The 56,478-nt window shown below is 51.8% G+C and carries 52 protein-coding genes, 1 tRNA gene and 1 pseudogene; 20 read left to right on the top strand and 34 right to left on the bottom strand.

The genetic code is table 11. From position 1 onward, the window contains the following. The first annotated feature begins 36 nt into the window (after positions 1-36). The 3 genes from ribD to QEH53_RS00260 all read left to right on the top strand — a co-directional run bounded on the left by ribD (position 37) and on the right by QEH53_RS00260 (position 3,553). Positions 37-1,197, top strand: a complete 1,161-nt coding sequence (gene ribD, locus QEH53_RS00270) for a bifunctional diaminohydroxyphosphoribosylaminopyrimidine deaminase/5-amino-6-(5-phosphoribosylamino)uracil reductase RibD (protein WP_309021108.1) — start codon at positions 37-39, stop codon at positions 1,195-1,197. Then, complete coding sequence (rdgB, locus tag QEH53_RS00265) at positions 1,172-1,777, top strand: RdgB/HAM1 family non-canonical purine NTP pyrophosphatase (RefSeq protein ID WP_309021107.1); 606 nt, start codon at positions 1,172-1,174, stop codon at positions 1,775-1,777. The genes ribD and rdgB overlap by 26 nt, the downstream gene beginning before the upstream one ends. Positions 1,778-1,969: 192 nt before the next feature. Beyond that, on the top strand, positions 1,970-3,553 hold the full coding sequence (locus QEH53_RS00260; protein ID WP_309021106.1) for a methyl-accepting chemotaxis protein: 1,584 nt from the start codon (positions 1,970-1,972) through the stop codon (positions 3,551-3,553). 457 nt (positions 3,554-4,010) lie between these two features. On the opposite strand, the gene QEH53_RS00255 is transcribed toward QEH53_RS00260, so the two are convergent. From QEH53_RS00255 to QEH53_RS00245, 3 genes are all read right to left on the bottom strand, one after another. Further along, entirely contained in the window at positions 4,011-4,691 is a 681-nt protein-coding gene (locus QEH53_RS00255; protein ID WP_309021105.1) for a hypothetical protein, read from the bottom strand. A 205-nt stretch (positions 4,692-4,896) separates the two neighbouring features. Beyond that, positions 4,897-5,343 carry a DoxX family protein gene (locus QEH53_RS00250; protein WP_309021104.1) on the bottom strand — a complete coding sequence of 149 codons (447 nt, stop codon included), beginning with the start codon at positions 5,341-5,343 and terminating at the stop codon, positions 4,897-4,899. Continuing rightward, a complete protein-coding gene (locus QEH53_RS00245; protein ID WP_309021103.1) occupies positions 5,340-6,227 on the bottom strand; it encodes an SDR family oxidoreductase in 888 nt (295 codons plus the stop codon). The genes QEH53_RS00250 and QEH53_RS00245 overlap by 4 nt, the downstream gene beginning before the upstream one ends. Positions 6,228-6,749: 522 nt before the next feature. Here QEH53_RS00245 and QEH53_RS00240 point away from each other — a divergent pair. Then, complete coding sequence (locus QEH53_RS00240) at positions 6,750-7,178, top strand: hypothetical protein (protein ID WP_309021102.1); 429 nt, start codon at positions 6,750-6,752, stop codon at positions 7,176-7,178. A 327-nt stretch (positions 7,179-7,505) separates the two neighbouring features. On the opposite strand, the gene QEH53_RS00235 is transcribed toward QEH53_RS00240, so the two are convergent. After that, positions 7,506-8,342, bottom strand: coding sequence for a S1-like domain-containing RNA-binding protein (locus tag QEH53_RS00235; RefSeq protein WP_309021101.1), 837 nt, complete (start codon positions 8,340-8,342; stop codon positions 7,506-7,508). A gap of 133 nt (positions 8,343-8,475) precedes the next feature. Here QEH53_RS00235 and QEH53_RS00230 point away from each other — a divergent pair, with 133 nt between their 5' ends. Beyond that, positions 8,476-9,369, top strand: coding sequence for a rhomboid family intramembrane serine protease (locus QEH53_RS00230; RefSeq protein ID WP_309021100.1), 894 nt, complete (start codon positions 8,476-8,478; stop codon positions 9,367-9,369). A gap of 94 nt (positions 9,370-9,463) precedes the next feature. Here the strand turns inward: QEH53_RS00230 and QEH53_RS00225 are convergent, their stop codons facing one another. Further along, positions 9,464-9,853 carry a Dabb family protein gene (locus QEH53_RS00225; protein ID WP_309021099.1) on the bottom strand — a complete coding sequence of 130 codons (390 nt, stop codon included), beginning with the start codon at positions 9,851-9,853 and terminating at the stop codon, positions 9,464-9,466. Between the two features lie 137 nt (positions 9,854-9,990). Here QEH53_RS00225 and QEH53_RS00220 point away from each other — a divergent pair, with 137 nt between their 5' ends. Further along, positions 9,991-10,830, top strand: a complete 840-nt coding sequence (locus tag QEH53_RS00220; RefSeq protein ID WP_309021098.1) for a hypothetical protein — start codon at positions 9,991-9,993, stop codon at positions 10,828-10,830. 1 nt (position 10,831) lies between these two features. On the opposite strand, the gene QEH53_RS00215 is transcribed toward QEH53_RS00220, so the two are convergent. Beyond that, positions 10,832-12,829: a YjhG/YagF family D-xylonate dehydratase gene (locus QEH53_RS00215; RefSeq protein WP_309021097.1), complete on the bottom strand. Its 1,998-nt coding sequence runs from the start codon at positions 12,827-12,829 to the stop codon at positions 10,832-10,834. Between the two features lie 10 nt (positions 12,830-12,839). Continuing rightward, a complete protein-coding gene (locus QEH53_RS00210) occupies positions 12,840-14,420 on the bottom strand; it encodes an aldehyde dehydrogenase (NADP(+)) (RefSeq protein WP_309021096.1) in 1,581 nt (526 codons plus the stop codon). Positions 14,421-14,646: 226 nt separating this feature from the next. On the opposite strand from QEH53_RS00210, the gene QEH53_RS00205 reads away from it, so the two are divergent. Next, positions 14,647-15,828 (top strand): aldo/keto reductase, encoded by a 1,182-nt coding sequence (locus QEH53_RS00205; RefSeq protein ID WP_309021095.1) that lies wholly within the window; start codon positions 14,647-14,649, stop codon positions 15,826-15,828. Between the two features lie 27 nt (positions 15,829-15,855). On the opposite strand, the gene QEH53_RS00200 is transcribed toward QEH53_RS00205, so the two are convergent. The 4 genes from QEH53_RS00200 to QEH53_RS00185 all read right to left on the bottom strand — a co-directional run bounded on the left by QEH53_RS00200 (position 15,856) and on the right by QEH53_RS00185 (position 21,427). Next, positions 15,856-17,940: a glycoside hydrolase family 52 protein gene (locus QEH53_RS00200; protein WP_309021094.1), complete on the bottom strand. Its 2,085-nt coding sequence runs from the start codon at positions 17,938-17,940 to the stop codon at positions 15,856-15,858. A gap of 128 nt (positions 17,941-18,068) precedes the next feature. Beyond that, complete coding sequence (locus tag QEH53_RS00195; RefSeq protein ID WP_309021093.1) at positions 18,069-19,253, bottom strand: DUF5009 domain-containing protein; 1,185 nt, start codon at positions 19,251-19,253, stop codon at positions 18,069-18,071. Positions 19,254-19,265: 12 nt separating this feature from the next. Further along, positions 19,266-20,354, bottom strand: a complete 1,089-nt coding sequence (locus tag QEH53_RS00190) for a family 20 glycosylhydrolase (RefSeq protein WP_309021092.1) — start codon at positions 20,352-20,354, stop codon at positions 19,266-19,268. Between the two features lie 113 nt (positions 20,355-20,467). Then, positions 20,468-21,427, bottom strand: a complete 960-nt coding sequence (locus QEH53_RS00185) for a DUF1295 domain-containing protein (RefSeq protein ID WP_309021091.1) — start codon at positions 21,425-21,427, stop codon at positions 20,468-20,470. Between the two features lie 66 nt (positions 21,428-21,493). Between QEH53_RS00185 and QEH53_RS00180 the strand changes: the two genes are divergently transcribed. Then, complete coding sequence (locus tag QEH53_RS00180; RefSeq protein WP_309021090.1) at positions 21,494-22,195, top strand: hypothetical protein; 702 nt, start codon at positions 21,494-21,496, stop codon at positions 22,193-22,195. 57 nt (positions 22,196-22,252) lie between these two features. On the opposite strand, the gene dxs is transcribed toward QEH53_RS00180, so the two are convergent. Both dxs and xseB read right to left on the bottom strand, forming a co-directional pair. Next, entirely contained in the window at positions 22,253-24,181 is a 1,929-nt protein-coding gene (gene dxs, locus QEH53_RS00175) for a 1-deoxy-D-xylulose-5-phosphate synthase (protein ID WP_309021089.1), read from the bottom strand. 73 nt (positions 24,182-24,254) lie between these two features. Further along, positions 24,255-24,500 carry an exodeoxyribonuclease VII small subunit gene (xseB, locus tag QEH53_RS00170; protein WP_309021088.1) on the bottom strand — a complete coding sequence of 82 codons (246 nt, stop codon included), beginning with the start codon at positions 24,498-24,500 and terminating at the stop codon, positions 24,255-24,257. Between the two features lie 131 nt (positions 24,501-24,631). On the opposite strand from xseB, the gene QEH53_RS00165 reads away from it, so the two are divergent. Continuing rightward, the gene (locus tag QEH53_RS00165) at positions 24,632-25,885 is read left to right on the top strand and encodes a M48 family metallopeptidase (protein ID WP_309021087.1); all 1,254 of its coding nucleotides are present in this window, start codon (positions 24,632-24,634) and stop codon (positions 25,883-25,885) included. Positions 25,886-25,891: 6 nt separating this feature from the next. Beyond that, positions 25,892-26,797, top strand: coding sequence for an endonuclease/exonuclease/phosphatase family protein (locus QEH53_RS00160; RefSeq protein ID WP_309021086.1), 906 nt, complete (start codon positions 25,892-25,894; stop codon positions 26,795-26,797). Between the two features lie 72 nt (positions 26,798-26,869). Here the strand turns inward: QEH53_RS00160 and QEH53_RS00155 are convergent, their stop codons facing one another. Next, complete coding sequence (locus QEH53_RS00155) at positions 26,870-27,400, bottom strand: NUDIX domain-containing protein (protein WP_309021085.1); 531 nt, start codon at positions 27,398-27,400, stop codon at positions 26,870-26,872. Positions 27,401-27,532: 132 nt separating this feature from the next. Between QEH53_RS00155 and QEH53_RS00150 the strand changes: the two genes are divergently transcribed. Together QEH53_RS00150 and QEH53_RS00145 are read left to right on the top strand one after the other, a co-directional pair. Further along, a tRNA-Gln gene (locus tag QEH53_RS00150) sits at positions 27,533-27,606 on the top strand. 145 nt (positions 27,607-27,751) lie between these two features. Then, positions 27,752-29,074: a hypothetical protein gene (locus QEH53_RS00145; RefSeq protein WP_309021084.1), complete on the top strand. Its 1,323-nt coding sequence runs from the start codon at positions 27,752-27,754 to the stop codon at positions 29,072-29,074. A gap of 83 nt (positions 29,075-29,157) precedes the next feature. Here the strand turns inward: QEH53_RS00145 and QEH53_RS00140 are convergent, their stop codons facing one another. The 9 genes from QEH53_RS00140 to QEH53_RS00100 all read right to left on the bottom strand — a co-directional run bounded on the left by QEH53_RS00140 (position 29,158) and on the right by QEH53_RS00100 (position 36,354). Then, positions 29,158-29,577: a helix-turn-helix domain-containing protein gene (locus QEH53_RS00140; RefSeq protein ID WP_309021083.1), complete on the bottom strand. Its 420-nt coding sequence runs from the start codon at positions 29,575-29,577 to the stop codon at positions 29,158-29,160. Between the two features lie 172 nt (positions 29,578-29,749). Further along, positions 29,750-29,986, bottom strand: a complete 237-nt coding sequence (locus tag QEH53_RS00135; protein WP_309021082.1) for a hypothetical protein — start codon at positions 29,984-29,986, stop codon at positions 29,750-29,752. A gap of 290 nt (positions 29,987-30,276) precedes the next feature. Continuing rightward, the gene (locus QEH53_RS00130; RefSeq protein ID WP_309021081.1) at positions 30,277-32,367 is read right to left on the bottom strand and encodes a MobA/MobL family protein; all 2,091 of its coding nucleotides are present in this window, start codon (positions 32,365-32,367) and stop codon (positions 30,277-30,279) included. A gap of 706 nt (positions 32,368-33,073) precedes the next feature. After that, the gene (locus tag QEH53_RS00125; protein WP_309021080.1) at positions 33,074-33,508 is read right to left on the bottom strand and encodes a hypothetical protein; all 435 of its coding nucleotides are present in this window, start codon (positions 33,506-33,508) and stop codon (positions 33,074-33,076) included. Further along, positions 33,459-33,887 (bottom strand): metallophosphoesterase, encoded by a 429-nt coding sequence (locus QEH53_RS00120; protein WP_309021079.1) that lies wholly within the window; start codon positions 33,885-33,887, stop codon positions 33,459-33,461. Before QEH53_RS00120 ends, QEH53_RS00125 begins: the two co-directional genes overlap by 50 nt. Positions 33,888-34,114: 227 nt before the next feature. Next, complete coding sequence (locus QEH53_RS00115) at positions 34,115-34,783, bottom strand: metallophosphoesterase (RefSeq protein ID WP_309021078.1); 669 nt, start codon at positions 34,781-34,783, stop codon at positions 34,115-34,117. Positions 34,784-34,937: 154 nt separating this feature from the next. Then, positions 34,938-35,483, bottom strand: coding sequence for a hypothetical protein (locus QEH53_RS00110; RefSeq protein ID WP_309021077.1), 546 nt, complete (start codon positions 35,481-35,483; stop codon positions 34,938-34,940). A gap of 64 nt (positions 35,484-35,547) precedes the next feature. After that, positions 35,548-36,141 carry a hypothetical protein gene (locus QEH53_RS00105; RefSeq protein ID WP_309021076.1) on the bottom strand — a complete coding sequence of 198 codons (594 nt, stop codon included), beginning with the start codon at positions 36,139-36,141 and terminating at the stop codon, positions 35,548-35,550. A 21-nt stretch (positions 36,142-36,162) separates the two neighbouring features. Then, positions 36,163-36,354 (bottom strand): hypothetical protein, encoded by a 192-nt coding sequence (locus tag QEH53_RS00100; protein ID WP_309021075.1) that lies wholly within the window; start codon positions 36,352-36,354, stop codon positions 36,163-36,165. 1,295 nt (positions 36,355-37,649) lie between these two features. Between QEH53_RS00100 and QEH53_RS00095 the strand changes: the two genes are divergently transcribed. Together QEH53_RS00095 and QEH53_RS00090 are read left to right on the top strand one after the other, a co-directional pair. Then, positions 37,650-38,768, top strand: a complete 1,119-nt coding sequence (locus tag QEH53_RS00095) for a DUF4238 domain-containing protein (RefSeq protein WP_309021074.1) — start codon at positions 37,650-37,652, stop codon at positions 38,766-38,768. Positions 38,769-38,810: 42 nt separating this feature from the next. Beyond that, positions 38,811-39,614 (top strand): metallophosphoesterase, encoded by an 804-nt coding sequence (locus QEH53_RS00090; protein ID WP_309021073.1) that lies wholly within the window; start codon positions 38,811-38,813, stop codon positions 39,612-39,614. A gap of 602 nt (positions 39,615-40,216) precedes the next feature. On the opposite strand, the gene QEH53_RS00085 is transcribed toward QEH53_RS00090, so the two are convergent. Together QEH53_RS00085 and QEH53_RS00080 are read right to left on the bottom strand one after the other, a co-directional pair. Then, positions 40,217-40,723: a hypothetical protein gene (locus tag QEH53_RS00085; protein ID WP_309021072.1), complete on the bottom strand. Its 507-nt coding sequence runs from the start codon at positions 40,721-40,723 to the stop codon at positions 40,217-40,219. Beyond that, positions 40,720-41,808 (bottom strand): XRE family transcriptional regulator, encoded by a 1,089-nt coding sequence (locus tag QEH53_RS00080; RefSeq protein WP_309021071.1) that lies wholly within the window; start codon positions 41,806-41,808, stop codon positions 40,720-40,722. The genes QEH53_RS00085 and QEH53_RS00080 overlap by 4 nt, the downstream gene beginning before the upstream one ends. A gap of 354 nt (positions 41,809-42,162) precedes the next feature. On the opposite strand from QEH53_RS00080, the gene QEH53_RS00075 reads away from it, so the two are divergent. The 4 genes from QEH53_RS00075 to QEH53_RS00060 are packed head-to-tail and all read left to right on the top strand — an operon-like array spanning position 42,163 to position 47,925. Continuing rightward, entirely contained in the window at positions 42,163-43,800 is a 1,638-nt protein-coding gene (locus QEH53_RS00075; protein WP_309021070.1) for an N-6 DNA methylase, read from the top strand. Continuing rightward, positions 43,787-46,012, top strand: coding sequence for a sensor histidine kinase (locus QEH53_RS00070; protein WP_309021069.1), 2,226 nt, complete (start codon positions 43,787-43,789; stop codon positions 46,010-46,012). Before QEH53_RS00075 ends, QEH53_RS00070 begins: the two co-directional genes overlap by 14 nt. Next, positions 45,999-47,183, top strand: a complete 1,185-nt coding sequence (locus QEH53_RS00065) for a hypothetical protein (protein WP_309021068.1) — start codon at positions 45,999-46,001, stop codon at positions 47,181-47,183. The genes QEH53_RS00070 and QEH53_RS00065 overlap by 14 nt, the downstream gene beginning before the upstream one ends. After that, on the top strand, positions 47,170-47,925 hold the full coding sequence (locus tag QEH53_RS00060) for a hypothetical protein (protein WP_309021067.1): 756 nt from the start codon (positions 47,170-47,172) through the stop codon (positions 47,923-47,925). Before QEH53_RS00065 ends, QEH53_RS00060 begins: the two co-directional genes overlap by 14 nt. 193 nt (positions 47,926-48,118) lie before the next feature. On the opposite strand, the gene QEH53_RS00055 is transcribed toward QEH53_RS00060, so the two are convergent. Both QEH53_RS00055 and dgt read right to left on the bottom strand, forming a co-directional pair. Continuing rightward, positions 48,119-48,634: a hypothetical protein gene (locus tag QEH53_RS00055; RefSeq protein ID WP_309021066.1), complete on the bottom strand. Its 516-nt coding sequence runs from the start codon at positions 48,632-48,634 to the stop codon at positions 48,119-48,121. Positions 48,635-49,004: 370 nt separating this feature from the next. Further along, positions 49,005-50,390, bottom strand: coding sequence for a dGTP triphosphohydrolase (dgt, locus tag QEH53_RS00050; protein WP_309021065.1), 1,386 nt, complete (start codon positions 50,388-50,390; stop codon positions 49,005-49,007). A 171-nt stretch (positions 50,391-50,561) separates the two neighbouring features. Between dgt and QEH53_RS00045 the strand changes: the two genes are divergently transcribed. Continuing rightward, complete coding sequence (locus QEH53_RS00045) at positions 50,562-50,855, top strand: hypothetical protein (protein WP_309021064.1); 294 nt, start codon at positions 50,562-50,564, stop codon at positions 50,853-50,855. A gap of 398 nt (positions 50,856-51,253) precedes the next feature. Here the strand turns inward: QEH53_RS00045 and QEH53_RS00040 are convergent, their stop codons facing one another. From QEH53_RS00040 to QEH53_RS00025, 4 genes are all read right to left on the bottom strand, one after another. Beyond that, the gene (locus QEH53_RS00040) at positions 51,254-51,457 is read right to left on the bottom strand and encodes a hypothetical protein (RefSeq protein ID WP_309021063.1); all 204 of its coding nucleotides are present in this window, start codon (positions 51,455-51,457) and stop codon (positions 51,254-51,256) included. A gap of 272 nt (positions 51,458-51,729) precedes the next feature. Further along, complete coding sequence (locus QEH53_RS00035; RefSeq protein WP_309021062.1) at positions 51,730-52,176, bottom strand: hypothetical protein; 447 nt, start codon at positions 52,174-52,176, stop codon at positions 51,730-51,732. Positions 52,177-52,412: 236 nt separating this feature from the next. Continuing rightward, the gene (locus QEH53_RS00030; protein ID WP_309021061.1) at positions 52,413-52,865 is read right to left on the bottom strand and encodes a hypothetical protein; all 453 of its coding nucleotides are present in this window, start codon (positions 52,863-52,865) and stop codon (positions 52,413-52,415) included. Between the two features lie 8 nt (positions 52,866-52,873). After that, the gene (locus QEH53_RS00025) at positions 52,874-53,071 is read right to left on the bottom strand and encodes a hypothetical protein (protein WP_309021060.1); all 198 of its coding nucleotides are present in this window, start codon (positions 53,069-53,071) and stop codon (positions 52,874-52,876) included. 48 nt (positions 53,072-53,119) lie between these two features. Here QEH53_RS00025 and QEH53_RS00020 point away from each other — a divergent pair, with 48 nt between their 5' ends. Further along, entirely contained in the window at positions 53,120-53,386 is a 267-nt protein-coding gene (locus tag QEH53_RS00020) for a hypothetical protein (protein ID WP_309021059.1), read from the top strand. 18 nt (positions 53,387-53,404) lie between these two features. On the opposite strand, the pseudogene QEH53_RS00015 reads toward QEH53_RS00020, so the two are convergent. The 3 genes and pseudogenes from QEH53_RS00015 to QEH53_RS00005 form a co-directional block, all read right to left on the bottom strand. Continuing rightward, a pseudogene (locus QEH53_RS00015) lies at positions 53,405-54,220 on the bottom strand (PepSY-associated TM helix domain-containing protein). 206 nt (positions 54,221-54,426) lie between these two features. Then, the gene (locus QEH53_RS00010; protein WP_309021058.1) at positions 54,427-54,891 is read right to left on the bottom strand and encodes a TonB-dependent receptor; all 465 of its coding nucleotides are present in this window, start codon (positions 54,889-54,891) and stop codon (positions 54,427-54,429) included. 54 nt (positions 54,892-54,945) lie between these two features. Next, entirely contained in the window at positions 54,946-56,262 is a 1,317-nt protein-coding gene (locus QEH53_RS00005) for a transposase (protein ID WP_309021057.1), read from the bottom strand. Positions 56,263-56,478: the final 216 nt, after the last annotated feature.

Here is a 56,478-nt window from a genome sequence, read left to right as displayed (position 1 = left end):
TTCTAAGAGAACGCGTTAGCCGATTCCTCTAAGATTATGACCCAGTCCGAAAAAGAGACTTTCATGAAAGTTGCCCTCGATAAGGCCCGCAAGGGCTGGGGCCGCACCCATCCACAATTGATGATCGGTGCTGCATTGGTCGAGGAGGGGGTAGTCGTGGCGACTTCCCACGTCGAGCAGCCGAGTTCCACCGCCCCCGAGATTCGCTTGTTCAAGGCCCTCGGTCGAAAACCCAAGGAAGGAGCTTGCCTCTTTCTAACCATGGAGCCGGGACCGAGCTCGAACAGGCTCGACTCCGGTGTTCGGGCAATTCGCGAGGCAGGTGTCACCTACGTGGTAATTGGGGCCAGCGATCCAGTCGCTGACCATGCGAACAAGGGAGCTGACGCCTTGAAGGAGGCAGGCATCAAAGTGGAACGCCGGGTTCTTATCGAAGAATGCGAAGACCTGAATCTGATATCCAATTTCTGGGTACAGAATCGCATTCCAATTTTTGCCGCAAAATCCGCCACGACCCTGGACGGGAAGATCGCTTGCAGGACGGGCGAGTCGAAGTGGATCACTGGGGAGCAAGCTCGCCAAAACGTGATGAAGTGGCGTCGACTCTTTCCGTCGATCGCGGTAGGAGCGGGAACCTTGGTGGAAGACGACCCTCGGCTCACGAGTCGCATCGAAGGTGAACCTGAATGGTGTGGAATGCGATTCGTATTCGACGGATTGTTACGTACTGCGATGGAGCGGTATTTGCCAACTATCTACACCGACGATTTTAGGGATAACACTATCGTCGTAACCACTGATGCCGCTGGCACCGGGTACATTCGTCGTTTGGAGACGGAAGGTGTAAACGTTTGGGTCCTGCCCGCCGAGAACATGAAGGTCCCGTTTTCCGTTTTCAGAAAACGTTGCGCGGACGTAGGTATAACGGGCGTCTATTTCGAAGGTGGTAGCCGACTCGTGAGCGAGCTGTTGCACATGCGTGAGCTCAACTACCATTTCAACTACCGAGCCCCGATAATGATGGGCGACGACAAAGCGAAATCCGTCTACCGTGGCTTGCGCACGGAGCGACTTTCGCAAGCAATCCGGCTCGAAAAAGTACGGCACGAGGTATTTGGCGAAGATCAGCTCATGCGCGGATTCGTAAATTACCCCGCTCGTCTCGACGTTGATGAAACTGTATTTAGCAACGGGTAATTCCCACAAGATCGAAGAGCTGAGGGCTATGCTAGCTGCCGCTGGTCTGTCCATCGAGGTAAACGGTCCTACCGCTCTCGGCGGCATGCCGACGGTAGAGGAGGACCAGGAAACCTTCTCTGGAAATGCTCTCAAGAAAGCGCGGGCTTTGGCCGCTTTGTTGCCGGATGGTGCTTTTTCGCTGGCTGACGACAGCGGACTTTGCGTCGACGCTCTCGACGGAGCCCCTGGCGTTTACTCTGCTCGTTTCGCAGGCGAGGACGCTACGGACTCCGACAATACCAACAAGCTTCTCCACATGCTCGGCGCTCTGGGGCATGTCGATCGCTCAGCTGCTTTCCAGTGCCATTTGGCGATCGTCTCCAAGGGCGGAGAAGAGCGGGTGTTCAAAGGCGAATGCCGAGGAGAGATCATTCGAGAAAAGGCTGGCGAAGGAGGTTTTGGATACGATCCCGTCTTCGTTCCCAGCGGTTTCACTAAAACGTTCGCCGAGCTTTCCCAATCGGAAAAAGGAGGCATGAGCCACCGAGGGAAGGCGATGGCCAAGTTGATTCGTTGGCTCGAAGCTATAAGCAATTGAATCCTGCCTGCTGCATTAGCCACAGCTCGCTGGGGAAGCTTCCTTACGCTAAGGTGAGGTGTATTTTGTAAAGGAAGCGATAAAGTGAGTGAAGCGACGAAGTTACCTTAGCTCAAGGGCACTGAGGTCGAATCCGATTGCGCGCTACCGAGGTACGAAGGGCTCGGTAATCCAACAAGCGAATCGACCACCATGCATCAACTCACACTGAAACAAAAATTGATCGGGGGCTTCCTTACTGTAGCCTCGATCGGGCTAGCAATCGGGCTCGTTGGCCTTTACGGACTCCGAGAATCCCGCAGGGCGATGACAGAGGTCAGTTCAGAAATATACGAACGAGGAGTCTTTCTCGTAGAGGCGACCGATCTCGCTCGCTCAGCGCAAGTCAATTTCAAGATTCAAGTCCAAGAGTGGAAGAACACGCTCCTGCGCGGAAACGACCGATCTCAATTCGATAAGTATTGGGGCAGATTCCAGGAACGGGAGGAAGTCGTGCAAAGCAATCTAAGCGAGCTTCAATCCTTGCTGAGCCGAAATGATGTTCCCGAGGGCGCGGTGAGTGAAGCCGCGAAAAGCCACCTTGGTCTTGGCAAAGCCTACCGCGAGGCTATCACAAGCTTCGACTCTGAAGATGGACTCTCCTATCAAAACGTCGATAGGCTCGTAAAGGGGATCGACCGGGCTCCGACAGAAGAAATCGACGCCATAGTTGAAATGGTCCGCGAGTTCGAGAGCGAAGCTGCCACAGGTAGAATCGCTCAATTCGAGGCAGACGCATCTCAGCTCGCATGGTTTACCGGTGGCGCGATGTTCCTAGGGTTTTCGATAGCGGCTGGATTGGGGGGTTGGCTCGGGGGATCAATTTCCGCTCAGATCAAGCGTATCGCGCTTTCTCTTCGCGAAGGGGCCGAAGTCGTCGACTGCGCATCACAGGAAGTGTCGCGCTACGGTCAAGCGCTGGCAGACTCTACCAACCGCGAAGCCGCATCAATTCAGCAAGCGAGCGCGTCGCTTGAGGTCTTGGCTGAGAACACCGGAAGAAACGCGGATTCTGCTAACGCAGCGACCAACATCGCCAACCAGACCCGCGATGCCGTAAATCACGGCAAGAAGCAAATGGACGAAATGGAATCTGCGATGAACGCCATCCGAGATTCCAGCGACGGGATTTCCCAAATCCTCAAATCGATCGACGAAATCGCTTTCCAGACCAACATACTCGCCCTGAACGCGGCTGTAGAAGCAGCGCGAGCCGGTGAGGCTGGTTCTGGATTCGCGGTTGTGGCTGACGAAGTTCGGAACCTAGCCCAACGCAGTGCCAAAGCGGCTCAGGAAACTTCATCGCGGATCGAGGATTCGATCAGCAAGAGCCAGCACGGCGTCGAATTAAGCGCTCGAGTCTCCCGCAGCTTGGAAGATATTCTCTCCAAGGCAGCTGAGCTCGACGAGCTGGTCGCCAATATCGCCCAGTCCGTTTTACAAAATCGAGATGGGGTCGGACAGGTAAACGCTGCGATTCGCGAGATTGAAAACACTTACCAGTCAAATGCTGCCATCACTGAAGAGAGCGCAGCTTCTGCTCAGGAGCTGAGTCAACAGGCCGTCTCATTGAATCAAGCGATAGGGGATTTGGCAGATCTGTGCGGTAGCTCTGCGGTGCCTGATAAAGCCTTACCAACGGGTACCTCTGCTAGCACCTCGCCCCGCTCTGCGAAACAGAACGAATTCGAAGCGTCACGGACAACTCAGGATGCCGAGGCGACATTCTGGAACTAGGTTCGCTTGCAAATAATTCGCGAAAACTGCTCGGGTGACTGGAATTTCCGCGAATCTGGCTTAACTATGTGTCGTCGGCAACGATAGTGGTATATATGCAAACGGTTGATCGGGGTAAAAACCCAGAGTTAACCATTAGCACAGCAGCAGAATTTCTTTAATTTGGACTGCGCGGAAACGCGCTAAGGTTCAGGATCAAGGCAACAATAAAGGGATAGCTGGCTTGGAGGGGGGCCTCCGAGCCAGCACTTTTTTTGTACGGATACTACGTCAGAGAAGTCGTTGACTGGCCAGAATGACAAGGTACTGCTAAAGAAATGGGCCAGCCAGGTCGAGGCGATCTCAGTCCATAGGACTGTTTTCATTGCCAGCTGATACTCGTACGCGAAAAGGCCCGCTCCCGACGGATCGGAAACGGGCCAAAATCTATACTTCCCTTCGATGCGAAGGGATTTGACTAGAAGTTGTGAGTGAAGGAGAGACCGCCCCAAACGTTTCCGTCAGGAGATGGGCCGAGATCCTTGTCGTTCGAGCTATAACGCACGCCAACAGACACGTCTGTGGTTTCGCTGAGCTTGTAAACGTAGTCAGCTGTCGCTCCGTAGTAGGCGTAGTGACCGCCGTTATCGAAGTCGACGTATCCGGCTGTGAGTCCAAGATCAACGCTAGAGACGTCATTTACAGCTACGCTGTGACCGATACCGCCTTCGAGGGTGAAAGCGTCGAGGTCGAAATCGTAGAATGCGTAAAGGCTTGGTGCTAGAGCTGTGTCGAACGCCGCGCCGATGAATGCTTCGAATGTTTCGTCGCTGAAGTCAGGGTAGTGGTAGATGGTGCCGCCGAAGTCGAGTGTAACGTCGTCGTTGAGAGCATAGCCCCAACCGCCGTATAGGTCGAATTCGCTGGTATCACTTCCGAAGTCGTCGAGAGCTTCGCTAGCCCAAAGACCGAGGTAGCCGTCGCCGTATGTGGCTTCGATGCTGCCTTGGAGGCTTTCGCTTGCGATCTCTACGCCACGGAAGACGTATTCTGACTCAACGCCATAGCTTACAGAGTAAGTTACTTCTTGAGCAGTGATGTTGGCAGCCGACACGAGTCCAGCAGCCGTCGCTAGAGTAGCGATGATTCTAGTGTTCATTTCTGATTTGTATTTGTAGTTTGTTTGATGAGGGACCTTGAGAAGGTCCCGCGTCTTAGTTTCAAAATTTCAGGCAAAGTTCCCCGAATTTCTGAAAGTCGACGAAACATGGGGGTCCAAGGCGACTTTGGAAGTAAAAAATGCACGTATTCAGAATTTGCTTATCCGCGGCATTTTGACCCTACAGATAGGGAATTCACCTGTCTTAGGACTTTTGCCTGCGAGCCTCGAGTATGGCCTCTAAGGACCACTTCCCAGTGCTGTAGAAGGGCAGCATCGTACAAACCCCAAGCAGGCATAGGTTTTTTACAAAATTGCTCCGCTGCAAGGTGTCCCACATCCATTGATCCTCAGGGCAGGCAACCGGAGAAAAGTGGCCGTTTAAGGCAGGGGCATGTACAAGAGCAGTGACCGCTACCAGGAATGCCCCTAGAATGATGGCTGCGGTCTTAATCCGGTAGCCGACGGCTATCATGCCACCGCCTAGGAATAGCACAAGTCCGCAGAATATGGATACGATTCGCGGACTAGGAATCCATTCGGGCATGAGTTTTTGAATGAGATCGTCGCTCACGAGGTGTTCGCCGCCCAAGCCGATGAAGATCAGGCTGAACAAAATGCGAAAAATTAGATCTGAAAAATCTTTGCTCATGGCTTCTTCTCCGAGTTCGCGGGCCCCCAATGTTTCACTCCGGGTAGAGTACTGAAAAGAAGCTTGTGGTAAATGAAGCGCGGCAGGATGCGCCTCAGACAGTAAAAAATAGTAGCATCTGGTGTGCCCGCAGCGCGTAGCGGCGGGTGTTTTCTTTGGCAAAGCTTGAAGATACGTCTCGCCACGTCTGCGGAGGTGCACGGGGTACGCTTCATAATCTTTTCCACGAAGCTCTTCATGTTTTCGTAGTGCAGAGCGTATTCCTCCGAAGACTTCCCTTCCGCCTTCCGCCTCGAATAGAGAACTTTTGTGAAAGCGAGGGAATTGATGAACCCTGGTCGAACCAGAGTCACGTGGATCCCCCAAGGCTTCAATTCGTACCAAAGCGATTCGCTGGCTCCTTCGAGGGCAAACTTCGAAGCGGAGTAAGAGGCCATGGTCGGCATCGCCATCATACCTCCCACCGAAGAAATGTTGATGATACGGCCACTCCGTTTAAGACGCATTGAGGGGAGGCATTCCCGAATCAAGTGCATCGCACCTAGATAGTTCACCTGGATCTGCCTTTGTTCGTCTTCGACGGTCATATCCTCGACGGTTGATCGGTATGAAATGCCGGCGTTGTTTATGAGTATATCGACGGGCCCGATTTCCTGTTCGATTTTTCGGATTAAGGCTGTGCCAGCTGCGTAGTCAGCGACATCGAGAGCTTCCACCGTCACCTTTGAGCTTTGGGCGACAGGCCTTTCCTTCAGTTCCTGGACGGAGCCGGGCAGGGCCGTGGCTATGATGCGGTAGGAACCTTTCTCGAAAAGAGTTATCAATTCATAACCGATGCCTGAGCTGCAACCGGTGATGAGGACTGTTAGGGGCGTTGAACTCACTGTAGGATGGAAACGGTATAGTGACTTTTCGAAAACGTAAAGCCCTTGGATTCGGGCAATCGGTGACACTGTTAACACCGGGCGGGATGTAGTTGTGCCATTGATACTGTTTCAGTATCCCCACGCTCATGCTGGGAACTTCTCTAAGTAAAAGTCAGCGGTGCAGCTTTGTACATGCTAGCATCGCAGGGACGAGAAAAAGGGGAGCCTTACGGGTATCTGTAAATGGTGTGTTAGCGTCTTGTAACTTATCTATCAATAGGGGGGCGATAAGTTGAGCTCGGAGCTTTTTTGGCGATAGTATTTGCACAGCTAAACTATATGAAACTGAAAGCGAGAAACATTCGAAACTGCCTATCTGGAATTGGACTTTGCATTGTTTCTTGTTTCTTTGCTCAAGCCCAGAGCACTCTCCACTGTCTAGAACAAGGGGCGTGGCTTCCGGTTTTCGAAGTTAGGAATGGTACGCCGTATTGCTTTATTGGAGACGGATTGCTAAAGAGTTCGACTGAGAAAGTCACCATGCTCTCCAATTCAGAGTTTGGCGATGGCTTCCTCGAAGTGGAAATATTGGAGAATGTACGATCAGGTGTCGTTAATTCTGATGGGATAAATCAATTCACTGCGAAATCTGGCTGGTTTCAGTTTAGCGCTAAGGTAACTGCCGTGGAGGATGTCTCGGATGCCTATTTCGTCATGCGTTTCAACAAACTGGGTGACGCGGTTTTCGAATGCAAATCCATCGGCGATCTGAAGGCCGGTAAGTTTAAAATCATTTCATTGTTCCAGAGGTTGGACTATGAAATGCCTGAACAATTGCATTTTTACTCTGGAATGGAAGAGATTCGGACGAACCTTGTTCCTGCACCCTACACCTACGAATTTGGCGACTTCGTGCTGGAGGCTGAGAGTGGTGCTTCGATCAGCGACTTGGTGGCTGTTCTCGACTAGCCGTTCGGTCCTGAAACGTTAGGATTGAAAGCGGCAAAAGAAAAGGCGGACCGCCTACCCCTAAGCGATCCGCCATTATTTTCTTTGTTACCCCATTAGTGGGCTCGCTAAGCGATGCCCAACTACTTTGTAAGACGACAAACTCGTAATAATGTTCAGTCGGGATCGTACTTTTTTTGCTGTTATCGACTTCTTTCGAAGTCTAGTAATGGAAAATCCTAATTCGGTATCTAGATTTCTCCTAGCAGATGCAGAGATAACTTACCAGTGCCTTGATTTTCGAGTACCACGGGAATGGTGGGGCGTGACCCAAATAGTCGGCTTTTTTCAATCGGTCAGCTGGACGCCGCCGGGGACAAAACGAATCTTCCGTTGCTTGTAGAGGGTTCCGAGTGCCTGTTTAAATGCTTTCTTGCTCACGTCGAAGGCGTCGCGGATTGCTTCGGGTGGCGACTTGTCATCAAGGTTAAGGGTGCCGCTATTCTGCTGGATCGCGTCGAGAATCTGATCGGCCAACGGGGCGACGCGCGTGTAGCCTGACGGATCGCGTCGAAGGTCGATGTTACCGTCGGGCCGGACTTTGTTGACGTAGCCTTTGAAGCTTTGACCAACTGTAAGCGGTTCGGAAAGCTCGTTGTCGTAGAGCAGGCCTATGTGGGCGCTGTTGATGATGGCTTTGTACCCGAGAGGCGTTTCGCCGATCACGATGAGGTCTACTTGCTCCTGCGGCTTGTAAGTTGCCCGATACTTGCTGATAAAGCGGGCGTGTTTCTCGCTACCAACGATTCGGCCGCTGGCGTCATCCACGTAGATTCGAACCACTCTGGTATCGCCGACACGAACACGTCCCTTTTGCTCGCGATACGGCAGCAGTAGATCCTTGCTAAGTCCCCAGTCGAGGAAGGCACCTACCTTTTCATTGACCTCGACAACCTTCAAGGCGGCGAACTGGTCCACCTCAGCCAGTGGGGTTTCGGTTGTGGCGACGATCCGGTCTTCGGAATCGAGGTAGACGAAAACGGAGAGCTTTTGGTTGGGAGTGATTCCCTTGGGTACGTAGGCATTGGGCAGCAGGATATCGCCTAGTTCTTCGCCGTCGAGGTAGAGGCCGTGAGGGGATTCATTGAGGATTGCCAGTGTGTTCCGTTTTCCAAGTTCTGCCATAAGGGGAGAGGAGGCTGAGTAGGAGTCGCTCTGTCTGCAAGCACTCTCAATCGGCCGGAGACGTCGAACGCTCTGTATCTATTCGGATTAAGCCTTGGCGTATTAGGGCGCCAGGGGCACTTTCCGTATAACGATGGAGGATGAGGAAGAAGCTTTAGCGGTGATCGGAAGTTACCGCACTGCAAGGCAAGCCCACGAGGCGGGGCTCTCAGTGCTGGCTTGCGGGCATCCCTATTGGGTGAGAATCGTGGAAGGACGTTTCCTGCTCGTGGTGATGAGCGACCGAGCTGAGAAGCTAAAGCGCGAGATCGATATGACTGCCGCGAAAAACCGCTTTTGGCCGCCGCGCGCTTTGGACTTGTCGGCGCCTTCTCTGAGCAAGTGGCCCACCATCGCTTTCATGTTGATGCTAGCCCTCGTATTCGGTTTCCAATACGAGTATCCCAGCATCGTAACCTCAGGACTCAATAGCAGCGAGGGTCTAGAGGCCGGCGAATGTTGGAGGATCCTCACGGCTGTGACATTGCATTCTGACATTGGCCACCTTGCTGGCAATCTGCTGGGACTCTCTGTTTTCGCGTATCTGTCATGTCGATACATGGGGAATGGTCTTGGTTGGGCTGTGATTTTGGCTGCGGCATGTCTGGCGAACCTGAGCAACGCGTGGTTGCGTTCTGGGGAGGATTTTTCGTCTCTTGGAGCCTCGACTGCAGTTTTCGCAGCTCTCGGCTTGCTGGCGGGGTATCCGGTCGGTAGCTACCTGAGGGCAAAGGTTGAAATCCAGGCTCGCGACTGGCTGCTGCCTTTCTTCGGAGCCTGCGTGGCATTCGCATGGATGGGAGGAGGAGAGTTTCCCACCGACGTGCCTGGTCACTTCTGGGCCTTCGGGTACGGAAGCGCTCTAGGATTGGTCGTCGCCTGGTCTGGAGTTGCACGACGCTTGAACCCTTGGGTCCAGGCACTTTTGCTGTCGATCGCTTGGGGAAGCTTAGCGTTCTGTTGGCTGTTAGCTTTGAGTGGGTTTTAAGTTCTCATCAATAAGGAGGTGTCCTTCCCTTATGTGAGCAAAAAAAGCCCGCCACCGAGGGAGGTGACGGGCATGAGAGTGTGTATTGCTAAAGCTAGTTTGTGATGTCGAAGGTGGTGCTGGCTTCGCGAACAGGGTAGTATACTTCGTACCACTTCTTCTGGGCGTCACTGCCAGCGTAGTCCTTGAGGGCGTCGGCGCTCTTGAACTCCATCACGAATGCGTGGCTGCGGTTGCCTTGAGCCTTGATGGTCTTGATCCAAACGCGCTCGATGCCGTCGTATTCCTTGGCTAAGGTTACTACGCCGTCGAGGGCGGCTTTGATGCCGTCTTCGGAAGCGTCGGCTTTCCAAGATACGGTCACCACGTGGATGACAGACCCGGGGGTCATTGCGTCGTGGCCTTCATGGTGGGCTGCGTTGAGGGTGGTTGCTCCGAGGGCGAGGCAGGCGAGGCTGATTAGAGTAAGTACAACTTTTTTCATAATAGGATGCTAGGTAGAGAACTATTTCAGGGCGGAATCGCCACTGTGGAGGGCAAACGCAGACTTGGCGCCCATGATTGCTCGAAATTCGCGATTGCGCTTCGGGCGCTGCAAAGCTCGTATTCGGGCCGATCGCTATGAACAACAATCTCCACGTATACCGCAATCTTGGGGTTCCCTGTGTGACCCTCAAATGTCGGCATTGTAGTGAGGAAACGCCCTTTAGCGTCTATTTCGAATTGGACTCCAATCGCCGGAAACAGTGTTCCGTTGGTTGCAACGACTGTGGGCGTGGATACGTAATCTCGCAAGACCTCTACGATCAGCTCTACGACCTGAGTTTTGAATACGACAGGTTACGATCTGGAGAAATCGATTCTGACGAATTCGACGAGCTCGCTCCGCCGGACTGCCACGCGTTGTTTTCGAGATTTGCGGAGTCGGAAAACGATATCTCGAAAAGCTTATCGATCCCGGAGGCAGGGAGGGTGGCAAAGACCGCGGACGCTAGTCCCGCTGAATCCTGGCCTAAGCCAGCTGCCCTCGAAAACACTTTGCCCCAGGTAACCTTGACCAATTCTACCAGCGATATGCTCGGCACTGGATACGTGCTCGCAATATTGGCTGGACTCGCCTTTGGGACCTTCGAATTCCTTGTCGAGCTTCCCAGTTGGATGAGCGGCGCCCGGCTGCTTGGTAGCTATGGTGTTTGCATGGCAATCGGATTAGCCGCCGGCGCTTTGCTCAGTTTCCGACGTTTCCCCGAGAAGGTTAAGGTTTCGCAAGCTGGAATCGAAGTAGAAGGTCGTGGTAGAATGAAAACGCTTCACCGCCCCCTGAGCGCCGTTAGCCGCGTCAACTTCGGAGAGGGAGCCAAATACCTGACGATCTGGTTTTCCAGTGGCGAAACGTTCGTGGTGCGAGCGGGAAAGGACCAAATCCAATCGATCGAGCGCTACTTTGGAAAGACGCGCTGATTCAGGTTGGCTGCCGCTCCATCGCTTTTTTGCCAGCCTCCAAGGTTTCGATGATACGATCGACATCGTAGACACTTCCTGCCCAGGTGCCGCCGCTAACTGCCTGCAAGGCTGCCCAGAGCCGGGTGTCTTCGGGCAGGCTCGGATGTGGAGCGATGATAGGATTGAGCGGTCGTTCAGCTAGTAGGGTGGCGCCTTCCTCAGGCGTAAGTAGGGATTCTGGATCAAACCCAATAAATTGGATACTTCCGGTCAGATCGTTGCGATCGACTCGAATTTGAATGATATCGCCATCGACCAACTTGCCAACTGGGCCGCCCGCTAACGCTTCAGGACCGACGTGGCCGATGCACGCCCCGGTGGATACGCCTGAGAAGCGGGCGTCGGTCAAGATGGGGATATGCTTTCCCCAAGGCAGATGCTTGAGGGCGGAAGTCAGTTGATAGGTTTCTTCCATGCCCGTCCCCGCAGGTCCGCAGCCGGCTAGAACGATGACGTCGCCCTGGGTGATACCACCTTCATCTTTTTTCTTGATCGCTTGGATGGCATCCGTCTCGCGGGAGAAAACCCTTGCTCGGCCGGTATGTTGATAGATGTTATTTTTGTCGATTAGGCTCGGGTCGATGGCGGTCGCCTTGATGACGGAGCCAACCGGAGCGATATTGCCGGTGGGGAAAACGAGAGCGGAGCTGTATCCAGCCGCGCGAGCTACGTCGGGGCCAAAAATTACGTCTTTAGCATCAATGCCATCGAGCTCTTTGAGTCGTCTTTTTGCTTCCGATCGAGCTTCACTGTTTTCCCACCAATCGAGGTTTTCACCAAGCGTTTGACCAGTAACGGTCAAGACATCGAGGTGAAGCAAGCCCATGTCGCGAAGGTGTAGCATCACCTCCGGAACGCCCCCGGCCATGAAAACTTGCACGGTAGGATGGTTTTTCGGGCCGTTCGGCAGGGCGTCCACCAGACGAGGTGTGGCACGGTTTGCACGTGTCCAATCTTCAACTACCGGTGTTTTGAGACCTGCGGCATGCGCTATGGCAGGAATGTGCAACAGTAAGTTGGTAGAGCCCCCAAAAGCCGCGTGCGTGACCATTGCGTTGGCGATCGACTTGTCGGTTAAGATTTCCGAAAGCGGAATGTCGTTAGAGGCAAGATTGAGAAGGGCGAGGGCCGATCTTTTGGCTATATCGTACCAGACCGGTTCTCCGGAAGGGCACAGCGCGCTGTGCGGCAGGCTCATTCCTAAGGCCTCAGCTACGACTTGCGAAGTCGCTGCGGTGCCGAGGAACTGGCAGCCGCCACCGGGGGAACCGCAGGCTTTGCAACCCATATCGACCGCATAGTCGTACGAAATCGTTCCGTGCACGAAACGCGCTCCGATGGTCTGTACTTTGCCTGCATCCTCTGCTCCAGGCGCAGGTAGAGTTACGCCGCCGGGCACGATGACTCCGGGAAGATGGCTGCAACCGGCGAGGGCCAACATCGTAGCGGGTAGGCCCTTGTCGCAGGTCGCGATCCCTAGCACCCCTTTTCTGCGTGGCAGCGAGCGGATAAGACGTCGCATGGTGATCGCTGCATCGTTGCGATAGGGCAGGCTGTCAAACATCCCGTGAGTCCCCTGCGAACGCCCATCGCACGGATCGCTGCAGCTTACCGCAAATGGCAAGGCTTTGTTCTCCGTAAACGTCAGGGCTGCTGCCTTGACCAGCTTATCGATTTCCCAGTGTCCTGTGTGGAAACCGAGGGCGATGGGCGAGTCGTCGGCATCGCGAAGACCGCCAGAGGTGCTTACGATGAGGAAGGGGTCGCGCCCGATTTCGGAAGCTCGCCAGCCCATGCCCGCATTTTGGGTCAAGCCGAAGAGATCGCCGCTCGGCGAATCGCGTAGCTGTTCTTCGGATACAGGTAAGCGTCCCTCAGGCGATTTGCCGGAGGTACGCGTTTGGCTGATGGGATCCGAAGTTGGGAGTACTTTCGAAACGGGAATGTTTAGGGGCATACTTAGAGGATTATGCGTCAGCGGTTGTCCATTTACCGTCGACCAATCGGTTAAGCGAGCCAGTAGGATTCTTCTTTTGCAGAGCTTGTGGCAGGCGGTTTTCGCGAACGTTGTCGTAGCTGTGCAAAGCGCTGAAGCGGATCACGCTGGCTGGGAAGCCGACAGCTGTGAAGCCTGGGTGTCCAGTAGCTGGATACGGTCCACCGTGGTTCATGGCGGGACAAACTGCGACTCCAGTGGGTACCTTGTCGTTTAGGAGACGTCCCACTTTCGTTCTAAGTTCTTTGGAAAGTGCAGCGTATTCGGAATCGTCGCCACCTTTGGTGTCGCTGTAGATGCTGCCGGTTAGGTTGCCTTCTATGGTAGAAGCTATGGCCAACATTTCTTCTGCGTCTTTGGCTACTGCGACGAGACAGACGGCGCCGAAGGCTTCGCTTTGCAGCTCGTTCGGGCTTCCGAGGAATGTAGAGCCGTCTACGGTTAGTAGGGTCGGTTCGTAGCCGAAGTGGGCCGTATCGGCGATTTTACCGCCCGCAAGTAGTTTAGCGCCGGCTGCTTTTAGCTGCTCCACAGCTTTGGATACTGCCTTGACGCCGCCTCCTGTGAGGAGGATGCCAGCTGGCGATTGGGAGAAGCTCTCCGTCATTTGCTCGATCAAAGCGGTTGCCTCGCTGCTCTGTTGGACTACCACCAAGCCGGGTTTCGTGCAGAATTGGCCGGCTCCAAGCGTGCAGGATCCATGTAGTTCGGTGCCGATATCGGATCCGCGCTCTTGAAGTGCTCCGGGCATTACGAAAACTGGATTCACCGAGGACATTTCCAAATAGATCGGAGTACCTGCCTTGTCAGCCGCTTCTTTCAGGGCGAGTCCACCAGGACGGCTTCCGGTAAATCCAACTGCTGCAACCTTCGAATGGGAAACCAGCTTCAGGCCATTTTCAGGGGCGGTGCCGTAAAAAAGTTGGACCGTGCCGGCGGGAAGTCCTGTTTCACTAACGGCTTCCTGAGCTAGTTCGGCGAGCAGTTGAGTCGTGTACGGGTGGGCAGGATGGGCTTTGGCGATAACGGGATTACCCGCAGCGATGGCCGAGGCGAAATCCCCACCCGAGATTCCGTTGTAGGCGAAAGGGAAATTGTTGGGTCCAAACACGACCACAGGACCTCCCAGCGGACCGTGCATCGAGTGAATGTTGGTCGCATTGTCCAGCGTCGGACGCGCCCAGTCTCCGGAGCGAGCAGTTGCGGCAGCCTGGCGGATCTGGTTGACGGTGCGGGGAATCTCGACACCTGCAAGGCGAGGAGAAACGGGGAGCCCGGTTTCCTCGTTCGCCACTGCAGCAAGCCGATCCGTGGCCGCCTCGATCTTAGCAGCGTAGCATTCGAGGAAGCTGGCGATAGTGTCAGAGTCCACGTCCAGCAACGCTTGGGCTGCTGTGAACGCGGCATCCACGAGCGACTCGACTTCATCCCAGTTAGATTCCGGGAAAGCTCTCTCTGTTAGCTCTTCCTTAGTACTAGGATTGAACGCGTGGAAGGTGGAGCTCGGTGCGCTAGATTCAGTCCATTCTCCGTTGAAAAGGATGTTTTGCATATGTCGGGGGTGCGGTTGGGTTATTAGACGTAGTTCAGGAGACACGGTAGGCAGCTGACGATTCGTGTCTAAAGTAAAAATACTGAAAGAGGGAGTAAAACGACTGAATTGTTGAGTAAGCAATGACTTCCGGCGGCGGTTAAATAGTGAGAGCGAATACTGGGTCCGTCCACGGAGGTGTTTTTTAATGGCCTTACTCAATAAATTAAGCCGCACTTTCGAACCTATGAAGTATCGGAGATATGGACGAACAGAGTTGAAAATGCCGGTTATCACCTGCGGGGGGATGAGGTTTCAGCAGAGCTGGTCAGATATCGCCCTGGAAGACCTTAAGGGAGGCGGGCAGGCAAATCTCGAGGCTGCAGTGCGATTCTCACTGCAAGTCGGCTCCAACCATATCGAAACAGCGAGAGGCTATGGTTCCTCGGAGATGCAACTTGGTCTGATTCTGCCCAAGTTTAACCGAGAGGAGCTAATCCTCCAGACAAAGGTCGCTCCGGAGAAGGATCCAAAAGTCTTCCTGGAAAACTTCGAAAAGTCCATGGCGTATCTGAAAACAGACTACATCGACCTTTTTTCCTTTCACGGTATCAACAATGCGGAGCTTCTCGACTGGGTGCTCCGGGACGGAGGTTGCATGGAAGTCGCCCACAAGTTGCGCGAGCAAGGACGTATCCGCCATATCGGCTATTCGACCCACGCGAGTAACCAAGTGATTTGCAAGGCTAACGAAAGCGGTCAGTTCGACTACTTCAACGTTCACTGGTATTTCGTGAACGAACTGAATTGGGAGTCGATCGAAATTGCTAAGAAGCAAGACATGGGCGTGTTCATTATCAGCCCTAACGACAAGGGAGGTAAGCTCTACGAGCCGTCTCAGAAACTGGTCGATATTTGCGGCGACCTGCACCCCATGCAGTGGAACGCGCTGTTCTGCCTTTCCCGTCCAGAGGTTCACACCCTCAGCATGGGAGTGAGCTGTCCCCAAGACTTCGATACGCATCTGGAAATGCTCGACTACTACGATATTGCCGAGGAGACCATGAAACCTGTCGAAGAAAAGCTCCGCGCGGAAATGGTAAAGGTCCTCGGCGCGGATTGGTGCTCGGGATGGTGGAAAGGAATACCGGAATGGGAAGAACTTCCAAGTGGCGTAAACGTGAAGGAAATCCTGCGCCTCTACACTTACGCGAAGTCGCTCGACATCGTAGGTTGGGGGAAGATGCGCTACAATCTGCTTGGTAACGCCGAACATTGGTTCCCTGGTCGCAAGGCGAAGGACTACGATAAGGTCGAACTTCGCGAAAAGGTGGCTGAAAGCCCGTTCGCCGACCAAATCGTGGACATTCTCGACGAAGCTCACGCATTGTTTGACGAAGCGGAACTCAAACGTTTGAGCGAGAGCTGATCGGGCGAAATAGCGCTGCTTGGCCGCTTATTCGTTCATCCAGAGAATATTGGTGACGATACGCGGATAGTAGAGTGAGCCGTGGGCCACGCCGGAGCGGAACTGGTCCGAGCAAGCCGATAGCTTCGAGCCCTCGCGTTCCCAACGGGCGTGGGCTTGGTCAGCTTGGAATTGGCCCTCTCCGAAATCGAAGCCGAGTACCTCGCGGGCAACGAATTGGCAGAGGTTTATCTTCGACATCCAGGAATTGTCTGCCGATGAGGAGAGCTTCCAACCGCCGTCCTCGTAGAGGCATATTCCCGAATCGATCACGTGCTTGAGATGCTTCTTGAGCGTCTTTATATACTCACCGTAAGGGCCGTCGTCGCTGGTAACCTCCTCGAATCCCATAACATGCGGATACACGAGAGCTTCGATCGCTGGAATGATGGCGCTCGTGTTTTCGCCCTCGAGGACGGCGGGGATGTATCCGAGTTTTGGATCGTATCCGGCAGTTAATGTTTCAGCAGCTCGTTTCGCAGCATCATGAGCCCGGCTGGAAAGCTTGTTGAGTTCGCTGAGTTCGAACAGTTTTTCCAAGACGACGTAGGATGCCCACATCTTGCCGCCGAGGTAGATGTTGCGGCGTGATTGTCCGAGAGAATGATCGAGCGAATCGTAGGTTGTGATCTCTCCACCACCTTGGGTGCGAGAAGACTCGAAGCTCATGATCCCGTCGCGTTTTTCAGGATCAGGGTGGTCTCGGTTTTGCAACGATGCGAAACACTCGATCAAGGTTTGGCGATAGCGGCGCAGGAACTCATCATCGTGCGTTTGGGATAGGTAGACACCAGCGCAGAGCACCCAATTCGTAAGTTGCTCGCAGGTCATGTGCGAGAAGCAAGCGCGGTCGAGTCCACCCACCTCGTAGGAACTGCGTCCGGTGGGGCTCCAGTGGTTCATGACTCCCATGTCATGCGTGAATGAAATACCTCCCGGATAGAGCGTATTCGGATCCTGGGGATCGAAGACTTCGTCGTAGAACGAGTAACGGCTGGCGAACTGTTCGAGTTCGTTGCGTACGGTCCAAGGGTTGAAACGCATTTCGAAGAAGAGCATATCGACGGTCAGGTCGAAGGTATTCATCATCAGGTACTCGCCCTCGTTCACGACCCAAACGGATTCGCTGCCATCCCAAAGCCATTGCGTGGAGCCATAGTAGCTGCGGGTGGCGTGGGCGATGAGGAACTTTTGCTCATCGTTGAGCTTGGCTGCAACCAGCTCTTCGTCACGTTCATGGGCGAGTTCAAGGTACTCCTCGCGGGCCGCGATACCGTATTCAAGGACTTGAGACAAGTTCGTGAAATGCTGAGTGTAGTAGTAGGACATCGACCGATTGAAGGTCGCATTGCCTGCCTTGAAGAAACCGAGTGTAATCTCCAGGGTACGCTCCTCTCCTCCAGGCACAAAGATCTCGAGCCCGGCCGTGGGACCAAGGAGGAATTCAGGGGTGCTATGCTTCCGGTTCATCGCTGAGATGGGATCGAAATCCATCCAGCAGGAGGCTTCTTCGTTCTGGGTTGCAAAGCCAATCTCCTCGCGGCTCGTAGCGCCGATCAGAGTGCCGTTGGTGCGATCGGACAAGCCGCTCCAGCGGTGATCTATACCGAGCGCGAAGATGCCGCGAATCGGTTCGTCGCCTTCGTTCTTGAACGTTACGGTCGCTTGGACCACCGGGCAGCTGGCGAACGCTAGCTCTATGGGTGTTGCTTGCTTGGGGTCGGGTATAGCGAAAAAGGGACTTACGATTTCGAAGGTAACTCCTGGGGCGGAAATACGGTCTGTCGCCCAAAGGTACTCGCGTGTGACGTCGCCCAAGGTGTGGAGCTTGCCTTGCGTGCCTTCAGGCCCCTCGACGTAACGCTCCGCTTCCGATGACTCGCTTCCCTCAAATAGCGGCAGCAGATGAAGCGTGCCAGACGTATCGTGGTACCCGATTGAGATGCTTCCCGGGAACGGTCCGGCAAGTTCGAGACCCATGCCTCCTTTGGCTCCATGAGCCCCACAAGTGAAAGAAGCGAGGGCGCCCATTGGAGAATGGTGTGAGTGGAAGGAGGGGTTCTCTGGTTTCATAGGTACGAGGATGAAAAGGGGCGTCAGCCTAAATCCGACTACAAATTGGTAAAGGTATGCGTAAGTCTTGCAAAAGACCGCTATGGCTAAGCCAGATCCCGAGCGCTTGGCAATTTTCAATAACGTACTTAAACCCCGAGCTTCACGCCAAATCGATTGATTAAGCCAGTCGCTCCCACGATTGCAAAGGCGAAGAGTAGCGACTTCAAAAGTCCTAGGGTACCAGTCGTCAAAACAGCTGGCAGGTCTATTCCGACTGTATTTAGGAATGGGTAAGCTAGGTAGGGCAACAGGTAGCAGGTCAGGGTCGCCGCTCCGGCTGGCGCAATTATTCGGTACCAGCCCCGGATACCCTTCAGGTCAACCAGATAGTAGGTGAAGGCGAAACCGACCATCGCGAGACCTGTGCAAATCTGAGTCCAGGATGGGGTGGCATGGATTTTTGAAATGCCGCCAAGTGGCCGCATCGCGAAACCGACCGCGATACAAACCAAGCCCGCAGCTGCAACGAATAGACAAAAGCGTAACCCGCGACTGGCTTTCGAGGAATGGAGGTAGAGCAACGCCACGACGCAGCCGGACATTGTTAGAGCTGGCAGCGAGCCATCCCCGACAATCCAAATGTAACTCCGAACCGGTTCCAGAAACTCAGTCCATCCCGCGAAGATCGCCACGTTGGCAAGCGATAACATTAACCAAGCCGCAAAGGCGTAGGCGGCCTTGTCCCGAGTCGCTAGCATCACGATCGAGCAGATCAGGTAAGACCAACCGATCAGGCCTAGAATTCCCCACCAATGGGGCTCGATCCAGTTGTATCCGTTCTGCGGATCACTTCTGAAGGTCGCCAGCAGGAAAACCATGATCCCCCAACCGATGCATCTAAACGCAAGGGCACGTTTCGTCCAAGAGTCTGTCTTCGGGTAGATGTTCCAAATCAAGATAAAGCCGATAGTCATCAGAACCTGCCACAACGGTTTGGGTAGGAGAGGCGACGCGTCGTGGTAGCTCTCGAGGTTGACCATCAGAACACCCATGAAAATGAGAGCTCCCGAGCGTTTGAGAATATGCCCTACTAGTTGGAGGTTTGTATCTCCTTTACTGATACGATTTTTGAGAGCGAAAGGGATCGAAAGCCCGACGATAAAGAGGAATGTTGGAAAAATGATGTCGGAGAATCCCATTCCGTCCGTATCTGCTGACACGTGTAGAAGCCAGGTCGGTATGTCGTTAAGCGACCAAAAGTCGTTAACCCAAATCATGAGCAACATGGTCAGGGCGCGGAAGGCATCGATGGATCGTATCCGGTCAATCATGTGCGCCTTCGGTCAATTTTCGATTTTTGGGAAAATCGTATCGAGTACTTTAATGGGACCGAGTTCCTTGTCTGTGGATTCAGCAGGATTTTCGTACAGATCCATGAACCGCTCGGCGCTTGACCAGTAGGTATGAAGAATGCCTCGGTGACGCTGCGCTAGCATAGGATTGGCATTGGCTCGAAAATCGAGGGCTTGCGCCAGTTGAGCTTCGGCGATCTCTGGTTTGTTCCAAGGGCAGGCCAGCACAGAAAATCCTTTCAGGGCGAAGTAACTGGGAGTGGATTCCGCTCGTTCGTAGTGCCAGTCACAAATTACCACGTCGTCAGCGATCATGTCTATCGCTCGATGGGTTCCGCTGTCACTGGCTTCCCACATCCCGAGTCCCGTCGTTTCTGCGTCCAATAGCCGATCTCCCCACATCCATAGTTCCTTGCCGCTCTTGGCGAGATGATCGCGTAGTTTTTGCACTTCGCCTGCGAATAGCTCAGCCTTGTCGCGACCGGCACAGCGAGGACAATTGTCGTCTCCGATATAGAAAACTTCGTCGAGCCCGGCGTGGAAAGCGTCAGCTTCGAAGGCTTCCGTTATTTCGTCTATCAGTGCGAAGACTATTTTATGCAGGTCCGGGTGGAGGGGACAATAGCTCTTACAGTACAGTCCATCCTGATTGGGCCAATCGTAGGTCCCAGGTGGCGGGAGGTTTATATGCGGGGTCTCATCAAATTCTGGATACACCGACAAGAGCGGACCTAGGTTGCTATGCCATGATTGATGCCCCAGCAGGTTGACTTGCGGAATCAAGCGAATGTCGTGGCGTCTCGCTACTTCGACCAACTGTTTCACTTGCTCTAGGGTTAGAGGGTTTTCGGGCTTCAGTTCTGGATGGCTTTGGTAGTCGAAGTTGTAGTCGACGCGAAGTAGGAGCAGATTGATTTGCCGAGGGACGAGCTCATTCTCTACGAACGCGACAAACCGGTCCAACTGACTCGTACTGGGAGCGGCGATACTGAGGCCGCGAACAGGTAGCGTTTCTACTCCTGCTAAAAGCTGGCTAGCAAATATCAGGACGACTGAGAGGAAAGCGAAGATCTTGGTCATAGGCGTACAGGGTGGGGGGTGCGGGACTCGAAATTGTACTAAATACCCGCAAAACCCGGTTTGCCAAACACGATCCTAAATTTGATCAAACCGATCTCGAACCTCACCGCCGTCTACCATAGTTTTGGGATGAGCACCGGGGTGTTGCGCTTGTACTCTTCGTAGTCGTCTTGGCCGCCCCATTTCTTGTCAGACCGCTCTTCAAGCAAGGGGATACCGCTTACCTTGCATAGTAGAATGGAGACGAACACTGGTGACAGGAGGGTGACAAGTTCCCAGCCTTCTAGGGCGGGGCAAGCTATGATCGCCACGCCGGTCCAGATTACGATTTCGCCGAAGTAGTTCGGGTGTCGAGATCTGGACCAAAGCCCGGAGCGGATAAACTTACCCTTGTTGCTGGAATCGCTTTTGAATCTAGATTTCTGCCAGTCGGCCACTGCCTCCAGAAGGTAACCGGCAAGCCAGACGAGTCCTCCAACAACAACGAAGCCGTCTGCTCCAAGAGATTTCTGAGACGCGATAGCCGCCAATGCTGCGGCAGCGGTGAATGTGATCCACAGCCCCTGAAGTGTCCATGCCGCACCGAAGCGAATAAAAGACGGCTTCATTTCGTCGAATCTTCCATCCTTCCCCGTTTTGTGGATACGACTGAATAGAAACCAGCCAAGCCTTGCAGCCCACAGCAAAACCATGGCAAGCAGGATGGTGGAACGAGCACCATGGCTGTCGGTGTTCAAATAAGCCAGCAGAGCGACTGTGATATAGCTCAGGCTGCCCACGAGATCGAAGTACCGCTCCGTCTGGAAAATGAAGGCTGGCACGAAGGCAAGCCACTGAAGGAGAAAGGCGATGGCTACCGACAACGCAAAGGGGTGCAGGTTTCCGTCCGCGCGCAGGAGCGCTCCGTTAGAGCCAACGAAAGCGAAGCCTAAGCCTACGATTAGGATTAATGGAATTCCGAGAAGGGATTTTTTTTCCTCTTTGTTCATGAGTGAGTTACGAGAACTGACGATTCGCAGGGTGAATTGAAGGCGTTGCCCTCGGGGCAAGTCCGTCGCGAATGCGTTTGGCATCTGTCGTGCTGAGCAATGCGTCCCGTCCTTTTCTGCCCACCACCGCACTCAAACCAGAAGGATGCAATGCGATTAAGCAATATACCGATCGACCACCAAACGCTGACTGAGCCCCGCGGCTTGGCGGGACGTACTTCCAAACATTCAAAAGAGGCCGATTTCCTGATCTACCTCGAGCAAGCGTCGGACCCGCTCCTCGCAGCCACGCCGGAGCTTCTCGAAGCTGAATCTGAAAAGCCGCTTTCTCTGAAAGAAGAGTACTTCGCTATTTTGCCAGATATCGGCGTCGCCGACTTCGGTCCGCCAAAGGTGGATTTCAATCTGGGAGCGGAATTTAACCGCTTGGCGAAAATCGAGCTGAAAGTTCAAGCGATGGAAGAAGCGGGTGAAATCGATAAAGCTCTCGACGCTTTCATTGGAATCCACGGCTTGAAAGATCGGCTATCGCGAGAGGAGAAGCAGGAGTTGCGTGACCGCTTCATCACACTCACAAAAGCGGTTCTGTTGGAGGATGAATGGCGAAAAGCCTATATAGGAGAAATGAAAACTCGAATAGACGTATCCATTGAAGGCCTACGCGAGTTTTTGTTGGGAGACGAAGGGAAGGCTAGGATGGTCGACGTCGGAATCGAGACTCCCTACGGCGACCCTGACCTGATGTCGTTTGCCCGAGAATCCAAATGGAACAATTTCAATCCGCCTGAGTTCAGCCTCACCGCCAAGGCTGACCAAATGTTAGTCAAGGCGAGGCGCGATAGAGAACGCTAAGGTGGATCCAGCCCGTAGTCCGCGAAGGGCAGCTCGCCGGTAGCGGACTAAAATCGGTTAGGCGGATACTGTTTTCAGTTTGGCCCGAACGTCGGCGAGCATTTGCTCGGGTGAAAGTCCGTGGCGCGCCCGAAGATCGGCTACGCTGTCGCCATGTCCGACAAACTCGTCGGGCCAGGCGATACGAGCAAGTGGCGTTGCGATTCCCTCGTCAGCCAAGGTTTCGGCAACCAAGCTGCCGAACCCGCCGGATTTGACGCCGTCTTCCATCGTAACCAGTAGCTTAGTCTGTTTTGCGTGAGATAAGAGAAGCTCGCTATCGAGTGGCTTGATGAAGCGAGCGTTTACGACCGCTACGCCCAGGCCGTCTTCGGCTTCGATCTTCTCCTTCAATACGAACGCGTCCTTGATCATCGGACCGAGAGCCCAGATGGTCACGTCGCTTCCGTCGGCGAGCACCTCTGCCTTACCGATCGGCAGAGCTGTGGGCTTCTCCTTCATCTTGACACCTTCGCCGCCACCACGCGGGTAGCGAATGAAGGCTGGCAAGTCTTGTGAGAAGGCAGTGTGCATCATGTCCACGAGTTCGTCCTCGTCCCGTGGCTGCATGGCAACCAGGTTTGGCACCATGCGCAGGTAGGCGATGTCGAAGAGCCCGTGGTGAGTCGCTCCGTCATTAGGCGAGAGTCCTGCCCGGTCCATACAAAATACGACCGGCAATTTCTGCAGGCAGACATCGTGGATGATCTGGTCGAAAGCGCGTTGAAGGAAAGTGCTGTAGATCCCGCAAACGGGGCGAAGGCCACGCGTAGCCATACCGGCTGCGAAAAGAACTGCGTGCTCCTCGGCGATTCCGACGTCGTAGAATTGATCTGGCACTTCGTTGCTCAGGTGAATCAACCCGGTGCCGGAAGGCATGGCTCCAGTAATGCCGACTACCTTCTTGTCCGCCTTGGCGAACTTGACTATGGCCTTGCCAAATACGTCCTGATAGTTCGGAGGGGTTGGCTTGCTGCTGCCGTTCGACTTTCCAGAAGCGATCGCAAAAGGGCTCGTGCCATGGAAACGTTCGGGAAAGTCGATTGCGGGCTTGTACCCTTTACCCTTCTTCGTGACGACGTGAACGATAACTGGTTCGTCGGAGTCGCGGGCGAATTCGAGGTAACGCGTCACCTGCGGGAGATCGTGCCCGTCGATCGGACCGAGGTAGCGCACGCCGTACTTCTCGAAAAGCGAGGAAGGCACCATCATGCTCTTCCAGCCTTTTTCGGCGGTCTTGCCGATCTTCAGGAGCTGGTCGCCTCCGGGGACGTTTTTCAGGAAAGACCCGAAGTCGTGGTGCAGGCGGTTGTAGATTGGGTTGGTTATGAGCTCGTTAAGGTACTTCGAGATGGCTCCCACGTTTTTGGCGATCGACCACTCGTTGTCGTTTAGGACGATTACGAGGCGCTTGGTGGACTCGGCGACGTTGTTGAGAGCCTCCATGGTGATGCCACAGGTGAAAGCGGCATCTCCACAGACGGCGACCACGTGATCCTTGGATTCGAGCGCATCGCGAGCCGCTGCCATTCCCAGAGCCGCTGAAAGGGCGGTGCCCGCGTGGCCAGCTCCGAACGCATCGTGTTCGCTCTCGTCTCGCGATAGGAATCCGCTCAGTCCTGCGGAGCTGCGGATACCCTCGAATTCCGGTCCGTTTCGGCCGGTGAGAAGCTTGTGGACGTAGCCTTGATGAGAAGTGTCGAAGACGAATTGGTCCTGAGGCGTGTCGAAGACGAGGTGGAGGGCGATACTCAACTCGACGACGCCGAGGTTAGGTCCGAGGTGACCTCCGTTAGTGGAGGTTACCCGGATGAGTCGGTCCCGGATTTCCTGGGCAAGCTCTTCGAGCTGCGCAGGGGTAAATTCTCGCAGTTCCGCGGCGCCCTTGATCCTACTGAGGAGAGGGTAGGCTTCGCCCGGAGCGGTGTTCTGTGTGTCGTCGTTCAAGATGGAAGAGGGAAAGGGGGCGAAACTGAAGCGATTACACTCGGCTTGTCCAACACTTTGAAGCGCCAACCCTTTATTGGCCGGTTTCGAGTTCCTCGAAATGGGCGCCTGATTCGGCTTTGGCCTTTAGAATCTCGATCTTCTTCTCGGCTTCCTTGAGCTTGATGTCGCATTGGGCGAGCAGTTTGTTCCCCTTTTCGTAGTGGGTGATCAGGGTTTCCAGCGGAAGTTTCGAGTCCTCCATCTCGGTGACGATGGTCTCCAGTTTTTCCAGCCCTTCCTCAAAGGTTGCGATCATGTCCTGTTTTTTGGCGCTCACAGCGGCCCACTATGTGGGGAAGCCTTTGAGATTCAAGGAAATGAAGGCAGCAATTCCACGGACGGGTTGCTACCGCTTTAAGATAAAATCAGCGCTCGACAGTCGGCCAGCTGTTGGGGAGGTTTGAGATTATGACCCTGCTCGAAACGATTTTTATAATCGCCTTGGCCGCTAAGTTGTTGGCCGAACTCACGCTCGACACGCTCAATCGCGGACAAGTCGCCCGCAACACCAAGTCGATGCCCCCCGCTCTGGAAGGCATCATGAGCGAGGAGAAATTCCAAAAGGCCAACGAGTACACGTTGGTCAAGAGCAAGTTCGGCACGATCGGACTTTTGCTTGACGCTGCAATCTTGGCCGCAGTGATCCTCAGCGGCGTGCTGCCTCTCGCCTTCGACGCCTGGAGTGCTCGGATGGGGGACGAATCTTGGAGTTCTGCCTTGTTCCTCGTCGTGGTGATGATCGTTCTCAGCCTGCCGAGTTTGCCGCTGGAATACTGGGAGCAGTTCAAGATCGAGGATCACTTCGGATTTAATCGCAGCACCAAGGGGCTCTGGATAGTCGACAAAATTAAGGGGAGCTTGGTCGGATTGATCATCGGCTTTCCGTTGCTCTGGCTGCTCATCAGCCTCGTGGGTTGGTTGGGCGAATTCTGGTGGATTTGGGGCTTCGGTATCATGTTCGGATTTCAGCTCATTATGATGGTATTGTATCCGATGCTGATCATTCCGCTATTCAACAAGCTTACCCCGCTGGAAGACGGGCCCCTGCGCTCGCGCTTGATGGCAATGTCCGACAAGGCGGGCTTTAAGTGCAACGCCATACAGGTCATCGACGGCAGCAAGCGCTCCGCCCATTCCAATGCCTACTTTACTGGCTTCGGAAAGTTTCGCCGTATCGTACTTTATGATACATTGATAGAGCAACTAGGCGAGGATGAGATCGAAGCGGTTTTGGCCCACGAGATCGGTCACTACAAGCGCGGGCACATTCCTAAGATGATCGCAAGCTCAGCCGCTATGATGCTGGGAGGCTTTTGGATCATAGGCTACTTGGCGAACAACGAAGCCTTTTTCGAGGGTTTTGGATTCGAGCAAGCCAATATCGGAATTGCATTCTTGCTTTTTGGCCTGGTCGGCGGGCTTTTCACGTTTTGGATGACTCCCATCTTTAATGTCCTGTCTCGAAAACATGAATACGAGGCGGATGCCTTTGCCCGCGACGTCGTAGGCGATTGGAAGCCCTTGAGCAACGCTCTGCGAAATCTGAGCGAGAAAAATCTTAGCAACCTGCAACCGCACCCCGCCTACAGCGGATTCCACTATTCGCACCCGACCCTGCTGGAACGCGAAGCAGCGATGGCCACAGGGCGGGCCGAATCCTAAGGGACGATGTTCAAACGGCTTTGCTTTTCTCTCTGCCTACTGCTTTCGGCCGTTGCCGCTCAAGGGCAGACAGAGGCGGAGTCCATCCGATTAGGAACTTACAACCTACGCAACTACTTAGCCATGGATCGTCTGGTGGAGGGGCAATTTCGGCTCGACTACCCGAAGCCCGAGACGGAGAAGACGGTCGTGCGGCAAGCGATCGTTGCCGCTGCGCCCGACGTTTTAGCAGTTCAGGAGATCGGTACCGAAGCGGAGTTGCTGGAATTGCTGGACGACCTTCGGCAGGACGGGCTGAGCTATAGTTCGCACTACATCCTCGAGGCTGATGACGATACGAGACGTGTCGGAGCTCTCTGGAACGAAGAGGTGCAGGTGCGGCCGGTTCCTCACATCGATCTCGGCTTCAACCTGTTCGACGAGCCCATGAAAGTGAAGCGTGGCATGCTCGAGCTCGAGGTACAAACGGGTGGGGGGCTCGGTTTCAGCATTTTTATTTTGCATCTCAAAAGCAAGTACACCTCCGACAAGCGTGATCCGCAGTCCACCCGGCGCCGAACGAAAGAGGCGCACTCCGCCCGCGAACGAATCCTCGAGATTTTCCCCGATCCCTTAAATTCATCCTTCCTGGTAGTCGGCGACCTCAATGATCACCGTAACTCTAGCCCCGTCCGCAGATTCCTGAATAGAGGAGAGCTAGAAATCTCGCAGATCCTCGAAGCGAAAGACTCGAGCGGACTCATTTGGACGCATTATTACAAGAAAGGAGGCGAGTATTCGCTTCTCGACTACATGCTTGCGTCTTCAGGTCTGGTAAAGACTTTCGACACCAGCAGCGGGATCGTTGACCGCCGAGATTATTATGAAGGGAGCGACCACCGCCTCGTCTGGACAGACCTGCAACTCAAGTGATAGGGGTCAATCTGGAGGGTCGACTTCCACGTCATCAGCAACGTAAGAGCCGCCCAAATCCCTCCGCCAACCCTAATATTCTGCGAGGTACTTAGCAATCGCGTTACGCAGCGAATCGAAAGCCCATTGGTCCTGAGGCACTTCCTTGGGATCAACTCGGTGGAGACCCGCCACTTCGCCTTCCTCGGCTTCGAGGCCTTCGAAGGAATCCACTTTAGCGAGAAAATAGGTATCGGTGACGGCATAGCTCACCTCCCGATAGGTGTAGACGTTCGGGAACGAGGCGAAGAATTTCACCGAGTGGATATCTAGGTTCGTCTCTTCCTTCGTCTCGCGCACGGCGACTTCCTCCAGGCGTTCTCCAGGGTCGGTGAACCCGCCCGGAATGCCGTACTTGCCCTTGCTGGGCTCATTTGCCCTCTCGACCACGAGAAGTTTACCCTGTTGGTCGAAAATCAATGCTCCAGCGGAGCACGTCGGATTAAAGTAGAGCGTGAAACTGCAATCGGGGCATTCGACACATTTGCCTCCGCGAAGGGCCAGTTTTTCCGAGCCGCAGCTAGGACAAAATCGGAAATGTTCGGGAACGGACTTCTTGCTCACGGGGCACAGAGGAAGGGGGCGACTGGAGCTTTCGCAAGCCTTCATTGGACGCGATTTTGAATGCCAAATAAAAATCGCGCATTTTCATTGATTTCGGTAAAGTCTCCCGTAACTTCCGCATCTTCGTCTGACAGCCCCATGGTGTAATGGTAGCACTAAGGTTTCTGGTTCCTTCAGTCGGGGTTCGAGTCCCTGTGGGGCTGCCAACTTCTAAGTCGTTGTGGTTTAGTGAGTTGGACTGCCGATAGTACTGTCAGAGTCATCCCAGTCGAGGGTGTCTTAGTCCTCAAGTTTAGCGGATTTGGGTCGTTTTTTGAGTGGAAATCACACATTTTCACACATTATCGATCGATGAAGAAGCCGAGAAAACTTAGGGAGCCGTCCGTCTACCCGAACAACGAGACCGGGGGCTGGATCCTGGATTTCGACGAAGTGCGAGACGGCGTCTTGCTCAAGAATCGTCGCAGGCAGTTCAAGCTCAAGGCCGACGCCGAGAAGGAGCGGAAGAAGAAATCTCGTGCCCAGAAGCGTCTCGAGCAGAAAAAGAACGGGACGCTGGGAACGTCGGAGGTGAAGATCGCCCAATGGCTCTTCTCGGAGATGGACGCTCTTCCTTGGCCGGGAGTAACGGTCCAGCAGGTGCTGGAGCATTTCAAGGCGACTTTCAATCCGGGCGGGCTGAGGCCGTTGTCTGGGGTCGTCGACGATTTCGTGAGCTACAAGACTTCATCGGGGATAAAGAGGAACTCCTACAAGGACATCCCGCCACGGATGAAGAAATTCATCGAACATTTCCAGGACGCCAAAGTAGCAGACCTGAACAAGGATCTCCTGGTCGAATATGTTGACTCTCAGAGCCTCGGGATGAAGCCAAAGATCTACACCCTCGTACGAGAGTTTCTGGATTACTCGAGCAACGATGGGCACGCCTCGCCTGCTATCCAGAGGAAATTGCTGAAGGAGTTCGAACTCGCAACCAACCAGGGCAAACGATTCGGCGTTAACGTCGACATGGCTCCGACAATTCTACACATCAGCGAAGTTAGAAACGCCCTGCGTATCGCGATGGACTACAAAGTGAGGGATGGCGTCCGAGGCGAGTGGCTTGGAGCTTTGGTATTAGGGCTGTATTGCGGATTGAGACCACAGGAGATTCAGGCTGTCGGACGAATACAACGAGGTGAACCAGCCCAAAGGAACTCGAAAGGAACCCTAAGGCCCTACACTGCTTTGGAGAAAAGCCGAGGCCGGGACCTTGTATGGGATTTGCACATACAGCTAAATAAGGGTGTCATCGTCTGCGACGAGCGAATAGCAACCAAGACGAATGAAAGGCGTAACGTGACCATCCGGCCAAACGTGTTGGAATGGCTAACGTTCATCAAAGCTAACGATCTGCCGCTATGCCCTTCCGACCGTAGATGGTCCCGCGATCAAAAGTATTTCAAACGGCAGGTCATGGACGAGGAACGTCAACGAAACAAGCGCTGGGACGATGTCTATCGACATACCTTTGCGACTTTTACCCGAATACGAAAGGACGTGGACGACTGGGAGTATTGCAGGCAGCTGGGGCACGATCTTGAAACAGGGCGCAAGAGCTACTGGGGGATGCTTTTCGACGACGAGACGCCTGAGGAGTTTTTCAGCATCCGTCCCTCCGATTTTCTCTGAGCAGAAATTGATCGTCGGTATCTGAAATGAATGATCATTTCGCTACTATCTCCGATGGTGGAATGGTGTTCTGCCCGCGAAACTCAAGCACACTCATCTTCAAGGAATTGTAAGAGTTTAGACTTTGAGACCAGCCGAGCCGATTTTTCCCCGACCTCTATACAATACGCAGGTATGAACCCTTCGTCCAGCCAATACCGGATTGTCGCTTCGCTTTTACGCAAAAAAATTGCAGTTTCCTTAACTGTCATAAGCTCAGACATCGGAGTATTTGCGCTTTTAATTTCAAGTATGATTTGATTTATGTTTTCAATGCGTCGCATGACCTCGAGAAAACAAATTTCAATAAACTCCTTCAAGGGAAGGTTATCGCTTGACTGAGGGTGCTTGTGATTGTCGCTCGACGGAAACTTTAACAAATCATCCGCTTTATCAGGCTTGCTGTCGTTGGATGATTCGTGGTCATGTTGAGGATTATTATCGTATTCATGTTTTTCTGACATGAATAGTCTTCTGCATCGTTAAGGGTTTTGCGGAAGTGGTTTGGGTGATTTATTTCAGCTTTTTCTGAGTTTTCTTCGGGAGGGAAAATGCAGCAGAAAAATCCAAATAAAATATTGAAAGTATATTAACGCAAAAAACCGATGATAAAATCATCGGGCAAGAGTCTGAGTCTCAGTTAATTACTTTTGACTTTTTCGAGCTAGGGTTTAGGTGAACCGAAAGGGTTTCGTATATTTTCCAAAGTTCCTTGTTGTCGATATCGGAAACCCTTTTTAGTTGGTTCTTCGTCATTGCTTTTATCAACCTGAGTAGTCTCTTGTCTTCAGCTTCACGGATTTCTTTAGCATTCTGTTTTAGTGCTTCTAGTAGGGTTTCTCGTTTTTCTTGCGGAGTTTTTTTCTTTTTCATTTCTTTTGTTTTTGTTTGGGACGGATTTCACTTTCGTAATACCAAAATAGGATTGTCAACGAATGACAGACTGCTGAATCTCGCATCCTGAGGATTTCGTACATATACTTGATTCGTTTGCGTATTTCCCGCTGAAAACAGAGATTGTCTGATTGATCGATATTGTGGTTCAGCTCTTTCAGCTTTCGCTCAATTTTGCTCTTTTGATTGATCAGGGTTTTTAAGTTTTTGCTCATATCTATCCTTATGGCTCGAAAGGCATCAAATGCAAATGGAGAGGGTTTGCCTTGCTAGGTTAGGTCATAACCTTGACTTTGCCTCGGGGGCTTATGGTCGCTTTCGATGATCTCCATTCCAGAGGGGCTCTTTGGTTTTTCGCAGGATTTATCAATAGGAAATTCGGATACTCTCTTTTGCAGTTCTATTAGCAGGTTAATTGCTTCAGAAGCGAAACCCTCTCCCGCCGTCAAATTCGAACTCTTTAATTGGTTCTCAACCTTGGAAAGCTCGTTTGAGAGGGTTTTGAGAGTGCTGGCTACGTTATACGCGAACAGCTGTGTGATTTCTGTTTCAGGTGGATCCGACTGTTTCTCAACCCCCTTGATCGCATTTACATCTACCTGGTCTGCGAATTCTTTGCGCAATCGGTCTACCGTGTTCTGAACTTTTTGGATACTATCAAATGCGGCTTCGCGAGAGATTTTGTTGTCCCCAAACAATGTGAAAGTGCTAAAGCCGTGGGAGAGATCCGTCAAAGAGGATTCTATTAGCTTTTCAGCCTTTTGAAACCCTTTCGATACTTCGTTCTTATCGGATGATGGCCCGGTACGAGGGGGATCAACTAGAGCTCCAGCAGCACTAAGTTTTAAGGACGAAATTTTCGTAGCCTCAAGGGATGTTGCTAACATTGCAATCTGCTCAACCTGAGATACTAGGGATTGGGCTTCGGTTATTGCGTTGGTAATTTTGGCTTTTCCGAAATGGTCTCCGCCCTCCAAATCCTTTGCTTGACCGACCAGTACTCGAACTTTTCTGCTCAATAGCTCGAAAACATGAGGTGACGCTTCCGAAATTATTTCATCAGGTAGATCGGGATCACTATTGGGAGGTTTTGAATAGCTCTTTTTTTCAAACCTCGTACTTGTCGATTTCTCGAACTCAAGGAATGACTGCTCTACCTCCGAAATTCGATCTTTAGCTGCTAAGCTACCCGGAAACAAGGTCACGAACAGCTTCGCCTCCCTGAGATCGTTTTTTAGTTTCCCTATCGCGGGAAAAGCGTTTTTGGAATCCTCGATTGATGTTTGGCGCGGGTGAGAGGACGGGCTATCGGTATGGCCACTTTCCTGTAGTTGATAGAGAGGATCGAAACCGTCTTCTATAGGGAAAGTTTCCTTCACAGCTGCACCAGTGATGTAGATTGGATTGACTAATGTTTTTTTGACTGGATCCACCCTTGTTGAGCTCAACTGAGTACCAGATCTAAATGTGTTTGTAGACGGCGAAGTCGAAGTAGCAATTTTATCAGTGCTTATGCTAGGCTCATTAATCATTGAAGCTCCTTCTTGCGGGCTAATTTGTTTTTCCGTTTTTGAAGGCTTCGCTTTCTTGATTTCCTCCTCGAATTCCATGAGATCGAGCACCCTTTCATTGTGCTCTCGTATTGTTTTGTTTAGCTCCGAACGACTCGCTGCTTCCGCTCCGCGTCCTTCGTGGAATTCGCTCAAAAATCGTAGACCACTGTCTTTGTACGAGCGATGATCATATTCGAGGGTTTCCGATAGTCCTCTTCTTTCAAGTTCGCGATTGAGTATCTCAGCGAATTCTTGGCGCCACAACTTGACCTCATTTGGAGACGCTTTTCGATCTAGCAGCTTATTCAATCGAGTCTGTCTTCGCACGCCATAATCGTACTCCCTGTTAGGCAAAAAAACGTGAGCGTGAGGGTTTCCATCCTTGTTGTGTATTGCGACGAAAGCGACCGTCTTGTACCTCTCAGACAAGAACCTAGCGAATGCCCAAGTCACGTCCTCAAGGGATCCTTTTACCCCTTGTAGTTCAATTGGCAGTTCGAGCACGATGTCTCGTCCGAGGTTTGAGTCTCTGCGACGTTCGGAATCCTCGAGGTCTTCTATGACATCCTCTAATTTTGTTTCGGCGGCGATTTTTCCAACCATACCGGATCTTAAAACCTCACTTATTTTCGACTGGTTGTAGTAGGTTTTGCCAGATCTGCTGTCCTTCAGTTTTTTCTTGAACCGATAGGATACGATCGCCGCATAGCTTTTACCTGCTGCCCTCGACTGGGGGTGAGTTCTCATGTATACCCTGCGTATGGTTGTGCGTCCTCGCTTGAATTGCCTTCTCTTGCGTTTCGTCATACCCTTATCTTATGGCTGTTTTTGGCTGTGATCCAAATTTGGGGTACGGCAGTAGTTTATTTGGATTCGGATGGCCGCGACCAGAGAGGGTTTTCTGTCAAATTGATCTCAGTAATCCATCTAGGCTAGACTGCCATTTAACTGCACCGATATCGCTTGGGTTCGACGTTCTAAAACACGGCGAAGCAGCGTTTCACATACACATAGACCCTATATTGCGCTTTTTGATGAAGCACATCCAATATGAGCAAATGCTTTCTGGTCTGGATCGGCGAAAGGAAGATGTCTGAGCCGGGACGCTGCGTGAAGCGACTTTCACGAACGCAGCTGGGTGTCCAGTTCGGGCCTCTTCACATCGAGATCGGGGATCTTGTCAGCTCATAGTACGGGGTGCGGGAGAGCCGATCTGTGAGGAGTCCAAAGACTCGGTTTGGCTCTAAAGAGTCTTCGAAACTTATAGCAAAACCCTCGATGCCTGAATTCCGGTGAGATTTCTTTCGGAGTTGTGAGAAGCAGAGTTGCCATGTGCTGGCTGCTTGACTGGCCGAACCATTAGCCCCCTTTTTCTTGGCTACGTGATAAAGAACTTTCTTTGAGAATCGGAGGGAAGCTATAAGCTGTTTTCCGAGTCTTCCCACTAAATGGCAAATGGATGCTGGGGCGTAGTGAAATAAGGTTTTCGAAGATCGAGAAATCGTGGGATTCCTCAACAGACTTCGATAATTATCTGAAGCTTCGGCGAACCGTATTCAGCGCCTCCGGTTTTGACCTGTAGGTTAGGGAGGATTTTGGCTTCGGCTTGGGTGTGAGTGTGGCCGCAGAGGACAGTCAGTGTTTTATCGGGATTCTTAAGCATGGTTTCGCACAGTGCTGTGCCCATTGCCTGGCTAGCAAAGTAAGGGAGAAAGTCGTCGTCGGAGATTTTGCCTTCGTGCCAGCAGGCTTCCTTGAAAGGGGGAACGTGAGTGAAGAAAATGACGTCGTCGTATTTCTGGAAAGCTTTTTGTAGGGTCGATTTCGCTTCAGCGGCGGCTTGGTCGCCGACCTCAGCGAGCTTTGCTAATCGTTCTGATTTGCTTAGGGCTTTGAAATCATCGATCAAGCGGAAGTCGTTCAGCTCTACCGTACTTTTTTTCGGCACTGCCGAGTCTGCCGTCGGCCCAGCCATCGTGGCCGACGAGGGCGGTGGAGGAAGTGAGCCCTACCACACCGCAGCGAGTTAAATAGCGAAGGTGTTTGGAGCCACCGGAAAGTCGTTGGGCCTCGGTTTTTACGCTTTCGATGGAGCTGCCGTAGAAGTCGTGGTTTCCGAGCACGAAGTAGATGGGCTTGTTGATCAGATGTTCGAGGTCTTCTAGATAGTCAGCGAATGAGTCTGCGGTTCCCGTGTCGCCTCCGATCAGAATGACGTCTGGTTTCTCGATCTTGATCCTCTTGCAGAGCTTTTGGATCTGGCTGTAGGAGGACACTAATTCGAGGTGGAGGTCGGTGAGCCAAGCGATGCGTTTGGGATGGGTCATTGTTTGAAGAGTTGGTGGAGCCAAAGAGGAAGTGGAGGATTTGTTGGGTCCGGCAGACCATTCGATCCGTTGCTGCAGGAATCAAGTGCTGTGAAAGAAAAAGAGGAAAGTTGGCAAAGGAGAAAAAGAAATTGGGGCGCTCGGTCTGTACTGACCGGGGCTTGAATGTTTGAAAGAAGGCAGAGTTCTGGGGCTCCACCTTCTGGAGTTTTGCAATTAGATTCTGATTACGAATGGACGACGGTTTCTGTCGGTAAGAATGACTGATTGCAATGTGGTTCGATGTTCAGGGTTGTTGGCATTGGCCAAAGGGATTGGTCCCAGTTTTGGGCGACGTTGTAGCAATGCGTATCTTCGAAGCGTTCGTATCCGGAAGCTCCAGTATCGTGGCCGAAGGCGTGAACGTACGGGCGAGATTTTTGGACACGGCATCTTAGGGTGAGGAAACCCAAGTTTTCGTCGGGAATGGATTCGTCGAGGACTCCGAAAGACGGAACGTGCGTGGCTAGGATGTCCAATCCCCTTGGAATGGAGTTGGTGAGTGCTTCGACCTCGTCGAGGGTTTGGAGTCCATAGGGTTCGTTGTCTTGCCAAGAGAAGAATGAGGCTCCGAAAACCCTCAGGCCATCGACGTCGACGAGCTTTCCGTTCAGCAGAGTGGCCTCCGTAAGCTTTCCACCTCCGTTAACTTGGTCGAGGAGGACGGGGTCGTCGTTCTCGCCAGGGATGAAAAACTCGTGTCGGAACTGCTGGTTGGAGTACCATTCGTTGAGAAGCTTCAGATCGGGATCCTGTTCGCCCTTTGCGTAGAAGTCGCCGCAGTGGATTAGGATGTCGCCCCCAAATACGAAGGGGATGTTCATGCGGTGGTTGTTGGAGATGAAGGTGACTTGCATTGTCAGTTTAGATTGTAACGAAAATTTGGTGATTATTTTAGGTGGCTAGTTCTCGTCATAGACGACGTCGTGGAACTTGAAGCGTACTGGTAGCGAATGGTCCTTTAGGAACAATTCGAAGATCCCGGGTATTGTAGGTTGTCCTTTACGATAGCTAATCTCTGGTAGGCTTGTCCTCGCTTCCCGTGGAATCCCGGAATTTTATCGAGATGGGCAGCAGATTGTTTCTTAGGAATTTTTGGAATGCCGCCTTCTTGTCGGAAATAGGGCGATTGTCAGGATTCTTAAGCTCCATCATATGCAGGCTACTGAAATAGTGCTGTTCGGCTTCGTCCAATTGTCCCTCCATGGCTAAAATCACGGCCGTCTCGTACTCAACTTCTTCAAGGCTCGAGCAGGACGCATGTGCCTGTTCGAGGACTAAGTCAGCTTCGTCGCTCTTTCCTTGCTGATGGAGAGCGGCTGCGAGGTGCAGATAGGCCCTTGCGGAACTTGAATCCACTTGGATGTGGTTCCGTGCGATCCATTCAAGCAGCGGCCAAGCTCCGGCAATCCATGCGTGGAGCATCTGCTCGTGGCTGGGCCAGGGGTCGCCCTCAAGGATCTTTAGCTTTAGGTAGGAAGCCTCCTCATCGGTTAGCTTTTGTTTGTCTCTTAAGGTCTGGGCAGACCGAGCGTCGATTTTTTGGTGTTCTTTCATGTGTTTTGGATACAAGTAGGCCCCGAGGCGTCGTGGACGTCGGGGCCTTTGAATACGGAAGGCGTTATAGATATAGATCGAGGGAATCGGAGGGAGTAGGGATCCGGTCCGCGATCTCCTGAATCAAGAGAGTGAAGTAGTAGGGAAATGTGAGATCGGTTTGCTGACAGCGGTATTGCGGTTCGACACTGCAGTCCTTGAGAAAACTCTGAAAGCACTCTATCAGCTCGGGAGATTCGGACTTATGGCCTTCTTTTCTATGTGACAGGAGCTGATGAATAGAGAAGAAGGCCAGCGAGTACTGCCGCAGTCCCAGCATTCCGGATACAATCGCAGCTTCTCTGGCCAACTCCTTAGAGGATTGTGGCGAAGTCCAGCCATTGTAGATTGCGATGCAGAGATGTTCGGAACGTCCGAGGCGAGCGGAAGCGATTCCGTAGTATATCAGGTTTCGCGAGCATGTATGCGATAGGGTCAGGTGCGAGTACGACCATTCGTAAAGGAAATCCCAATTCCGGGCCTCGAGTGCTTGTTGCATGCGGTCGAAGCTCGGTTTGGTATTGCCCGCCTCCAGCTGGCTCCGCAGCTCATTGAATTCTCTGGCGCTTAAACGCCTCCTCCTTTTGATGCCTTTGAGGGCTACTCTTTTTAAGTTCATGTATTATTCGTTTTCTTTGGGTTACCTGTTTTCAGTCATCAGATAGATTGCGAACATCACCGCATTGAAGATCACCAACGCGATGTTGATGGCGGTTAGGATCCGGGCTCTTCTGGCGCTGCGCTTGGATTCCGCGATGTATTCCAATGCCTGCTCACTGTCTGTCTTCGCTTTGTTGCGTATTTCTCTGATTCGGCTTTCGTGGTCTTTCATTTCGTTGTGCTGTTTAGTTTCTTCTATCCGATACATGACCGGTGTATTCACAAAACAGAGACAAGGGAGCTTTCGACCGGCGGAACGCCGAGGCGAATGCTCCGTTGAAAGAAGGCCCCAAACTAGCGGCCATGCATCAATCTCGACCGGGACAGCGTAGCCCAAAATCGATAGGCAGTTAGCTGCTTTGGCGCGTTTGTGCCGGCAGTGAGCAGATTGTCTATTTGCTCGACCTCGAGCTGGGGGATGAGGCTTTCATTGCACAAGAGCCTTTAGAGGCTCCTTGCTCGCTCCGTTGTTAGCGACGGAAATCGTTAGGCTTGCTGACCTTCATTTGGAACTCGCTGGCAGCTAATCGCAGTTCCATGATTTTTGCTTCATTTGCATAAAGCCCGCCCGGCGTGTTCCTTCTCAGTGGCAGAATGGTAATCGTGTATGCATAATAAGAATACGAAAATAGCAGCGCACGTATGCTGCAGAGGTTTGCATATCTCGCGCTTATCGACCGCGCCGGCTAGGATGGTTTGATTGGAAATGCAAAGGGAGCTGCACCCCAATTCTCAAGTCATGCAGATCTAGTCGAGTGTCTGACGAAAGCCAAGTAAGGTGAACAAGACGACAGCACGGATCTCGTATCAAGAAGATCGCTCTGGGGCGAATTTACACCGATCAGCTTGTAACCGTTTTGGATGAACCCATTTGGTGTGTAAGCTGTGAATCGGTGCTGCGACTGCTACTTTGGGGAGACCTCGCCGGTAGAGGGTGAGTCGCCAATTGCTATGCCAGCTAGGCCTTCGGCATCAGCTCGACGCAGGTCTACGCGCTTCTGATTCGGGAGGATCGGCCGTAGTTTGGGATGCTTCTGTTGCTTGGCTCGCGGGGCAGGTGCCGCGGTGAAGAGATCTCGAAAGATCTTGGAGGTTTTCAGCCCGTTTTCCACGCATTGACTTTGGAAAGTTGAGTTCGATGCGAAATGCTAGTCCACTTGTCTCAAATGGGGCGACGCGCAAAAAGAAGGTTGGAACCAGACGAAACTTTCGGTTCGAAGTATTTGGAGATATCCCGATTTGGCAGATTTATCCGATATCGTAGCAAGCTCTCTGAGTATGGTGCACGCATCCTAGAGGAAGGGCGGGCTGATCGATATCAGGATTCTGTCGATCGCTTGGATAGGATAATCGCTGATATCCTGAATTTGATACGTCTATCACCGCCTGGCTCTCTTCTCAAAAGAGAATATTGGGAGAGGGCTCAACTAATGATCATGTCTAGTGATCACATAACACCCTTCTCGAATGCCGACGAACAAGAACCAGCATTACGTTCCTCAACACTATTTGCGGCAGTTTCGCATAGGAGACACCAAGCAGATCTCGGTCGCACGGATCGACCCTTTTGAATTTTTTCCAACAGCCGGCATCAAGGGGCAATGCCAGGAAGACTATTTCTACAAGACTGATGGCGAGCTCGACCGCATCTACACTACATGTGAACGGGACTTGGCTCCTGTCATTTCGAGAGTAGCCGATAAGCGTGGTTTCGATAGTCAGGAACTTACAGCGTTGCAGTTGTTCGCGATCATCATGCACGTTCGGACTAAACGGGCGATCGAGGAAGCAAAGACCTTTCCTCGGAAAATGTTTTTCGAGGTTACGCAGGCTGCGATCGCGAGAGGAGAGCTACCGCCACCGCCCGCTGATTGGTCAGAGAAAACGATAGATTTCGGTGGAGTTGCAGGCGAGCTTTTCAAGAACGTGGCAGGGGGATGGCTCGAGGCCCGGTCTTTGGCTTGCAAGCTGTTGGAGTCTCCCTCGGAGGAATTCTTCATCACGTCCGACCATCCAGTTATATTGATGAACCAGATGTTCGAGCATACTCTGCCGCATCGTTCATTTGTAGGATTCAGTCGGTCGGGCTTTCAAATGCTTCTTCCGGTATCCCCGAGCCTCTGTCTCATATTTTTCGATCAAAGAGTTTATAAAGTAGGCGATAGAAAACGCAGACTAGTTCCAATCAGTCAGGAGGATACTGAGCTTATAAATTCGCTGCAGATCCAGTCAGCTGAGACCTGCGTCTTTTCACATGATCCCACGCGGAGAGATGTAATTTCGAATTTGGTGAAGAAATACGGGAGATTGAGGAAAGCGGTAGGCAGCACGCTCAGGGAAGTTTCGAACGGAGATGAAGATCGACGTGTTCTTCATCATTTTCAGTTCTCTCCGGAGTTGCCACGACCTTGGAGTTTTTGCCGGCTAAGGCGAAGACCGAGGATTGGGGAAGACAATCGGCGGGATCCAGAATGGACCGCTTATGTTAAGCGAGTGGTTGAAGATATGGATGCAAACCAAGGTCGTAGTCTTTTTGAGAGTATGGACGCCGTTGACGCTTGGCTATTGAGTCAGGCTCAGGACTAATTCGGAGATAATCAAGAGCTGGACCTCTTGCACTACAACCCAATGAAAAAGGTAGCTTGGCTAACAGACCTCCATCTTGAGTTTGCTGATGACTATGCGTCGTTCAAGTCGCTCTGCTCCCAGCTTCACAAGATTCGTCCAGACGCGATTCTCATAGGTGGCGACACAGGCTTGTCGTATTCGTTCGACGATTACATTCAGAGTGTAGCTGATAAGTTGAATCGGCCGGTCTACTTTGTTCTGGGGAACCACGACTGTTATCATGGCTCGATAGCGAAGACCAAGAAAGCAGCTGTTCGACTCGATGAACGCTCTCGTTTGGTCAGATATTTGACTGTTTCTGGAGTGGTTGAACTGACCCCGTATTCCGCTCTGGTAGGTCATGACGGATGGGCCGACGGTAGACTTGGACTAGGCCGCAGCTCTCCCGTCGAACTCAACGACTACCGCCTGATTGAGGAATTTGTAGGTTTGGGCCTGGAAGCCAGATTTGATCTTCTCAACCAGTTGGGGGATCGCGCGTCTGAGGAACTCAAGCAGAGCTTGGTTGCTGCCCTGGACCGGTACAAGGATGTGATCGTACTAACGCATGTTCCTCCTTTTCGTGAATCCTGCTGGCATGAAGGGAGGTTTTCAGACGATGCTTTTTTGCCGCATTTCAGCAGCAAGGCCATGGGGGAAATGCTAGCTGAGGTTGCGCGAGCCTATCCAGATCGAAACCTGAAGGTACTTTGCGGACACACCCACGGGGCAGGAGAGAGTCAAATTGCTTCAAATCTCGTTGTGAAGACTGGAGGAGCCGAGTACGGACGCCCTGCCGTTCAGGAATTAGTGCTCGTGAAATGAATTTTTATTCACCGCTCGCGTTAGGGACAACGCTTATGGAGTCCAAGCCTAATTCTGGCAACAGGCGATATCTGAGGACGATTCCTTTTTGGGTTTCTCCTGGTGCGAATGACATTCCCAGTACCCCGATTGGCGTCATCAATGATCTTGAGGATTTCAAAGATGCCTGGGCCACGAATCTTTTCGCCTGCTGCGTTGGTGATGGTTACACTCATTTCTGAAACTCCTAATTCGGCTTTGCCACTAACGGTTCGAGATGTGGCAAGTATGCTTGCCACAGAACTCTCGGAGATATGCTACTATTCTGCGTCTAATCCCTAGCGGAGGCAAGACAGATAGACGTGTTGCTGACCTTGAGCGTACTTGGCTGAGCCGAATGGGACCTTTGATCTGCCTGGATCTTAGAGGAGGTATTCGAAAGCTCCCGTTGCCTCCGGTCCGAAGCATCGTAGAAATCTCCAGCATCGATCAGCACGTTTCCGCTGAGCTGCTACTTCGGAAGGTGCGTCGTGTGGGTGTCCGAGAGGATGACGAGCTCCATTGCTTGGATGATGCTTCAGTGTTCTGTGACTCTTTGGCCACGCCAATGAGTCGAGCCGCCATTATTTCTTCTGTTTCCACTTCGTCAGTCTCTTTTGGCACTCGTCCTTGGGGTAGAAGCTGTCCTGTTCGATCAGGTGCTCTAGTTTTGCGGCTGCGGTGGGTCTGCTGAGGAGTTTGGCTGCGACGAGTTGATCGAGGATCCATAGGGTGCCATGGACTTCGACTTGATTTTGGGTGGCTCCTCTGCGGAGCGGTTTGTCGCCGCTGAGGAGCATGGCATCTAGGTCGATTGCGAGGAGGAGGACGCTGCAGTCGGCGATGTCGGGGCCGAATCCGATTTGCTCCATTAACTGAAATGCTCGGGCTAGAAATTCGCCCGAGCATTTGTGAACTTTGATGTTGCCGGTGGAAACGTGGCTGAGCGATTCCTTGTGTCCTCCGGTTTTTAGCTGCCTGATAACGAGGTCAGTGGTCACGGTCTGGTGCCCTAGCTGAAACCACAGTTCGAGCAGGCCTGCGATCTCCAGATCGATCAATACGTTAGCATCTTTGACCGCGATCTTCATTGAAACGCAGCGTATTCCTTTCGTATTTCGTCGACGGATACGACGAGAAGCTCTGCCGCTTTGGAGCGAGTGATCTCTCCTTCTGCGAGTGCTCGGTAAACTAACTGTTTGAAGCGAGAGGAGGATTCATCGCCCACGTATTCGTCGTCGCCTGGCTCTCCCTCCTTCCAATTCTCTTCCTTGTAGGTTTTCCAGAAGCGGTTGTACATCGCCTCGCTAATGCACTCGAGCTGGTGAGCTCTCACCATGATCGATGCGATTGAAATGCCGTACTTGACCTTCACGTCGATGAGTTCGGTGAGCGACAGGGAAGAGCGGCTTTTACCGAACTCTTTGAAAAAGGCGTCTGCGGGAAGCATCAAGGCTCCGGCCAGTCGAGGCGCGAGTTTCTCTTCAAGGCTCTCGTCGACCTCTTCGCCTAGTCGGTCCTTGAAAAGGATGTGAGCCAGTTCGTGGAGCAAGGTGTGTCGCTTGCGGGTCAGGCATTGCTTGTTGAGGTGCTTGGCGACGCCGACTACCGGATGCTTATCGATCCAGCCAGAGAAGCCGTCATGGGTGAGGGGCGCATCCACCTCGTAAACCTTCACGTTATTCTCTTCTAGCATCTGGTGAACGTTTGGAATCGCGTTGAGACCTAGTTTCCATTTCTCGCGAAGCGAATCGGCAGCCTTCTCGGCGTCCCCGGGGGTTCGAATCCCTCTCTGTCCGAGGGGATTCTTGAATGCGTCGTTGATGCCAAGGATTGAGAGAATCTCGAAGTAGCGTTCGAAGAAGTCGGTTGCTTGTTGCTGGATGGCGACGGATTCCTTCTTGCCTGACTGGGAGATCAGACGGCGAAACTTGATGTCCGAAATCTCCGAATGCTTGGGGCGAAAGAAGAAGCCGTAGCTCTGGCCAGTCGCCTCCGACACTGCCATGAGCACGTCGCTGTTGGGCATCATTTCTCCCTTCTCGTACTTGCTGAGGGCATTGTACGAAACGACGCCGCCAATAGCTTGCTCCAGCTTGCGCAGGGAGAGGCCGGACATGGCTCGGGCCTGCTTGAGGCGTTCGGCAAAGATAGCTTTCGGGTCGTTTTCGCTCATGTTGACAAAATAAGTATTGAAAATTAATTCTGTCAACCTATAGCTGAAGAAGCTGAGCTTTGCCCAGCTACGCGAAAGCCCCGGCGAATGCCGAGGCTTTGCGGATAGGTTCTTGTTCGAATCGCTCCTGCAGGGACCGCTTCGACTGTGTTTAGATCAACAAGCACGGATTACTCCCTTCGCCGCTGTCTTTGCATCGTTATGTTACCTCTGTCTGCTTGGTCCGCTTAGAGACCAGGAGATAAATGCTTCGGGCAACAACGATTGGGGGGCCTTCGACCTATTGAAGATAGAATGTTCTGGAAAATAGTCTCAAACTAACTTGGATCTCATCGTTGGCCTTGGCTTGAACATATGATCAAACTTAACCCTCAGAGAAAAAAGCAGTTAGGAGTCTATTACACCCCGACTCCCGTTAGCGAGTTAATGACCCGCTGGGCTGTTCGCGGACCGAGCGATACTGTTCTTGAACCAAGTTTCGGAGGGTGTTGCTTCATTGAAGCGATACGCAGCAGATTGATTGACCTGGGAACTCGCAACCCAAATCGTTCGATTTTTGGGTGCGATATCGATGAGGATGCGTTCGAGCATTATTTACCCCGTGCGATGGAGTTTGGAGTCCCAAATGATCAGTTTTTTGAGGGGGACTTTTTGACTCAGCATCCGGGGAATGGAACCTTCTCAAAGGTAAATGTGGTGATAGGAAACCCACCCTATGTTTCCAATCACAATATGCTTGGAGAGCAGCGCTCATCTTCTCGAAATGTCAGTTCGTTTGGAGATTTTCGATTGTCTGGGTTGGCTAGCCTTTGGGCGTATTTCGTGCTGCACGGAATGCGTTTTTTGAAACCAGGAGGGAGGATGGCATGGCTGCTCCCGGGAAGTGCGACTCAATCAGACTATGGTCGAGAACTTGTTCATTTCATAAGGAAACACTTTTCTTATGTCTCAATCATATCCCTTTCGGAGCAAATTTTTAAAGAAGAAGGTGCTGAAGAAAGTTCAGAAATCCTCATTTGTGAGGGGTTTTCTGAAGAAGAACTAATAGCTGCGTTTGCTTCGTATTTTGTGGAAGACATTGGTGGTTTAAGAAACGTACTCGAAAGCGAAAGTAAAAGGTCCAGCTACTTATCCTTGGATTTCGGGGGGGCTTTATATCGAGAAATTTCGAGTCTGCCTACCATCTGTGATTTGGGTTCTGTCGCTGATGTGAAAATTGGGATTGTCACTGGAAATAATTCATTTTTCGTTTTGAACGAAGATCAGGTGCGAACTCATCGGCTTCCTCGTAGTGCTGTGCATCGGATATTTTCAAAATCAAAAATAGCCAAAGGTCTTTCGCTAAACGAAATCGATTTTGATATATCTGCTTCTCGAGGGGAGAAAATGTATTTAGTTCGACCTACAAGTAAATCGAAGTTTCTTGAAGAATACTATCTTGGTTATGATGCAGAGAAACGAAGTGAGGTACTTACCTTCAAGAAACGATTAGATTGGAGGGACCCCGATGATGGTGTAACTCCGGACGCTTTTTTCGTCTACATGAATCAAGGAGGTCCTCGGATCGTTCTCAATGACGTTGGTTGTAACTCAACGAATTCAATTCATCGAATATTTTTCAAGTCCGGAATAGGGGAGAAAAATAGGATGTTGGCTGCGCTGAGTGTTGTTTGTAGTGTAGGTCGCCTTTCGGCAGAAATTGAAGGGAGGAAATATGGAGGCGGGCTACTCAAGCACGAGCCTAGCGATGTTCGCTCATTGAAGATATTTCAAAGGCTCCGGTGCGACATAAGAAACGTCCGACGCGTCTTTTCTCAAGTGAGTGAATGCTTGACCAAGGGTGACGATTTAGAAGCTGCGAATCTCGCTGATAGCTTCTTTGTTAAAGATGGACTAGTGGGAATATCAAAAAACAGATTTTTGGAGTGTAGGGAACTCTATTATAATTTAGTGAATAGAAGGCTCCGGAGAAAAGACTATGGCTTCAAATAGCGTATTGCGAAAGCAGAGGGAACGACTAGAGAAAGAAATAAAGAAGATATCTAGTCAGAGTCCTGTTGATGTTCAGAGGCTTGTGGAACTGACGAGTGAGCTGTCCTCTATGGACGAGTCCATCTTAAGGTTTCGAGTGGATGCGGGGGTTATTAGTCGGCTAGGGCGGGAGTTGGTTGCATCTCAAGAGACTGCACTGTCAGAACTTATAAAGAATGCATATGATGCAGATGCGTCGCGAGTAGAGCTAATTTTCGACGACGCAGATGAGCCCGGTGGTAGTCTGAGTATTGAAGATAACGGTAGCGGAATGACTCGCGAGGAACTCATTTCTGGGTTCATGACTTTAGCATCTACTCAAAAAGTTGATGCTCCCTTTTCTCCGAAATGGAAGAGAAAGAGAGCCGGACAGAAGGGAATTGGTCGTTTCGCTAGCCAGAGGTTAGGTTCACGATTGCTGATAAACACTAAAACAGCGAAATCAAAAAAAGCCTATGAGGTTGATATTGATTGGGATGATTTCCTCCCGGGTAAGAATCTTGAGTTTGTCGCTAGTAAAATCAGAGAGATCTCGAGCGATGGTAAATCGGGCACCACTCTCACTATTATAAATCTTCGTGATAGCTGGCCGGATTCTAGACAGAAGAAAGCATATCGTTCGGTGATGAATCTTCAGGATCCGATTGAGCAAGCGCTTCTCAAGGATTCTAAAAAGACCAAGAAAGACCAAGACCCCGGTTTTTGTGTAACTATAAAGAAAACGAGCAGCGAATCCGACGAGGAAGATTTCGACCTGTTCTCGATGGTCTATAAACATGCTCATGCGGAAATTACCGCTTCAGTTGATGGGGAGGGCCGTTCTAAGTGGCGGGTCGTGAGTGAACGCCTTGGAGTTGATGATTCTGAGCCGGGTGAAACCTACGGGTTTCTAAAGAACATAAAATTAAAGGCATACTATTTCGTTTGGGTGCATGGAGAGATCCCTACTCAGGATATGAGTCGGATTAAGTCGCTGTCTAATGAGTACGGTGGTGTTAGGCTTTATCGGAATGGCTTCAGGGTGCCTCCATATGGTGACTTGAATGATGATTGGTTAGGGTTAGATGAACTTTACCGCGGTAGAACATTTTTGGCAGCAATAGGAAATCAGAATTTCTTTGGGGCCATTACGATAGGTGATGATCCTGAACGCAATTTTGAAGAAACGAGTAGCAGGGAGGGATTGATTCACAGTTTTGCATTTGACGAACTGACGGGGTTTGGCTTGGACGCTCTTGTCAATGGAGTCGCAAGAGTTCAAGCGGCCCGTGGCAAAAAGGTTCATGCCCGTGATCCGAAAAGCGATAAGAAACCTGAACCACGAGAAACTACAGAACGCGCCTTAGGGGCGGCCTTAAGTGAGCTTAGGGAGGTCACCAAAGCCGGAAAGCCAAATAAAAAGACGGAACTGGCTCAAAAGAAAGTTGAAGAGAAATATTCGAGTGTCGTTGAGGAAATCTCGATGCTCAGAGTGCTTGCTAGTGTCGGGTTGTCGGTCGGCGTTTTTTCTCATGAGATAAGAAACAGCCTTATACCAATTGAGCACGGTTTGAACCTCTTGCCTTCAGATGGAAAGGATAGTGAGCGGAAGCAGGAGTCCTTAAAGTATCTTGAGTTGGTCAAGCAGTACTCAACGTTTGTGGAGAACTCGGCAGAGTTGGAAGTCGGCAGGGATTTGGATCCTGTTGACGTTTCAAGTCAGTTGTACGAGTTCGCTGAGAACGCCGCCAATCTAGTGAAGTCGCGAGGGATCTCAATTGAGACCGATATAGACGAAGAACTGCGTTCTATCCCTATGCATTCTGGTGAGTTGATCTCAATTCTGGCAAATTTGTTATCGAATTCAATAAAGGCAATTAGACGAAGCGAACATCATGGTGATGGTTGTGTTTTTATAAAAGCTTATTGTGAAGATGGCTTTATCTACATCGAATTTATGGATAACGGTGATGGTATTGCGGATGAGGTGAAAGATCGTGTCTTCGACGCTTTTTTTACTACTACACGAATAAAGAAATCCCACGGAAGCGATGAACTAAGAAGTATGGGGCTCGGATTGAAGATCGTTTCTGATATTTCTTCTGCCCGAGGTGGAGAAGTATTTGTTGGTATGCCGGATTCAAAATACGTAACGTCTATAGTTGTTAAGATTCCATCCAGTGAAAGCGAATAAAGAAAAGTACGTTGTCGTTGATGATAATCCTAATGTTCTGAAGTCTTTACTTGGGAGTTTGTCTGGAAGGAAGTCAGGACTTTCGTTTCATGATCCATTTTCGCCTGACCCAGATGTGATTGAGTGTGCGAAAATGGTTTCCAATAAACTCAGTGAGAATGCCGCCACTGGAGTTGTACTCGATCTTCGACTGGATGAGTGTGTGCCGAAGAAAGGCAAGCCAGCACGTTATTTAGCTCAGACACTTGCTCAGGCACTTCGAACAGATATGGCGAATGGGAAGTGCCTTGATGTTCCTATTGTCCTTTGGTCGATAAGCCAAAAATTTAAAAGTAAGTTTTCCCGAGATATTTTAAGCCACGATTTATTCGATGCTTGTATTGTTAAAGATCCGGACGACTGCGAACTGACTAGGCAGGCGACTTTACTTTCCGCTTTGTCCAATGGTTACCGCATCGTAAGAAAGTGTCTTGAGAGTAAGAAGCCTGACTTGGAGGCACTTCTTGTGCCACCAGATGGAATCGAATTGGATAGAGGCATTTGGGAGGAATTTCAGTCTGTATCAACTAAGGTGGCTCACCGAGTTTCTATGCACATTAGGTCAAATATGTTGGATCGAAACGGCCCACTTGTTTCGACGGAAATCCTCTCAGCTCGTCTGGGCATTGAAATAGAACAACTAGACGCGCGTTCGACTCTTTCAAAGGTTCTGAAGAATTTTGAATATTCGGGGCCTTTTTCGGAAATTTCTAAAAGATGGTGGTGGTCGTCTGTGTTAGATTGGTGGAAATCCGAAGTGGATAATCGCTCACCGCTTTACTACACCTCGAGTGAGAGGGTTCGATTACTCCGGGAAAAGTTTGGCGGAAAGTCGAAATTCGTAGAATTGAATTTTCCGAAGTCAAAGGAGTTTCCTTCCCGAGAGCTAAGCTTAAGGTTTAGTACGGTTTGTTTAGTCACAAAACGCCCGCTAGATCCGGTGGATGGTTTTCTTGTCGCCCGTGGGCATTCCTACCCGTGGCAGGATGAAGAGTATGTATGTGAAGATGTTGTGATTAGACCATCCAAGTATGCACGAATGAGGAATAATGAAGTTGTGGTATCAAGTCTGGAAAAGGAACGGGTGGATAGATTAAAGGCGCAAAGCAAGGCTGCTCGTGGCAAAAAGTGAATCAAAAGCAGATTTTCGAGCAGGAATTCGAAGTTCGTTGATTAATCTTTCTACGATTCTTGAGAGATTCAAGCTGTGTAAGGATACCTCGATGTTGAGAGGTATCAATATCCCCGAGTCAGGGGAGCGTTGGGCGTACGAAGTAAATAACTTAAAAATTGAGCTTGGGGATGATTCTAGAACCTCGCCCGAAGTTGAAGGACTGTATTGTGTATTAGATATCGTAATAGAGGGAGTTTATCCAAGTGAGGATGTTGCTGATTTGATTAAACGCGGAGGAGTTCAGTTTCGTTTTGTGGGTCTCGAAGAACGAGAAGGTGACTATGTCTCTCGTCAACATTGCTGGCACCATGACAGGCATGAGTTTTTAGATGGGAACTCAGGGGAAGAGGATGCCTTGAGTTGTGCTCATCCACTTTATCATTTAACGTATGGCGGAAAGCACATGAAGGCCTTATATAAGGACGACAGGAATGCTTTTGGTTCGTTGTTTGTTGCTGATGCTTTTAGGGTCACTCAGCCACCTATGGACGTCGTTTTGGCCGTAGATTTTGTTGTATCCAACTTTTCTAAGAAAGGATGGGCCGACTTGTTGGATTCGACTTTGTATCAAAAGAGTCTATCGTGGTCGCAGAAACAGTTTTGGAAGCCCTACTATTCGTCGATTGGTAAGTTTTGGGACGAAGATTGTGATAAGAGCGCTTCAGAAGTCGCCCGTGGCTTAGTGCCTCAACTTGTGTAGCTTGGTGGGGCGATAAAATCGTCATTCGTGGAGTCATGACTGAGCTTCTCCCGTGAGAATTGGACATCAAGAATCAATCTTTGATTTTTTATGGGTTTTTCTAGTTGGGGTCCGTCTCCGATGGCGTAGCCTAGCTAAGCAACTTGTCCAGCGTGGTCCATCGAGGGAGCGTTATCGACGGTGAATATGTTTATCATTTCTTGTTCTTCGAAGAGGTTGCGGCTTTTAGGGTTCGAAGATGAATTCTCTGGTGATAAACTTCGTCTTCGGGCCATAACGTGAGCTGACCTGGCAAACTAAGCTCTACTGCCTCGGTTTCCCTCCGTTCTATAGCCCGGCGAACCTCTTTCATCGCTTTTTCGAAGTAGGACCCGGGCCATAGGATCCGCTCGTAGTGTTTCTCTTGAATGGCCTCAAAATCTTTTGGTGACATTGTATCACCGTGCTCTCCGAGATACACAAGCAGGCGTGGACCGATCTTCCATTGTAGTTTGGCAGCCATTACTAAAGCACGCACGACACACAGTTGAGGGTATGGGTTTGCTTCGTGATTTATTTCAATGGTGCGGGTTGTGATTCCTGTGAAAAACTGATCATCACCTGAAAATATCCGACGTGAACGTCCCGGTTTAGGCCATATTTCTACCGCGATAGCTTCTACGTTGAAAAATGTTGTCGATGGGAGATCCGAGAACTTGGGGAACTCCATTTTCCGTTCCCTAAGGGCAAATGTTTCTTTGAGCGGCCACACGTCAAATTGCCAGTTAACTCGCTTGAGCTGTAATCCTCCGAAGCGGGTTTGTCGGGAAATGTACGGCTTAAACGATGATCGCATATCCTCAAGGCTCGCACCGCACATTACGATGTCGATGTCTCTGGGCCTACCTGGTTTGTTTTCGTTTAGACGCGAGATAAGTAGCGATCGGAGCGTCCCTCCGAAGAAGACAGCATTCCACTTCCGTTCCCTGATCTCGCTAATGGTTTCTGAGACCGATTTACGCCAACTGTTGTTGTCTTGCCTACAGAAAGACGCTACCTCCTCTCGAAGTAGTTTCTTTAGTCGTTCAATTTGAACGTTGCTATCCATTCTTAAGCTCGGCGTGAAGGCGTTGCGCGAAAGTGTCGGTCATGCCGCATACTTGATCGGTGACAAGAAGGTAGCGATGGAAGCGGTCGTTGCATCCACCGTCAGCTGATGCAAAATTACAAAAAACTTGTCGGTAGTTTGGCGATATTAGGGCACCTGCGCGACCAGCGAAATTCTTTGTATGAACCTTTCCATCGGTGGTTAATGTTTCTGCGCCTTCCCAGAACAGGTCCAGTAAATCTTGTATGATAACTCTCCCCATTAGTTCTAATTTGAGTGTCGAATGAGTGCAGTAAATCCGAGAACGCCCAATTCTCTTGAGGGTTTTGACATAAGCTTTGCATTCACCGTCACCTACGAGCTCCCCGTGATAGCTCCCTTCCATGATGTTATCGTAGTATTTCTGAAAGGTAGCAGCAGCATCAGGAAGGAGAATGGAGATGTAAGCTGTCCTAAATGCAGAGCCGTGAACGTCGTCCGAAAGGTTTGAGGGAACTTCGTCTCTTCCGGTCTTCAGGATCTTTTCTTTGCGAGCTAGAACTTTTTGCACTGTGCCATTTGTATCCGACTTTCCCTCCTCAACCAGTGTATCTTCAACCTCTTTCCAAGTGATGATACCTTTCTTGATCCCGTCTTCAATGTCGGCGACGTAGTACACGATGTCATCAGCGGCCTCTACTAAAAAGGTGATTGGGTTTCGTGCATCACCTGTACCGGTTTGTTCTCTGATCTTCTGAATAAGGTCGTTCTCAGAAGAAAAGAACCCAGGCTTCGTCCGAGCGTGGTCATGATGGTCCTTGTTAGCTTTGTGCGATTCAGCTACGTATTTGCATGCGGCAGAAAGTGTTCCGTAGGTCAGATTCAGCCCGTTGAAGTCTGCCAAGATTTGGAGCTTCGACACTAGTCGAAGCGTTTGAGCATTTCCTTCAAATTGCAGTAGATCCTGAACTCTTTGCTCATCTCCATTAAGCTCTTCGCGGAGTGTAGGAGCACCGCGTTTCTTGAACCATTCGCGAATCGCATCCTCTCCGGCATGACCAAATGGAGGATTTCCAAGATCGTGAATAAGACCACAAGTGGAAGCAATGGCTTCGATTTGACGCTCCATCCCAGACTCTATGTGCTTTTCGTCGAGTAACCATTTGCCAACCGAGATAGCCAATCCGCGAGCTACCGCCGAAACTTCCATGGAGTGCGTGAGGCGAGTCCGAACCGCGTCATGTGGCTCGAGTGGGAAAACTTGTGCCTTGTCTTGCAGCCGTTTTACGGGTGTCGAAAAAATAGCTCTGTCGTAGTCGCGCTCGAACTGTTCGCGATGGTCCGGTCCCATGCTGGACGGTCTGGGGCGATTGGCGTTGAGTAGTTGTTTCCAGTTCATGGGGCTAGCTTATTTATGTTGGTAAGGCTTTAGGATAAAGTTCCCCGCTCAGCAGCTTTGAGAAAAGTCGAAATGAGTCAGATCGTAATGAATAACTTCTGTACTGGCTATGATATCAATAGGATAGGTAGTCTGTCTCCTTTGCTTCTACCATTCTAATCCTCACTTTAGTTGAAAGAACTCTGCTGTATCCAAATCTATTTGGCGTTCGGGGAGGAAGATCAGGATCATGTTATGAAGAGGGCCGGAAGATTCCTCCATGAGATAAAGGATGCGGTCTTCGCCAAGCGTTTCCTGGCAGAGGTCGATAAGGTGTTCGTGGTGGGTGAAGAGGAATATTTGGATACGCTTTGCCAACTCGGAGAGCTGTGGGAGGATGGCTTTGGTGCGGTGATTGTCGAAGGTGATGAGCAGCGATTTTGGAATGTGCGTCGGGTCGCTCCTCTAAAACAGCGAGAGGGGTAAGTCTTCACGGAATACCAAGCCGAGGAGAGGCTGTCCGGATGCGGATCGGCGGCGTGGATAAAGCGGAACATTTGGGATGAGAACTTTTGGTCGTTCATGGGAGGGATTGTCCTCTAGCTGTTGGAGAGGCTGAGAGGGCATCTAAGAGGAGGAATGGCGATACTACTAGGTTGTATTGCGTAGGGATGCGAGTAGTAATTCTCTCTTCTCGGGGTTAAGGGGTTCGGAGTTGCGTGCCACGGGAAGCTTGGTTTTGGGCGCAGCTGGCTTCCGGAACGCTTCAAGGACTCGCTCCGACTATCAGCTTGCTGGTAGAGGATTCGAAAGCGCTGTTCTACCAGTCGTATATTTTGAAAGAGCCCCTTACTACATGGCCTCCTTGTAGGATGCGACGTGGGTCATTTCTCTGTTTCCTCAGGTGGTGAGGCAGGCTGTTGGCGTTGCGAGTTTCTTCTCAAGCGGTCCTGTTGTTCGATCCACTCTTCTTGGCTTTGCTGTGGCTGCCGGGCGAGTGTCACGGCTGCTATCCTTTGATCGCTGATCAGCTTTTGTATCCCAGGGTCTGTTCGTAGCTTCTCAAGAAATTCCTCGATATCCTTCATATTTTGCCTCCCCTAGATTTGGTGGAAGAATTGGTCAATCAGTGGCCAAGAACCTATAGCTTCGAGAACTTTTAGAAGGGAAGGAACCCGATGGTTCTACTCTGTGGAATCGTTGCACTTCAGCCCATCCTCGTACCTTCGCGGTCGTGCTCAAGGTTCCGACGGGTGTAATCGTTTTTGGATACAAAAGTCAGTTCGCCAATATCGATTGAAAATTTCTGTTGGAGCGGTTGTGCCGCGAAGCCAAATGGCTACCCGTAGTGCGGATCTGCTTAATGCAGATCTGCATTATGCTGATTTGCATAATGCCTTCGCTTGAACTCCTGTATCATGTCTTGGATCGCTCGCTCCCTATCCCGGAGTTTCTTGAAATGGTCGACCCCTCTTTTAATGAGTTCCTTGCGACTTGCGTCGGAATTCCCGAAGTACGCTGGCAACAGAGATCTCTTCGAGTCGTTTCCTTGCTTAGCAGTGTATTCGTCGACCATGTCGGAGACCAAGCTTTCAATTTGGATGTCTGAGAGGTTTGCATGTTCGAAGCTTAGCGTATCCATGGAACGGATAAACTCCCACACCTCTATGGGGATCTCGACCTTCACCTTATTGTTGGAAGCTTCGAATCCGCAACCTTCGAGCTCCAGGTAAACGAAGTCGTCGGAAAAGCACTCCTTGTAGAGGTAGAAGTTCTCGCCGTGGGCTATTGGATCTTTGATGGACATGTGTGGATGATGATTCGGTTGATTTGGAGAGGTCGCGCATCGATGCAAGTAGGCTTGGAAGGTTATGTCATTCGGAATTAAAACCTGCTTTGTAGAAATGAGGCAAAATCTGCGTATTGAGCAACTCATAGCAATTTAGCGACTACTGGTGACAATTTACTGGGTGGTTTTAGTGGAACGATGCCCGCGTGTCGGGGCATTGTTTATCGACGTCTTTTTGGAAGATGCTTTGAAGACTATACAATTGAGTTGGATTCCGTAGCGGCTCGAATGAGGTTCGAGCTGGGTAGGGATACAATCGATAGCTGAGCTGTCTGGTCCGGGTCCGCTGTCATTCGAGCATATTGGAAACCCGGTTTGAGGAACAGAGCATATTGCCCTTGTTCGTCTGGCCAACCACCATTTCGAAGTGTGGCTACAATGAAGCCTCTCCAGTGTTTAACAACCGGATCGTTGCGCATGTTTCGATTTTCCCTGTAAACCAGAGGGGCTTCCGGATTGTAGCGAAGATAAGTGTCGGCAAAATGCGAGGCTTCTAGGTAATCAGCAGCCTCGAATAAACCTTCGACGAGAGGTTCGATGGATGCGTAGTCTTCGGATAGTTCTTGGAGGAATCGCTCGTTCGCGACGTTGAGTCCATGAAACAGGATCCTCCCAACTTGATCATCAATCTCGACGATTTGAAGCAAAGCTTAGGCTAGCAGAAAGTCCTGTTGTCGTGGCTCTCCTTGGGCTCTTCGGCTCGGGGGCGCTCGAGGTCCTTGTCGGTGACGTGAACGGTCTTTTGGGCTCCGAAGGCGTAGTTCTCTCCAGAAGTCACGAATGGAGCCAGGTGGAAGACGTCGATTTCCTCGGTCTGGGCGAAGGAGGTGCTAGCGACGCCGATAGATGCCACGACAGCGAGCGAATTTAAGAGTCAGTTTGTAGTCATGAGCTTATCCATATGGATTTGAACCCCTCGACCATAATCGACGTTCGGATTTCTCTCAGCCCAGAGAGGGATTTAGTCGGCCCTTTGCCTTCGGTTGTTCTTCCACTGCCGGTAGCCAGTGAAGGCGAGTATGAAGGGCACGATCATGAGGACAAACCAGAGCCAGCGCACGGCGTCGGTGAAGAGTTCGCCAGAGTGGAAGCCGCGGTTGAGGCGGTGGATGAGGTGTCCGGGCTCGAAGTCCCAATGGTGGTGGAATTCGATAAAGGCTCCGCCTAGGGGATCGACGAAGGCCCACTATGCGGGGCGCGTGGCATAAGGGTAGAGGAGGCGCAAATGAAGCGGGTCGTCGGATTTGGCGGGAAGACTTATGGCTTCGATGTACATGCGCTCCGGGGCGGCTTTCTGCACGGTCTGGAGTATGTCGTCGTATCCGAAATTCCAGTCGGAGCGTTCGGCGGCTTGCTCGAGTTTAGGGCGCTGTTTCCACTCGGAATCGGTGAGGAAAAGGATGGTTTCTCGCCAGGGAGTGTTCAGGCCGATGAGGGCTCCGGAAAGGGCGATGAGCAGTATCGGTACAGCGGATACGAACCCGAGAGCAGCGTGGTGGTCGTAGTGACGTCGGACAACGGGATTCCATCGGATGCGTAGGAGTGTGCGAGCCTTGAGCTTTCGTTTGAGGAAAAGATAGCAGCCGGTGATGTAGAGGGAAATGAGTATGAAGGAGGAGGCGATGCCGATCCAAGTTCCGAATTCGCCGAGGAAAAACTGGGTGTGGAAGACGCGCACGGCCCGCATGAGTTTAGTGGGGACTTACGTGGTCTTTTGAATAGCTCCGGTGTAGGGGTCGACGAAGTGATAGCGCTTGTCGCTGGTGGCGAGAAGGGCAGCTTGCTCGGGGCTTCGAGGGAAGCGGAGGTAACTGACGGGGTGTCCGGTGGTTTTTTCAACCGATGCGACCAACTCGGCATGAGGGAGATAGGGCTGAGCCTTTGGGGTCACGGTAGAGGCGTCGCGTTCCTCAAATTTCTGTAGTTCCGGTTCGAATACGAGTACGAGGCCGGAGAGGCAGAGCAGCAGGGCGGGAAGCGAGCCGATGAGGGCGGCCCACAGGTGGATGCGGTTTACGAGGCGGCGCAGCTTGCGGCTACGGGTAGTTTTTCGGCGCGGACATCGACAGTCGGTAAATGGGTGAGAGGCCCGAGCACTGTGGCGCGAGCCCCTCTGGAATGGGTTTAGAATGTGTATTGAACCGACAGACGAACCTCGCGCGGACGCTCGACGCTGATCTCGGTCGCGCGGTCGGCTTTGTAGTAGGTTTAGTCGAAAACATTGGAAGCGGTGAGGCTATAGGTGATGCCTCCGCTCTCTGCCAGCGGCATGACGTATTTGAGGCCTAGGTCGAAGCGATGGTAGGCCTCGACATCGAAGCTGTTGGCATCATCGACCGGACGATCCGACTCGTAGAACCTGCCGCCTTGGAGGGAAAGCCCTTTAAGGCCACCTTCGTTGAACTGGTATTCAGACCAAAGGCTGAGAGCCACGTCGCTGGCTCCGGCGGGGGTGTAGCCGATCAGGCTGGCGTTGTTGTCGTTGACGTATTCAGCGTCGAGTAGGGTGAAGGAAGCGGTGAGGGTGAGGTTGTCCCAGCGGTTGAAGCGGTGCTGAGCCCGCATCACGATGTCACCCTCGACGGCATCGTCTCCGTTGTAGACGCTTCTGAGCTGATTGTCGTAGCGGTCTCGGACGTAGTCTTGAAGGCTGTATCCAGTCTGCAACGTCATTTCGTTTTCGAAGCGATGTTCGATCTCGACGCCAGCGTTCCAGACGTCGGAGTCCTACTTGCTCCAAGGCTGGCTGACGATGGTTTCATGCGACAGGTCGGAGAAGTCGCCGTCAAGGTTGATTAGGCCGAGGTCCTGCGGACGATCGTCCTCGGTGACATCGGCATTGAACTTTATGACTGTATCCGGAGAGAGCTCCCAGTCGACGGCGATGTATCCGATCTTCCGAGACACTTCGAAGGGCGAACCATCGGAGAAGGATCGAAAGTCGTACCAGTCGTTCTCCTTGTCGTACTGGAAGTCCTCTACCTTGAACTTGCCCGCACTTTTGGGCTTTGGCTTGTGGCGTTCGCGGCCTTGGAAGGCGGGATCGCGGGAACGGAAGCGGTTGTCGGGGATGACTGGATACATGCCGTGGTCCTCGGCGGCCTGGATGTTCTCCTCGCTGTGGTACTGGCAGTCGGCGGTCAGGTAGGTCCCGCTGAGCGAGCCCTTCTTGAGCTTGCCGGGCTCGAGGTTCACCCTGGCCTCGTCGAGGGCGCGCCTGGCGAGCTTATGGTCGTGGCCGGTGGCCTCCACCCCTGCGGAAACGATTATCTGGTTCTCCTGCTCGACCAGGGCCTGGGCGTTGTAGCCCTCGACCATGCAGTGGCGGATCTTCATCAGGCAGGACTGGGGATCGGTTACGTTGTCGTTCACTTCCTTGCCGGACTCGCCGAGCTTGGGTTCGCTCTCGTCGAGGAAGCGGTCCACCTTGGCTAGGTCCCTCTCCAGCCTGGATATCTGCTCGTCGTGTTGGGTGTCCTCGGTCTCGCTGGCGCCGTCGGCGCTTTTGTGGGCCTTGATCTTCCGGTCTATGCTGGCCGCGAACTTCTCGCGCTTGCGCTGGAAGTCGCACCTCTTTCCGGTCCATTCGCGCGAGGCGTTGGAAGGGAGCTTGACGCCGTCGAGGGCGAAGTGGGTGTATCCGAGCAGGCCCTGCTCGTCGCAGGCCAGCAGTATCCTCTGGAAGACGTCGCGGGCGATGTCGCCCATGCTGGATATGAAGGCGGCGAAGGTGGAGTGGTCGGGCGTGGCTCCGCCGGAGAGGACCATGAAGACGAGGTTGACCCTGCAGGCCCTTTCCATCTTGCGGGAGGACTCCATGCCCAGCGAGTAGGCGTAGAGCACGACCTTCAGCAGGGCCCTGGGGTCGTAGGCCTTCTGGCCGGCAAGGTCGTTGTTGTACCGGCTCTCGAAGAGCTCGAGGCCGACCTTGGCGTCGACGAGGTAGTCGATCGGGTATTCGAGGGTTCCGGGGTTGAGCTGCTCGAGCAGGCTGGCGCAGAACATCTGGTCCTGGGCCCTCTGGTCTTCCTTGAATCGCGCCATGCTGTATCCATAAGCAAGTGCGGGAGAACTCAATCAGTACTTATCCACAATCGAGAGTTTTTCGACAGCCTCGTTAGCTTTCATTTCGTTAATTTTGGGGGCTGTCCTAGGTAAGAAATGATACTAGGCCGCGTGGACAAAATCAAATTTAACCCAATCCACTAATGCAGCGACATTTACGAATCCCATATAGGTTTTCTCCAGTTTGTCGTAGCG

Source organism: Pelagicoccus sp. SDUM812002 (genome assembly GCF_031127835.1).
Classification (GTDB): Bacteria; Verrucomicrobiota; Verrucomicrobiia; order Opitutales; family Opitutaceae; genus Pelagicoccus.
The sequence above is the reverse complement of the archived record's forward strand: the minus strand, read 5'-3'. Positions and strand labels throughout refer to the sequence as shown.

Coding starts and splice junctions, on each gene's coding strand:
- QEH53_RS00140 (WP_309021083.1), bottom strand. CDS start 29,577: ATGTCAGAAAAACATGAATACGATAATAATCCTCAACATGACCACGAA.
- QEH53_RS00180 (WP_309021090.1), top strand. CDS start 21,494: ATGCGATTAAGCAATATACCGATCGACCACCAAACGCTGACTGAGCCC.
- QEH53_RS00005 (WP_309021057.1), bottom strand. CDS start 56,262: ATGGCGCGATTCAAGGAAGACCAGAGGGCCCAGGACCAGATGTTCTGC.
- QEH53_RS00135 (WP_309021082.1), bottom strand. CDS start 29,986: ATGAAAAAGAAAAAAACTCCGCAAGAAAAACGAGAAACCCTACTAGAA.
- QEH53_RS00035 (WP_309021062.1), bottom strand. CDS start 52,176: ATGTCCATCAAAGATCCAATAGCCCACGGCGAGAACTTCTACCTCTAC.
- QEH53_RS00260 (WP_309021106.1), top strand. CDS start 1,970: ATGCATCAACTCACACTGAAACAAAAATTGATCGGGGGCTTCCTTACT.
- QEH53_RS00250 (WP_309021104.1), bottom strand. CDS start 5,343: ATGAGCAAAGATTTTTCAGATCTAATTTTTCGCATTTTGTTCAGCCTG.
- QEH53_RS00190 (WP_309021092.1), bottom strand. CDS start 20,354: ATGACCAAGATCTTCGCTTTCCTCTCAGTCGTCCTGATATTTGCTAGC.
- QEH53_RS00130 (WP_309021081.1), bottom strand. CDS start 32,367: ATGACGAAACGCAAGAGAAGGCAATTCAAGCGAGGACGCACAACCATA.
- QEH53_RS00085 (WP_309021072.1), bottom strand. CDS start 40,723: ATGAAGATCGCGGTCAAAGATGCTAACGTATTGATCGATCTGGAGATC.
- QEH53_RS00200 (WP_309021094.1), bottom strand. CDS start 17,940: ATGAAACCAGAGAACCCCTCCTTCCACTCACACCATTCTCCAATGGGC.
- QEH53_RS00225 (WP_309021099.1), bottom strand. CDS start 9,853: ATGAAAAAAGTTGTACTTACTCTAATCAGCCTCGCCTGCCTCGCCCTC.
- QEH53_RS00235 (WP_309021101.1), bottom strand. CDS start 8,342: ATGGCAGAACTTGGAAAACGGAACACACTGGCAATCCTCAATGAATCC.
- QEH53_RS00095 (WP_309021074.1), top strand. CDS start 37,650: ATGCCGACGAACAAGAACCAGCATTACGTTCCTCAACACTATTTGCGG.
- QEH53_RS00105 (WP_309021076.1), bottom strand. CDS start 36,141: ATGAACTTAAAAAGAGTAGCCCTCAAAGGCATCAAAAGGAGGAGGCGT.
- QEH53_RS00240 (WP_309021102.1), top strand. CDS start 6,750: ATGCTCTCCAATTCAGAGTTTGGCGATGGCTTCCTCGAAGTGGAAATA.
- QEH53_RS00165 (WP_309021087.1), top strand. CDS start 24,632: ATGACCCTGCTCGAAACGATTTTTATAATCGCCTTGGCCGCTAAGTTG.
- QEH53_RS00100 (WP_309021075.1), bottom strand. CDS start 36,354: ATGAAAGACCACGAAAGCCGAATCAGAGAAATACGCAACAAAGCGAAG.
- QEH53_RS00220 (WP_309021098.1), top strand. CDS start 9,991: ATGAACAACAATCTCCACGTATACCGCAATCTTGGGGTTCCCTGTGTG.
- QEH53_RS00020 (WP_309021059.1), top strand. CDS start 53,120: ATGGATTTGAACCCCTCGACCATAATCGACGTTCGGATTTCTCTCAGC.
- rdgB (WP_309021107.1), top strand. CDS start 1,172: ATGAAACTGTATTTAGCAACGGGTAATTCCCACAAGATCGAAGAGCTG.
- QEH53_RS00215 (WP_309021097.1), bottom strand. CDS start 12,829: ATGCCCCTAAACATTCCCGTTTCGAAAGTACTCCCAACTTCGGATCCC.
- QEH53_RS00205 (WP_309021095.1), top strand. CDS start 14,647: ATGAAGTATCGGAGATATGGACGAACAGAGTTGAAAATGCCGGTTATC.
- QEH53_RS00115 (WP_309021078.1), bottom strand. CDS start 34,783: ATGCAAGTCACCTTCATCTCCAACAACCACCGCATGAACATCCCCTTC.
- QEH53_RS00075 (WP_309021070.1), top strand. CDS start 42,163: ATGATCAAACTTAACCCTCAGAGAAAAAAGCAGTTAGGAGTCTATTAC.
- QEH53_RS00120 (WP_309021079.1), bottom strand. CDS start 33,887: ATGACCCATCCCAAACGCATCGCTTGGCTCACCGACCTCCACCTCGAA.
- QEH53_RS00070 (WP_309021069.1), top strand. CDS start 43,787: ATGGCTTCAAATAGCGTATTGCGAAAGCAGAGGGAACGACTAGAGAAA.
- QEH53_RS00160 (WP_309021086.1), top strand. CDS start 25,892: ATGTTCAAACGGCTTTGCTTTTCTCTCTGCCTACTGCTTTCGGCCGTT.
- QEH53_RS00255 (WP_309021105.1), bottom strand. CDS start 4,691: ATGAACACTAGAATCATCGCTACTCTAGCGACGGCTGCTGGACTCGTG.
- QEH53_RS00040 (WP_309021063.1), bottom strand. CDS start 51,457: ATGAAGGATATCGAGGAATTTCTTGAGAAGCTACGAACAGACCCTGGG.
- QEH53_RS00210 (WP_309021096.1), bottom strand. CDS start 14,420: ATGCAAAACATCCTTTTCAACGGAGAATGGACTGAATCTAGCGCACCG.
- dgt (WP_309021065.1), bottom strand. CDS start 50,390: ATGAACTGGAAACAACTACTCAACGCCAATCGCCCCAGACCGTCCAGC.
- QEH53_RS00080 (WP_309021071.1), bottom strand. CDS start 41,808: ATGAGCGAAAACGACCCGAAAGCTATCTTTGCCGAACGCCTCAAGCAG.
- QEH53_RS00145 (WP_309021084.1), top strand. CDS start 27,752: ATGAAGAAGCCGAGAAAACTTAGGGAGCCGTCCGTCTACCCGAACAAC.
- QEH53_RS00010 (WP_309021058.1), bottom strand. CDS start 54,891: ATGACGTTGCAGACTGGATACAGCCTTCAAGACTACGTCCGAGACCGC.
- ribD (WP_309021108.1), top strand. CDS start 37: ATGACCCAGTCCGAAAAAGAGACTTTCATGAAAGTTGCCCTCGATAAG.
- QEH53_RS00090 (WP_309021073.1), top strand. CDS start 38,811: ATGAAAAAGGTAGCTTGGCTAACAGACCTCCATCTTGAGTTTGCTGAT.
- QEH53_RS00185 (WP_309021091.1), bottom strand. CDS start 21,427: ATGCCAAACGCATTCGCGACGGACTTGCCCCGAGGGCAACGCCTTCAA.
- QEH53_RS00055 (WP_309021066.1), bottom strand. CDS start 48,634: ATGGAGTTCCCCAAGTTCTCGGATCTCCCATCGACAACATTTTTCAAC.
- QEH53_RS00110 (WP_309021077.1), bottom strand. CDS start 35,483: ATGAAAGAACACCAAAAAATCGACGCTCGGTCTGCCCAGACCTTAAGA.
- QEH53_RS00230 (WP_309021100.1), top strand. CDS start 8,476: ATGGAGGATGAGGAAGAAGCTTTAGCGGTGATCGGAAGTTACCGCACT.
- QEH53_RS00195 (WP_309021093.1), bottom strand. CDS start 19,253: ATGATTGACCGGATACGATCCATCGATGCCTTCCGCGCCCTGACCATG.